Genomic DNA, 49,026 nt, shown 5'->3' with positions numbered 1-49,026 from the left:
ATTTCGAAAACTACTGGTCAGCTTCGAAAAGACCGAAGAGAGCTACGTGGCTCTGCTGTCACTGGCCGCAGCCATGATTTGCTGGAGGCAGACCACAGCTATTCACGGATAAGTTCTAAAATGGGTGTGCAGTTATCCACCATCTAAGAATTCAAATTCATAAATTCAAGTTTCCTCATCAAAAAAAAACGCGAAAATTCAAACCGTTCCGAGAGTGATCGTAACGTTTCGGGGGATTTGCATTACTTCTCGGGGGGCTATCAAAACCTGTCGGGGGCGTAACGTAACTTTCCGGGGGATGCTACTCAGGAATTCTGCGGAACACCGGTACGACCCATCTGCTCTCTATCTGGAAACATGCGTTAGGGCTGGTGCTGAGCGCCGCGTTCATCGTCGGCCGACGATCATAACTTCTTGGGGGATGGGAATCGTATCGTAACTTCTCGGGGGAGTGATACTGGGGATATGTGCGGATTGCACAGAATCGCCATAAAGAGCATATCGCGAGGGTTTGCTCTGCAATTGTTAGTGAGTGCCGTTCTCACGACAAGCTTGTGATCGTAACATTTTGGGGGAAGAGCTGCGCATCGTAACTTTTCGGGGGAAGTTATCGCTCTTTTGCAGGCCTATACGTTGACCATTGCTCCTGTAGCGGAATGACACACCGTTGCGATCCATGCAGTGTTCGTTACATCCATTTCTAACGTAACTTCTTGGGGGACCGGGTGCGTTATCGTAACTTTTCGGGGGCCATATAACGTAACCTCGTCGTTGACACAAGGTTACGATACAGGTATCCCATACCCTTGTGAGATACAGAAACATTGATCAAAAGCCAAACGGCGATGAGTTTGCTAAAGCTCGTGAGCTCATAGAAATTCGCGGCACTGGCGGACTGTCGTTACAGGATCGCCGCGTGATGAATGTTCTTTACGCGAATGCCGGCGCGAAGCTCTGCGACGACATCACTCACGTCATCGGCATCTCCGATCTACGTGGCGCGCATAAGGGTGGTGAGCGAGTGAAGGATTCCATCCTTCGCCTGATGAAGACGGTCGTTGAGGTGCCGACAAAAGATAGCAAGGGCGCACCGGCCACCAAAATGGTACAGATCCTTTCAGACACGACCGTCAGCGATGATGACAATAATCCGGCTGGGCAGGTCGTTTATAGCTTTTCACGGGGAATGCGCGAGATCATCAAGGACTCAACTTTGTGGGGCCGCGTGCGGAGCGCTATAGTATTTGCTTTCACTTCCAAGTACGCGCTGGCTCTTTACGAATTGATTACGGCTCGCGTTAATCTGACCCATGTTTGGCAGGAAGAATTCACTGTCGAGGATTTCCGCGCACTCCTTGGAGTGCCCGATGGAAAGTTGGAACGTATACCGAATTTGCTGCAAAGAGTTATTCACCCTGCCGCTCTGGAAGTAAACGGGCTAGCTGATTTCGGTGTATCAATTGAAGCAGTCCGCAAAGGTGGACAATTACGTGGACTCGTGACCGGGTTCCGAGTGGCATGGTGGCGTAAGGATGTACCCGACTTGCAAGCGGCGTATAACGAACTGAAACAAGTCAAGATCGGCCGTATGGCCCGCTTACGCGGAAAGGCTGAAACTCCAGTGGGCACTGAATCGAAAAGTCTCCCCTCCCCTTCACTGCAGGACCGGATAGACGGCACAGTAAAAGCCATGCGCGCTTCCGGTGCTCCAGAAGCCGACATTCAGGAATTCATCAAGGGACAAGTAGCTTAGCCTACTCACTACGTGGCTTCTGCTTGCGGAATTTCATTCTTGCGAGAAACGGCTGAGCCTATTTCTTGCGCGCGAGTTCGCGTTTGAGCGCTTCAATAGCGTTCTCCAAAGTCTCTCCTAAGACCCAGTCTTGCTGCGCCGTGACGTCATAGATACTGTCTATCGTCTTTTGCGAGGCCTTCGCACCAAACTGTACGTTCCGGCCGGTGCGATAGACGCGTGGGAGACGTTTGTGTTGTTTTTCAGGCTTAGGGGCGACCGGTTGGCGGCTTGAGAATTGGGCTGCTTTCGATACCTCCTTTACCTTCTCAACCGGTGGCGCCTCGGTATCTATCGAAGTCTTGGGGGAGAAAGCACCAACGTCGAGCGCTGAGTCCGCATCTTCTCCGAATACGCTGGCGCGAATGTTCGGCATCATGCAACCTCTTCTTGCTTCTTAGCAGTCGCGCTCTTCTTGAGAGTCTCGATAACCTCACCTGCGAATGCGCGGGCATTCTGCCTGGCTGCGGGTAAGTTGGCGACCTGCGATGAATCAAGGCTGGCGAGCGTCCCGCCAAAGGCAAATACAGCACGATACGCCTCGCGTTCGTGAATTTGGGTGCCAAACATAGGAACGCCATTTTGAGCGAATTCCGTTTCGATGCTTTGCAGCGTCCTCGGGCGAATTGCAGCGCTGGTGCGCGTGAATAGGATGGCAAATGGGATTTTCTTCTGAAAGGCCTTCTCTTGGCCCCGAACGAGTTTGATAGCCTTCACCGCTTCAGTCGCATCCAGATGAGACCCTTGCGCTGGGATAATGACAAGATCTGCTCGGCTCATCGCATAACCAGACATCATCGACGCCGTTCCTTCCAGATCGACAATGACGAATTGAGTTTGAATGGCTGATTTCTCGATGGTATCGATGATCGATTCCTCGGTGGTGGTGTCGATCACAATCAACTTGTCTGGTTTTGCCCGGACGCGCGGCCCACTGAGTGAGTGGACGGTTTGGATCGGCGTCAATCATGGTTACGGAACCACCGTGGCTTGCCAGTTCTGTCGCCAACAGCACAGCTGCTGTAGATTTGCCGACGCCGCCTTTAGGATTTGCGAACACAATAGTTGGCATACAGAGTCCTCACCGCTATTACATATGGCGGGCACTCTAGCCGAAGGCTATTCCATACTCAAGTGAAATCAGATGGCATACGGATATCTATCGGATATCCAATGGACACCAGTGGGCTATCCGATATTTGATGGCAAACATATTTCTATCTGTATTCCTATTGGCATCGGATTGCCTTCCGTTGTCTATTAGAAATCCAATGGCAAACGTACTGCCCCCCGTTTCCTGATTGGAATTGGATTGCCTTCGGATATTTTCAAACGCGCGGAAGAAACGAACGAAGGTGTAATCCACTACGGTTTGGTTTTCTGCTTCGCCTTCTGCGTGGCCCAGCGGCGCTTTACAGCTTCCGCGATGCGGGCGCGGCCCTCTGGAGAGAGATTTCGTTTTTTGCCAGACTTGGTAGGGGAGGGGGCAGCGGCACTCTTTTTGGGCCTGCCTCGACGGGCTGCTGGCGCAGCGGTTAGGAGGCCAGAGGCAGCGAGAAGAGCGCGCGCTTTCTGTCGGTTGGCAATTTCTTCATCAATTTGAGCCAGAATGTCCTGCAATGCCATAGAGGCCAGTATAAGTCTCGATGTCCGGGCCCATCGCCCGTCAAAAAACCTTAACTTGAATTGGCTCCGCCTTCCCCTATGGTCTTCGTCTCTCGGCCGCCGTAGATCCCGTGCCGACACAACGGAGAAACCCATGACGAAACACGTACGCAAGGCTACAGAAATCGACTCACGGGAAATGACAGTCCATTTTTCAGTAGAGGTCAGAGAGTCATTCAGAAATCTGGCGGACGCGGTAAAGTCCAGTCCGCATTTTGACTCTGGAACCCGCAAAACCTTGCAGGAATGGGCTGCCGGTAAGACTCCAAGCGTGGGGGCACTCGCAGTAGCTCTCCCTGGTATTGCTGAGGAAGCAGTGGCACACGTCAACGCCACCGGCGATCAATGCGCTGACGAAGTTTGGGACAAGTTGAAGGAACAACTGCAGGGAAGGGATGTAAAGCCCTTTACCTTGACACGCAGGATAGTCAGAGGAGCGACGGACGAAGGGCAGGGGGCTGAAGGGAGCCGAAGCCTTTGAGTCGATAGTGACAGGTTCACGACGGAGCTGCACATGGCTGCAACCTACACTGTTTTGTCACTATAGCCGGGTCAAGCTGAGTGAAATGGAATGATGAGGAATGAAATTGGCGGGCTCGCAATCCGCTTGGCGGGAAGAGGATTTGCTTTAGATTGTGCGAGTTGCAAGCCCTAGATTTTACTGGCGGAGAGAGGGGGATTCGAACCCCCGATAGAGCTTTTAGGCCCTATAACGGTTTAGCAAACCGCCGCCTTCAGCCACTCGGCCATCTCTCCGGCTGTTCAGCTGATTATAACCGATACTGGAGTCAACTGTCGGAATCGACCAATTCCGACATATTTTCCGATCATGCAACACAGGCCAGGCGGAGGCGAATTTTACTCATGGTTTCACTATCGCGGTGCTAAAGTGAGTTCCTACCCGGCAAGCAACGAACAAAAACAATACAGTCAGAAATGGATATGAGGACTTGCCATGTTCTCCCGGCATGAGTGCCATCGATGCAGCGCCACGGGGCGGTCCCCTTGCCTCCGTTGCATTTCAAACGGACAGATCAAGTGCGTACGGTGTAACGGAAACGGAGAAGCCTCTGGGAGCCTATGCGTGCATTGCAATGGCGCTGGCCGGATTCAATGCCTTGACTGCCGGGGGCGCGGAGATCATTTCTGCCAACTGTGCCGAGGCCGGGGATATCGGGAAGTGTTTTAGAACGCAGGAAATCTTTCTCGCAGGCCACTTTCCTGCTTTGTATGCGTAGAAGTTCTTGTTAGATTCACATTCATGCGTTTCACCTCTTCGCCGACTCGCCGGAAAATGCATCTGCTTCCGCTTGTCGCGGCCACCTTCTTCATGGTGTCGGGAGGGCCATACGCCATTGAGGACATTCTGGGCGGTGCAGGCTTTGCGCGTGCCATTCTGATTCTGCTGCTGCTGCCCATTATCTGGAGCCTGCCTACAGCGCTGATGATCGGAGAACTCGCAAGCGCGATTCCCGCAGACGGCGGCTTTTACATCTGGGTGCGGCGTGCGCTGGGGCCGTTCTGGGGCTACCAGGAAGGATGGCTTTCGCTTTCTGCCAGCGTCTTCGACATGGCTATCTATCCAGCCTTTGCCGTGGAATACCTGGGGAAGTTTGATCCAGCACTGACAGCGGGCCGGCGCGGCTGGATGTGGTCATTAGCCATCGTGGCGTTGTGCTGCATCTGGAATTTGTGGGGCGCGCCGGCTGTTGGCGATGGCTCAGTATGGATGTCCGTGCTACTGCTCTCGCCTTTTGTGGTGTTTGTTACGCTCGGTTTCTGGCACGGCTTTACGCTGCACCCGGCGGTGCAGTGGAGCGGACCGGCGTCAAGCACGGCACTTTCGACAGCGGTGCTGGTAGCCATGTGGAATTACATGGGATGGGACAATGCTTCCACCGTGGCGCAGGAGGTTCACAATCCACAGCAGGTGTATCCGCGAGCGATGATTGTCTCGACGGCGCTGGTGACGGTGACGTACATTCTGCCGCTTGCTGCGATGGCGCTGGCCGGGCTGGGCGTAACAAACTTCGAGACCGGCGACTGGATTTCGGCGGCAACGCAGATTGGCGGGGCTGGAATCGGACATTGGCTGGGCTGGGCCGTGGCTGCGGGCGGTGTGATCACGGGCGTGGGCATGTTCAATGCGCTGGTCATGAGCTATTCGCGGCTGCCGATGGCGATGGCGGAGGACAGAATGCTGCCGCGCTTTGTGGCCAGACGCAACAGCCGTGGCGTGCCGTGGGTGAGCGTGATTTTGTGCGGCCTGGCGTGGGCGCTGGCGTTGAAGCTGCCATTTGAAAAGCTCATCACCATCGACATTGTTCTGTATGGAACAAGTTTGATGCTGGAGTTTGTGGCGCTGGTAGTGCTGCGTCTTCGCGAGCCTGCCCTGGCGCGACCGTTCAAGACCGGCAACCTGGCCTGTGCATGCCTGCTAGGCCTGGGGCCTGCGGCGCTGATGATCTATGCGCTCTATGCCTCACGCACAGACGAGGTAAAGCTAGGCGGCGAATCGATCTCCGCGCTACTTTTCTCGCTGATAGTGGCGCTCCTGGGACCGCTGCTCTACCGCTTTGCTACTCCACGCGCTGGACGGAACAGAGAGATTCCTGCGCCAGCGACGGAATAACCTTTGTACAAAACGGAACGCCGTCCTGCGGAACGATACTTAGCCCGCGGGACGGCGTGTAATGTTTGGATCAGAACCTTACTTGTCGGCCTTGAGCAGCTTGTCGGCTGAAACTTCGGCGGCCACCCCTTTGCGTGCGGCATTCTCTTCAAAGCGACGCGCGCATTCGATGACCTTGTCCCGCGCATGAGCAGCATCATGCCATGCTTTGATCTCGACGCGTTTGAGCTCCAGATCCTTGTAGATCGAAAAGAAGTGCGTGATCTCCTTGAGCATGTGCGGATAGATATCTGTGTAATTCCACACATTCGAGTAGCGCGGATTGTTTTTGCCCACCGCCAGCACTTTTTCATCGGGAACGCCCTGGTCCAGCATTTCCAGCACGCCGATGGGGCGAACCTCCTGGACACAACCGGGGAAACTGGGGCCGGGCACCAGCACGAGCACATCCAGCGGATCGCCATCCTCGCTCAGCGTGGAGGGGATGAAGCCGTAATCGCCGGGGTAATGGACGGGCGAATGCAGATTGCGGTCGAGCTTGAAGACGTGGAGTTCTTTGTCGTACTCGAACTTCTGCGTCCCTTCCTTGGGAATCTCAATAACCGCGCGAAACACCTCCGGGAAGCGGTCACCGATCGGCAACTCGAGGTAATTCACCATGATCTTCTTTCTCCTATTCTCTCTTTGGGCCCAGTCCGCAAGGGCAGACATATTGAAATGTTGAAAATGGCAGTTCTGTATCTTTTTAGATTAGATGCATATCCATGACCAATAGAAAAATTCCGTGATAAACAGCTGGCTGCTTTTTGCGGACCGCCTGTAAGTGCAGCTTAACTACTATAATCAGGGATGATGAAGGCGCATGTCTACGTTACATTGAAAACTTCGGTCCTGGACCCACAGGGCCAGACCATCCAGAATGCCCTCCGCAAGATCGGCTACGACAAGGTAGAGGCGGTTCGCCAGGGCAAATACTTTGTGGTGGATCTGGATGGCGCCCTTACCGACGACCAAGCCCGCGAGCAGGTGGAAAAGATTGCCCGCGACGTGCTGACGAACCCCGTTATTGAAGAGTTTACATACCGCATAGAGGAGTAGCAGGGCGCTCCCGCCGTCGCCTCGACGCGTTCATTTCGCACTAAAAGCCGTCCCATACAATCAAGCCATGTGCGGAATTGTCGGCTATGTCGGCTCTCGAAAAGTTGTTCCTGTCATTGTGGAAGGCTTGCGCCGCCTGGAATATCGCGGCTATGATTCAGCGGGCATTGCCGTGGGCAGCCCTGAGAGAGCACTGCTGGAGGTCTGCCGGGCTGCGGGCAAACTGCAGAACCTTGAGGCTGTTCTCAAAGACCACCCTCTTGATGGGACCTATGGCATTGGCCACACGCGCTGGGCTACGCATGGACGGCCTACGGAAGAGAATGCGCATCCGCACCGGGACTGCACTGGGCGCATTGTCGTTGTGCATAACGGCATCGTTGAGAACTATCTGCAACTGAAGCGCGAGCTTATCGGGCTTGGGCATAAATTTGTTACCGAGACCGACACTGAAATCATTGCGCACCTGATTGAGCAGATCCTGAAGGATGCTGAAAATGCGGGCGCTCCGCTGAAGCTGGAAGATGCTGTGCAGCGAGCGGTGAAGCTACTCACTGGCGCCTTTGCGCTGGGCGTTCTTTCTGCCTCCGAACCGGACAAGATTGTTGCTGCGCGGTCGGGGCCTCCTGTGGTGATCGGGGTGGGTGAGGGCGAGTCATTTATCGCGTCCGACGTACCGGGGATTTTGCACTACACACGCAATATGGTCTTTCTGGCCGATGGCGACATGGCCGTTCTTACGCCGCAGGGTGTGAGCTTTACTGACTTTGACGGCAATCCTGTTCAGCGAGAGCTGACGCGCATTCACTGGGATCCAATTCAGGCGGAAAAGGGCGGCTTTAAACACTTCATGCTCAAGGAAATCTGGGAGCAGCCGCGCGCAATTCGCGATACAACGCTGGGGCGCATCTCGCTTGATTCCGGCAAGGTATTTCTTGGAGAGATGGATCTGCCGGATGAGGAGCTGGCACGCGCTGCGAGCATCAACATTGCAGCCTGCGGTACGAGCTGGCATGCGGCGCTGGCCGGTAAATACATGATTGAGAGGCTGGCGCGGCTGCCTGTGGATGTGGACTATGCGAGCGAGTACCGCTACCGCAATCCTATTCCCGACCCCGCTGCGCTGGGCCTGCTGATAACGCAATCCGGTGAGACCGCGGACACGCTTGCGGCGCAGCGCGAGATGAAGGCGCTTGGATCGAAGACGATTGCCATCTGCAACGTGGTGGGCGCGATGGTGGCGCGTGAGGCGCATGGAGTTGTTTACACGCATGCGGGGCCGGAGATTGGTGTGGCGTCTACAAAGGCGTTTAGTTCGCAGCTTACCGCGTTGTTTCTGCTGGCGCTGAAGCTTGGACAGCTGCGCAATCATCTTGACAAGGCGCAATCGGTTGCGCTGATGGAGGAGCTGATCAAAGTTCCTGCGAAGATCGAGGAGATTTTGCGCTCGGCGTCAGACCAATGCGAGAAGCTTGCGGTGAACTTTTCGAATGCGCGTGACTTTCTCTATCTTGGGCGAGGCGTTCACTTCCCTATCGCACTGGAAGGCGCGCTGAAGCTCAAGGAAATCTCTTACATTCACGCTGAAGGCTACCCGGCGGGCGAGATGAAGCATGGACCAAATGCATTGATCGACGAGACGCTGCCGGTTGTGGTGCTGGCCACGCGCGATGAGGCCGATCCGGCATCGAAGCTGCGCTATGAAAAGACGCTCTCAAACATTCAGGAGGTCACGGCGCGCTCGGGCCGCGTGATTGCAATTGCCACGGAGGGCGATTCGACGATTGGCTCACTTGTGGAGCAGGCGATTTTTATTCCGCCGGCTCCGGAGCTGCTTGCGCCGATTCTTGAAGTGGTTCCGCTACAGTTGCTGGCGTACTACATTGCTGTGCGACGAGGGGCGGATGTGGATCAGCCGCGGAATCTTGCGAAGTCGGTTACCGTTGAATAGGCGCTACAGTCTTTCGAGATTGGCGAATTTTTCCATTAGCTTCTTCATGCCGTGGCGCGCGAACATCACGGTTAGCTTGGCATCTTCGCCTTCGCCCTCGCGCATGAGCACCGTGCCCTCGCCGTATTTGGTGTGACGCACGCGTTGGCCTTTCTTCAGGCCGGCTGCGCCGGTGGGCTCGGGCAGATCCATTGCGGGTCGCGTGAAGCCACCTGGTTTCGATGCACCGCCCTTGCCGCCGAAGAACCGCGCGATGTTGTCGAGAGATCCTGTATCTGGCGGTGCTCCTGGGCTTTTGCTTTTAGGACTGGCATTGCTGTTGTTGCCGTAGCTGTAGGTAAGCTTCGGCCTTTCTTGATTTTCATTCTCGTAATCGAAGTGCTGATCGCCGAATTCATTTTCGTTACCGCGGCGTCCTGCGCCGAATGCGGATCGATAGCCTGGCGATGCCTGCCCGCGTGGGCTGAGGTTCTCCATCAGCATCGGTGGGATCTCTTCGAGGAACCGCGAAGGAATGCTCTGCTCCGGCGCGTCGTTGCCGTAGCGGCGGCGATAGTGGGCGCGTGTCAACACGAGTGTGTTCATGGCTCGCGTCATGCCCACGTAGCAGAGCCGGCGCTCTTCTTCGAGTTCTTCCGGATTGTTGAGCGTGCGCGAGTGCGGAAACAGGCCTTCCTCCATGCCGGCAAGAAAGACCAGCGGGAACTCCAGGCCCTTGGCTGCATGCAGCGTCATGAGTGTCACGCGCGCTTCTGGGTCGAACTGATCCGCGTCTGAGGCCAGCGCGGCGTGGTCGAGGAATTCCGCCAATGTTTCTCCGCGAACTTCGGCGTCATGCGCTGCGTTTGCGAGTTCCTTCAGGTTTTCAATCCGGCTGATGGCCTCTGGCGAGCCTTCTGCTTCAAGGGCTTTGATGTATCCGGAGCGATCGATTACGAAGCGGATCAGCTCGGGTAACGTTGCGGCATCGCCTGGGGTTCTAAATGGCTCCCGTTCTTTTGTGCCTTGGTTTGCTTCCGCGGCGGTCTCAGTCTGCTTTGGGATTTTTAGAAATGCCTTCTTCGGCTCGGTTTTCTTCTCTGACGATGCAAATGGAGAGAAGCTGGAAAAATCGAGCAGCGGCATTTGCGCAGAGTCGGCATCGTTGTTGTCGCCGAAGCTGAATTCCGTGCTTTCATCGCTCGATGCTTCTGCTCCAAACGAAAAATCCGTGTCACCTTCGTCGACTGCTGCTGCGCCTACGTCGTCGGCGAGCTTGCCTGCGAAATCCGGGTCCATCATGGCCTGCGCGTCTACCATCATTTGCTGAAAGCTCTCAAGGGCCATGAGTGCGCGTGTGGGAATCAGCTTGTTTTTGATTGCCGAGGACATTGCTTCCCATGTGGACGTGTTTGTTTCAAGTGCCAGCCGCTCCAACGTGGCCAGCGTGGTTGCGCCGATGCCGCGCGCAGGGACGTTGATCACCCGTTGCAACGCCATGGAGTCATGCGGATTCGCCACCAGGCGCAGGTAGCCCATCAGGTCCTTGATTTCCGCGCGATCGTAAAAGCTGAAGCCGCCGACCATGGTGTAGCGGACGCCGTAACGACGTAACGCTTCTTCGACCAGACGCGACTGCGAGTTGGTGCGGTAAAGCACGGCGCACTTGCCTTGTTCGCCCTCGGCGCTGGTTTCGCGCAAGAACTTCTGGATGCGGTCGGCTATGAAGAGTGCTTCATTTTCGCCGTCGGGGGCTTCGTAGTAGCCGATCTGCGATCCGCCCTGGCGGTCTGTCCAGAGCTTCTTGCCCTTGCGGCGCAGGTTGTTGGCGACGACTGCGCCTGCTGCTTCGAGGATCGTTTGGGTGGAGCGGTAGTTCTGTTCGAGGCGGACGATCTTGGCGTTGGGAAAATCTTTTTCGAACTCCAAAATGTTGCGGATGTCTGCGCCGCGCCAGGAGTAGATGCTTTGGTCTTCGTCGCCTACGGCGCAGACGTTCTTTGCTTCTCCGGCGAGGAGCTTCATCAGCTCATACTGCGGGCGGTTTGTGTCCTGGTACTCATCGACCAACAGATAGCGATAGCGGCGCTGGTAGCGCTCGCGTGTTGGTTCAGAGACTTTGAGCAGGCGGGCAGCTTCGAGCAGGAGGTCATCGAAGTCCAGCGCGTTGTTCTTTTTGAGCTCGTCTTTGTACTGGCGGTAGATGTGGGCGATGCGCTCGGAGTTTGCGTCCTTGGATTCGAGGTAAAACTCCTGCGGATCGACCATGTGGTTCTTGGCCCAGGAGATTTTGCCGAGTACGTTGCGCGGTGTGAGCTGCTTGGTATCGAGGCCCATGCGGCGCATGACTTGCTTGACGATGTTCTGCTGGTCGTTTTCGTCGTAGATGGCGAAGGTGCGTGTGAGGCCCTGGCCGTTTACCTGCAGGGCTTCGATGTCGCGGCGGAGAATGCGGACGCAGAGCGAGTGGAAGGTGGAGATGAGCGGTTTGGCCAGACTCGCGTGGCCCATCAACCGCTCCACGCGCTCTCCCATCTCGGAGGCGGCCTTGTTGGTGAAGGTCACGGCGAGGATTGAATCCGGAGCGACGCCTTTCTCTTCAATCAGCCAGGCGATGCGGCTGGTGATGACGCGGGTTTTACCCGAGCCTGCGCCGGCCAGAATGAGGAGCGGACCTTCGGCGGTTTCGACAGCTTCGCGCTGCTGGGGGTTCAGTTTGGCAACAAGAGAGGGCAAAGCTGCGGTCCGGTGGGAAGAGTCCTTAACCAGTTTACCTGTTGCGGGGAATTCGGATTTTCGGCGAGTTATCCTGTGCAAGGCTGTTTCTGAAGTGATGTTTTTTGTTTGGGTTGCGGAAGGTTCCACACTCCTTATAAAAATCTTTATGCGATCTTCATTGCAGGACTGTGCAGATCTGTGCGGCACAGTTCCTATGCCGCACAGGGGGACTGAAGGGACTATGGGGACTAAGGGACTGCAGGAGATTTGAGTCATTGCTCCTCCTTTCGGCTGGTGTGCCGTGAAAATAAAACGGCCCGAATCCGGGATGGATTCGGGCCGTCACTTTTCCCTGCTGATTATTAGTAAAGCACAAATGGGGTTAATTCTATGCAAACTATCTGAAGGGTAAGGACGGTACGAAAGGGCATTGGACCAAAGTAACCAGGCGGTGTGCGGATATTCTGAGGGGAAATGACAAATTACGCTCAGTCCCCTGTTACATCTCATGCGTTACGCCGCATTGCCGTTTACTGTGCCTCTGCGATGGGCAACAATCCCGCGTACCTGGCTGAGGCTGAGGCGCTTGGCAAGGCCATTGCCGCGGCGGGGCTGGGGCTGGTGTATGGCGGGGCGAATTGCGGGCTGATGGGTGCGGTGGCCGATGCTGCGCTGACCGGCGGGGCCGAGGTGATCGGCGTGCTGCCGGAGGTGCTTTCGGGCCGTGAGATTGCGCATGTGGGGCTGACGCGACTGGAGCCGGTTTCGTCCATGCACGAGCGCAAGGCGCGCATGGTGGAGCTGGCCGATGTTTTTCTGATTTTGCCCGGAGGGTACGGGACGCTCGATGAGCTGATGGAAGTGCTTACCTGGGCGCAGCTCGGGATTCATGCGAAGCCGTGCATCCTGATCAATACGCTGAACTATTGGGATGGGCTGTTGAGCTTTCTTGACCTGGCTGTGCGCGAAGGATTTCTGAAGGCGCAGAACCGGGGGCTGATGCGGGTGGCGGAGAATGCGGAAGAAGCGGTGGGCATGGTGGTTGAGGCAGGACAAGGTAATAAGGTCTATTAGACAAAGCCAAGGCTATAAAAAGGTCGTACGTCTCCCACCGTTCGTGCAAAGAGCAAGTCAGGCTAGCCGGAAGTTTACTTCGTATATATTCGTTTCTCGCGACTTATTCGCTTTCGACAATAACAGGAACTCTCACATTGTTCCTCTCGGTGAAGAATCAGATCTTTGTATTTATTGACTTTACAACTGCATCGGCTCCTATGGCACAGTGGCTTGCCGCACAGTACAACGGCACCAAAACTGTGAGCATCGTAATGAATGACGGAAACTCGCCGAGGTCGAAATTGTGATGAAGGGTATTACTCGTGTCGTTTGTCTCATTGCTGGATTGGTGGGAGTTTTCGGAGGGGGTTCGCAGGGGTGGGCAGATGACGCGGTTAAGTTCGACCTGCCGGGTCCCAAGGTGGATGTGCAGGTGGAACGGGGAGGCATGAAACTGCCTATTGCCCAGGTGCCGAACCTTTTGGCAGGAGACAAGCTTCGCATCAAGGCGGATCTGCCTTCGACGCAGTCCAATCACCTTTTGGTGATCGTAGCTTTTTTACGTGGGACGACGAATGAACCACCCGAGGACTGGTTCCACGAGATCGAGACATGGGACAAGAAGACCGCCGAAGGTACGGTGATCACCGTGCCACAGGGTGCAGAGCAGGCGCTGATGTTCATTGCACCGGAGACCGGTGGTGATTTCAAGACGTTGCGAGGAGCCGTACGCGGGCGACCGGGGCTATTTATCCGTGCGGATGCCGGGCTGAACGAGGCGTCGTTCGAGCAGCAGCGGATACAACACTATCTTGCGGCGATGAAGAAGGTTGATTCGAAAGATCCCAAGGTCATTGCCGACCGTTCGGCGAAGCTGGCGACAACGCTGGATTTGAAGCCAAATCCGGATTGTTTCAAGCAGCCGGTGGAGCAGCAGGTAACATGCCTAACGCAGGGCAGCGTCCCGGTGCTGTTGAATGACGGGCATGAGATGACGGTGTCGGAAGCGCTCTCGTCTGGGACCGCACAGGACCTAGCCAGCAACGCGTCGTATACGCCGCAGGCAGGCTACGGACTCTACTCCGCGTATGTGGGCGTCATTGTGGATGTGGTTCATATCGTCAACCTGATGAAGACGGCGCAGTTTCAGTACATTCCGGCTCTTTCGTTGCCGGAGGGTTCCACTCTGAATCTCAAGCTGAATACGCCGCCCTCCTTCCTGAATCCGAAGACGGTTATGGTAATTGCGCTGCCGGCTGTGCAGGCCGCCAAGCTGCCGCCGCTTAAGCCGAGCAATGCCGATGAAGTGTCGTGCCTGAAGAACCCGAAGATGGTCATGGCGATCGAAGGGGCTCCGCTGGTGTTCTCGACGTCGCTGGCGCATGACATGGTGCTGCACCTCAACCGGACTGGCGCTCCTGTGGACCTGCCGCTGACTGCGGATGCGGACCAGGGCGGACTGGTGGTGGCTACGGATAAAGAACGGAAACCGCTGGACGATTGGGCGGCCAAGGCGAACGATGCGGTGAAGCTGCAGGGCAAGATGGGTTCATCGACAGACTTGACGATCACGGGGACGGTGGAGGGTTTCTGGGGGTTTGACCACTTCGAGGGGCCGACGGTCAATCTGCAGCAGGTGGATGGCAAAGACTGGAAGATTGTTGGTGACACGAAGCTGATGGCGGGTCAGGACAGCAAGCTGACGCTTAGCGGAAATGGAACGGCTTGCGTGGAGCATATTGCACTCAGCCCGGCACAGGGCGCGAAAGACGCCAAGGATGTCAATGTAAAGTACGAGCCGGCGAAGGGTGATGGAGAGAAGTTGCAGAAAGACACCCTCGCGCTCAATGTGTCGCTGAAGAGCGTAGAGCCGGGCGGATATTCGCTAGGCATCAAGCAGTTCGGTAATGAAAATCAAGAGCACATTCCCCTCACGGCGTACAACGCGAATATCAAGCTGGATGCATTCACGATCCACGCAGGAGACCAGACCGCAGTGCTCACGGGCAAGGGACTGGCCAGCGTTGTTTCGTTGGACTTGGGTGGGCAGACCTTTACTCCCGCTGCCGGAAGCGATGACGCGACGGTACACCTGGAGGCGAAGGCTGCTGTCACTCCGAAAGATGGCGATGAGGCGAAGGTAAAGCTAAAGGATGGGCGCGTGTTGCCGGTTAAAGTTACGGCCGCAGCGGCCAGGCCAGGCTTGACGCTGGTGTCTATGAACGCGTCCGCGGCGCAAGAGAATGGAACGTTTCAGGTTGTACTGAGCGGCAAGGATGAGATCCCGCTGCACGGAAAGCTGACCTTCGTGGTTACGACGAAAGATGTGTTTCCGCCTACGCAAAAGATAGAGGTCGCTACGACCAACCAACGCGGCAGGACAGTGCTGTCACTTGCGGACAATAGCCTGGTGCTGCAGGATGATCACACGGCGGTGGTGACGCTGGATCCATTGAAGGCGTTTGGACAATCGGCGTTCGGCCCGCTCGCTATGCGGCCGATAGCGGAAGACGGAAGCATGGGTGATTGGACGCGGCTGGGTATCCTGGTCAGGACGCCCGAGATTAGCGAGGTCAAGTGCACGACCGCCGATGCGGCGACCTGCGCGGTGAGCGGAAAAAATCTCTTTCTAGTGCAGTCGTTCGGCTCGGGAAAAGATTTCGCCAAGTCAGTCGATGTTCCGAGCGGGTTCTCGCAGGACGAGTTTGCCGTGCCAACCCCAACAGATGGAGCGACGCTTTATCTGAAGCTGCGCGACGATCCGGGAGCAGCGGCTACCGTAAAGCTGCCCACGCCGATACATTCGGCATCTGCCTCGGCGCCAGTCTCAGCGCAGCCGTAATACTGATCTTGTAACCCTGATCTCGCACTTGAGCCCCAGCGGTGTGACTGCACAGGCGAAAGTAACGTCATTCTGAGCGAAGCTTTCATCCGATCAGTCGGGTAGCGGTCCTAGAACATCGATCTTGTACTTGGCGCAGAGCATTGTCAGCTTTTCAAAGTCCGGCGTGGTGGGTGTGGGAAGAATGCGCTGCTCGGCAGGCTGGGCCATCTCTGTCATCATTCCTACAAATCCGGTGCCTGGCATTGCCAAAATAAGCATGGTGGAGGGAGTGGCGCTGGTGCACCGGATTCCGTGCGGACGATTGCGTGGCAGGAATATGTATCCGGACGGACCGAGAACTGTCTTCTTTCCTTCACAAATGAAAGTAAACTCGCCGTCGAGCACAAAGAATGCCTCGTCCTCGACATGGTGGAGGTGGTAAGGCGTGGCATGGCCCGGAGGCGCTGTATGGTGAACCAGCGAAAATGCGCCGCCTGTGGATTCACTTGTTGCCAGGACGATGTTGAGACTATTGAGGAACCAGTAGGCTGGGGCATCGGCTGTGGATGTTGTTAGCGGCAGAAGTTCAGAAAGCATTGTCGGCTCCTTATGGCTTGGGGTTGCTAAGGCTCGAAGATCTGAATAACCCTGTATCAGCTCTTCGAGAAACCTTTCCCCATTCTCTTGAGCATCAGCTTCTCGATCAGCTTGATAAACCCCCATATAGCTACAAAATCTACAATGCCAATTGGCCAAAGAAGTGGAGCTGGAAGGCTCCTATTACTCCAAGGAACGAAGACGATCAGAGCGACATGGACAATTATTAGGATCGCAATACTCATCCAAAACCAGACATGCCTTCTCAGGTACCAGAACGCCGTAACTGAAAAAATCATGAACCCCAGTGCTATCCCAGCTGCTCGTCCTCTTCCCGGATCAATGTAGTGACTCAGAATTGCCATAGCCGGGAGTGTAAGCAAGAACGATATCACTGCCCATATCTTCACAGTATCCGCCGAAACATCCTCCAAAGGATCCTGCGAAACATCATTAGTGTTCTCGTCTTCCATCAGTTATGCTCCATGCATTCTTGATAATCAGCCATCATTTCGTCATTGTCATGTTTTGCAGCTGCACCATCCAAGAGCAGTCCAGCTCCGGGCAACAATTTAGTCAATCCTGATCCTGCACTACCCGCGGCTAGCTCTGTCGTTGCTCTAAGATAGGAAGAAGGTGGCTTGGGAAGCGAGGCCAATTTTAGCAGTTCGATTCTGCAAAGAATGCTTTGGCTGCGATTTTTTCCCCTGCGCGCTGCTATCGGTGGCGTGAAAGTAGGCTTTCCGTCACGGCGGGATGGTGCTAGAAACATTCCGACTCGGCAGAGACTGAATGATGTGGTGAATACGGGGAGCCCGGGGTTTATTCCGCGGGTTTCATGAGCTTGAAAAAAAGTAACACCAGGAGGCACTATGCGTGAAGAACAGATACGCGAGGCACTGAATGCGCATTGGGGTGCTTCGGCGGCGGGTGATGCGGATGCGGAACACGATATTTACGCGGACGATGCGGTTTGCGATTATCCGCAGTCAGGCGAGCGGATTTTTGGGCGGAAGAATTTGCAGGCGCTGCGGAGTCATCACCCGGGCAAGCCTTCAGGGTTTGAGGTGAAGCGGATTGTGGGCGCGGGTGATTTGTGGGTTACCGAATACACGATCCACTATCAGGAGCGGCGGGCGTTTACGGTGAGCATTATGGAGTTTCGCGAGGGCAAGGTTGTGCATGAGACGCAGTATTTTGCCGATCCGTTTGAAGCGCCGGAGTGGCGGAGGCAGTGGGTTCAGCAGATTGGGTGATGACGCATTGAATTGGGTTCTCCTGGTTTCGCAACGCTTATATAATTTTCGCGCTGGCATTAAGTAGGGTTGGAATGTCTCGTCTTGCTGCAGGAATCCCAATTCGCGCGCTGCTGATGGTAACGCTTTGCGGTTTCACAACGATGGCGCAGCCTCAGAGTGTGAGCCCTGCGACTGCGCCTCAGAGCTTCGAAACGGCATCTCTGAGACTGGTGGCTTCTGGCGAAGGAGGGCTCACTTCCGTGTCGCCGTGGGGATCGCATCAGTTCAGGGCCACGAACATCTCCCTGGGAAATCTGCTTTCTATGGCCTACGGGGTTGATCCTCGATACATCAAAGGGATTCCCGCACAGCTTGAAGATGCTGAATACACAATTGCAGCGACTGCATCCGGGGACCAGGGCTTGACCTACGAGCAAATTCACGCGCCACTGCAAAAGCTTTTGGCTGAGCGCCTTCATTTGGCAGCTCATACGACGATGACCCAAGCCTCCGGGTATCAGTTGACTGTCGCAAAGAAGGGACCAAGGCTGACCCCAGCGAAAGCAGAAGAGCAGCCGTATGTGTACCTTTTCGCGAACGAGATCAAAGCACAATCGGTCACTCTTGGATCATTCGCCGATATGTTGACCAGGATTGTGGAGCAGCCGGTGAAGGATGCAACAGGGATTGGCGGAAAGTATGACTTTGACCTTCACTTCGCACGTCTGGACCAGCAGGATTCTGATCAGCCATCCCCTTTTACTGCTCTTGAAGAGCAGTACGGTCTGAAGCTCGTCTCCTCTAAGGTTGATGTGCTCTCTCTTGTCGTTGACCACGTGGACCTGACACCTGCTGAGAACTAACAGCTTCTCGACTTACTTCACGGCCAACGTGAAGGCGGCGTCATTCTCTTCGCTGGATAAATTTCTCCACGGCTCAGCCTGCTACTGCTTCAAGCTGATTGTCTGCGGCTGGATGGATGATGGATGCGGGGACGGGTGGGCAGCCTCGGGCGTATTGGCGGGGGGAGCAGCCCATGGTGCGTTTGAAGGCGGTGCTGAAGGCGCTTTCGGATTCGTAGCCGAGGGTGAGCGCGATTTCCGAGATGGAGTTGCGCGTGTTTGCGAGCTTGTCCGCGGCGACGAGCATGCGCCAGTGGGCGAGGTATTCCATGGGGGATTTGCCGACGGTCTCTTTGAATCTCCGCGCGAAGCTGGAGCGCGACATGCCTGCTTCTTCGGCCAGCTCGTGGAGCGTCCAACGATGGGCGGGTTTGGAGTGCATGGCCTGAATGGCTGTGCCGATCTGGGGATCGGCGAGGGCGAAGAGCCAGCCTACTCTATTTTCCGGGCTGGATTGGGAGTCGTTTTGGAGACCGCCAGCCAGGTGGAGGCGCAGGGCCTGCACGAGCATCATGTGGGCAAGATGCTGGACGACGAGGAAGCTGCCGGGGCGCGGATCGCTTAGCTCCTGGCGCATGCGGTTGAGCGACCAGCGCATGGCGGATTTATCCGATTCCTTGCGGATGTGCGCGACGGTGGGCAAGAGATCGAGCAGGATGCGGGCGTGACTGCCGGTGAAGGCGAAGTGGCCGCCGACGATGCAGCATTCTCCGCCGCCGTTGATGATGACGAGACGGCCATCGGTGAGCCTGGGTTTGCATGCGAGGAGGGTGCGGAAGTCCGTGGGCGGCGTGGAAAGATCTGTGGCGAGCAGAAAAGGGCGGCCATGCGGGAGCAAAAAGCAGTCGCCGGCGGTGAGGCGCACGGGCTCGGAGATGCCTTCGACGGCGAGCCAGCCCTGGCCGGATTCGACGGCGTAGCACTTGATGCCGTCATGGCGGCCGAACTGGATGGAGATGCTTCCGCCGACGTCAAAGCCGCCGGCAACGTAGGTGTGGGGCTTGAGGAGCGAGAGGACGTCGGAGAGCGGGTCTGGCACATCCGTGAGCGGATTCATCTATAGGACTCCTGCGAGGAGGCGGTTCGGGGCGGACAGTTCTAGCAGATTGGACGATTGCGAAGGTATTACGGATTCCGAAGTATAGATCGTATGGCTTTTGAGGATTAGTTTGCTGATAGTGAGGCTGTGGCGGGGCTGGAAAAGCATACCTCAGGGGCTAAAGCCCCGTTGCTTTTGCGGCCGTTGTTGCCGGGGTTAAAACTCCGGCCTATCAGCCATGCCGGGGTTAAAAGCCCGACCTGCCAGCCAGCCCGCAAAAGGAGATGTGATCATGCGTGTTTTTGTGACGGGCGCGGCGGGATTTATTGGGTCGGAAGTGGTTCCGGAACTGATTGGCGCGGGGCATAGTGTGCTTGGCCTTGCACGCAATGACGCCAATGCGAAGAGGCTGGCCGAGTTGGGCGCGGAGATTCATCGCGGCGATTTGACGGATCTGACGAGCTTGCGTACGGGTGCGGAAAAGGCCGATGCGGTGATCCACCTGGCGTTTATTCATGACTTCTCAAAGTTTGAGGAAAATTGCGCGATTGACAAGGCAGCGATCGAGGCCATTGGCGCGGTTCTGGCGGGGACACAGAAGCCGCTGCTGACGACGGGAGGGCTGGCGCTGATGGCCGATGGACGCTCTGCCACGGAAGACGATCAGCCTTCGCCTCGACTGCCCCGAGCGTCAGAGGCGGCGACAGATGCGCTGGCGGAACGCGGTATTCGGGCCTCCACGGTGCGGCTGCCGCAGGTTCACGATCCGGTGAAGCAGGGGCTGATCACATACGTGGTTCAGATAGCCCGCGAGAAAGGTGTTTCACCGTATATCGGCGAGGGGAAGAATCGCTGGCCGGCGGCGCATGTTACGGATGTTGCCCGCCTCTACAAGCTTGCGCTGGAAAAAGGGGAAACGGGCAAGAAGTATCATGCCGTGGCGGAAGAGGGAGTGACCATGCGGGAGGTTGCCGAGGTGGTTGGCGCTGGGCTGAAGGTGCCGGTGGTGAGCATTTCACCAGAGGAGGCACAGGGGCATTTTGGCTGGCTGGCGATGTTTGCGGGGCTGGATATGCCGGCGACAAGCGCGTTGACGCGGAAGAGGCTGGGATGGAATCCTACTGGTCCGGGGATGATTGCGGATCTGAAGGCTATGAAGTACTGAGGCGGAGACGTTGAAGCCCCATGTCCGCGCACGCGGACATGGGGTGACCGCGGGTTACATCATGGGGTTTGTTCTACAGGCTGAAGATCGCCGCTGATGCGGGGATCGGGCTCGTTCCACAGGATGATGCTCTTGGGCATGATGAATGCGGCAATCCCCAGAGTTATGAAGGTCATGGAGACATCTATGGGACGAAGCGGAATCGCTTTGCACGCATACGACCCGGCGAGACAAAAACACAAGAGCGTGATCCATCTCAGGACATTTCTGGAAGCCTGATCGCGCACGACAATTTCCCGTTCATCCAGACGCTCCGGGGTCTTGCTTTTGTCGGCAGGAAAGAGATATGAGCCAACGCGGTATTTGAGCAGCACCTCGTGCTGCTGCTCTTCTGAAAGTTCGGCAAGCGGCGCGCCATACTGGTATTTTGCCCAGCCATTGAGATCGCGGATCAGGACGAACTGTTTTCCGCCCAGGCTGCGGAGGCGCCATACGGGAAGATCGAAGCGTTTGAGTACACTACCTTCTCGAAAGACACTGCCCAGCGTGAATAAATTCGCGAACAACAATGCGCAATAGAGGCCGATTGCCGAGTGGCTCCGGAAGAACGCTGGAGTGTCCAGAGCGAAGGTGAGCACACTCATTCCGACAAAGAAGAGAATCCACGTGACGAGCACGACAATGCGGCGGCGCGTGCGGGAATGCAGGTCAATGCCAAGGTAACGAACTTTGGCCGGGTCAGGATTCAACATGAAAGTTCCTCGATTTTTGTTTGTCACGCTTGCTTGCGCGGCATCTCATACAGTTGTTCGCTCAAAGGGCGAAACGGCTCCGGTGAGAACACTGCTTCGATAGGCAGGTTGAAAAATCGCGCGATTTTGAAGGCCAGCTCCAGCGATGGCACGTAGTCGCTACGCTCGATGAAACCGACGGTTTGCTGGTTGACACCGAGCTCGCGGGCAAGTATCTGTCGGCTCATCGATCTCTCGGCACGCAAAACAGCAATACGGTTATACATCATAGTATTTCTATACTAAATTGATTTATTGCTACTACGCAACAAACAAAATTAAGCGAGCAACTGCCTATAGTCTTTTGCAATGCAGTCTAGTTTGGGGCGCCGGTGAGCCTGGTGGCGGCTAGTTCGCATTCTCCGCAGCGGCAGTGGCGGCGGAGGTATTCCCATGAATAGATGCCGGCGGAGTGGCCGTCCTGCCAGTTGAGCTGGATGGCGTAGCGGCCGACTGCTTGCGCGCTGGCGGGCCTGGCGGGTGGCGTGTACATGGGTAGCAGGTCGCCCTTTGCGGCTTTGGGCTGGCCGGCGATGCGGCCTTCTTTGGAGCGCTCGTCGATGCAGGTGGCGCAGGGGCAGGCGTTGCGGAGCCATTTGAAGTCCCATGCGCTCTTGTGGCCGTCCTGCCAATCGATTTCCAGGCCCTTGCCTTCTGTAATGAGCACGCGCACCTTTGCGGGCGTCATGGCGGTGCGGGTGAGCGGCTTTTGTGCCGCTTCGATGCGCGATTGATCTTCCGCGCTGACGAAGCGGATTCCTTCGTGACTCATGTATCTATTTTAAGAGATCAGGGATCAGGGGTCAGGGGTCGGTTGGCGGCGCGGCGGTCATAACCATGTTTGAGGATGCACGCCGATCTGAATTTATCGGTTCTTATAGAAGAACCATGCGGCCATGCCAAAGCCGATGACGATGACGGATACGCGGAGTACCTTGCGCGGAACGAAGCGGGCGAGGCTGGCTGAGGAGTAGCCGCCGATGGCGGCGGCGACCATGGCGAGAAGGCAGTAGCGCCACTCGACCTGTTTGCCGACGACGAAGATGATGAAGGCGACGCCGTTGGCCATGGTGGTGGAGACGACTTTGAGGGCGTTGATCTCATTCATGTCTTCCATGCCGAAGACCGAGAGCAGCGTGATGATGAGGAAGCCTGCGCCTGCGCCGAAGTAGCCGATGTAAAAGCAGACGATGACTGTGAGTAAAAAGAGAGGAAGGCGCGGCGGATCGGGTTTGGCTGCGCGGACTCTTCCCTTTCTGCGTTCGAGCCAGCGTGTGACGGGGCCGCTGGCGGCGAAGATGCCGGCGGAGATGAGCAAGAGCCAGGGGACGAGATGCAGGAAGGTCTGCTGCGGCGTGTTGAGCAGGACGATGGCGCCGATGATGCCGCCGACGAAGCCTGCGAGGCCCATGAGAATGGCCAGGCGGAGATGCTTGCGAATGTCCTGCCGGTAAGCGGCGATGGAGGTGAGCTGGCCGGGCCAGAGCGCGACGGTGTTGGTGGCGTTGGCCTGTATGGGAGGCATGCCGGTGCCGAGTAACGCGGGAAAGAGCAGGAAAGAACCTCCGCCGGCGACTGCATTGAGCGCTCCGCCGAGAAATGCGGCGACTGCGAGCCAGATGAGGTTCCAACTGAAGAAGGTAGAAACCGGTGAGAAAGCAAAGACTGCGAGGTGGTTCATCCCACTTCAATTTTAGATGGCGGAGTGCGGCGGGCCGCTGCCGCTTATTGGCGCAGATTGTTTGCAATTCAGGTTTTCGCGCGCGCGGGTGGAGCGGTATGCTTGCTGTCATGCTTCGGTTACTGCGCTGTTTCTTTCCTGTTGCGGGATTGCTTTGCCTCGGCCTGGTTGTCCACGCTGCTCCTGCCGCGTCTCCCACGTCGAATGTGACGTCGAGTCCGGTGTTGAGCATTGAGAGCCTGGGCAAAGGCACTGCGCCGATTGATGGCAAGTGGCAGTTTCATATTGGCGACAACATGGCGTGGGCGCAGCCCGATGCGACGGATGCGACGGGCGTGGATGGATGGGAGCAACTGACTGCCGATGATTTCTGGGGCGCGCAGGGGCATCCGTCGTATGCGGGCGTGGCGTGGTACCGGAAACATTTGCACCTGGCGCCTGCGGATGGCACGGATGGCGATTTCGCGCTGATGATACCGGATGCGCAGGATGCTTACGAGGTGTACTGGAACGGGCAACTGGTGGGGCGGATGGGGAAGTTGCCGCCGAAACCGTCCTATCTTTATACCCCGCCGCCGCATACATTCGGCCTGGGAGCGGCTCGGGATGGCGTGCTGGCAGTGCGGGTGTGGAAGGCTCCGCTCACTTCATTCGATCCGGCTGAGGTGGGCGGACTCAGCGCGCCGCCGCTGGTGGGCGACGCGAAAGCGATTGCGGCAGCCAAGGCGCAAAGCGATTACCAGTGGCTGCGCAGCAGGCAATTCACTTTCGGCGTGACCTCTCTCTATGGATTGGTGGCACTGCTGGGGATACTGGCGTGGCTGCGCAACCGGCAGCAGTACGCGCTGCTGGGGGTGAGCGCTTACTCTTTCGCGCGGGTGGCAATCGTGGTGTTGGCGCAGCTTCGCCTGCCGATTTCAGCCATGACGGCCCTGGGCTGGCTGCAAATTGCTATCTGCATGCAGGACCTGGGGCTGTGGTACCTGCTGCTTTACCTCTTTGGTCTGAACCGGTCGCCGCGTATAGTGCGATGGACGCGCATTCTGGCAGTGGCGGACGCAGTGAGCTTTGGACTGGACGGAATTTTGTCCCTGTGCGACTGGAGCAGTCCGTTCTTTGCGCCCTGGGTACAGGCGGCAGACGGGATTCTTACGGTGATTCCGACGGTGGTGGAGATTTATCCGCTGGTGCTGATCGCGATTGCGTTGCGGCGGCGGCTGGATGCGACGCGGTGGTTTCTGGCGATTGCGGCAACTCTCGACGCGCTGGTTGCGGGGTTGAAAAATACCTTCGACCAGGGGAGCCGGTTTACGCACTGGACGTTTGGTGACAGGCTCTCCGAACCGTTGTTCTCGCTCAACGGCAACAGCTTTACGCTGCCGACACTGACGCATACGCTGCTGCTGGTGGCGATTATGTATGCGGTCTACCAGGTGGTTCGCGAGACGACAGAAAAACAGAGCGCTCTTGAACGCGAGTTCCAGAGCGCGCGCGAGCTGCAGCAAGTGTTGATTCCGGAGACGCTGCCGATGCTGCGCGGCTATGGCGTTACCAGTGCGTATCGTCCGGCGCAGGAGGTGGGCGGCGACTTCTTCCAGATGATTCCGCTGGAAGGCCACTTTGCGGGTTCCATGCTGGTGATGATTGGCGATGTGAGCGGCAAGGGATTGAAGGCCGCGATGACGGTATCGCTGATTGTGGGTGCGGCGCGCGCGCTGGCTAAGAACAGTTACAAACCGGGCGAGATTCTGACCGCGCTGAATGCGCAACTGCATGGGCGGATGAATGGCGGATTTGCGACTTGCGTGATCATGCGGCTTTCCGCGAGCGGGCGATGCACTGTGGCGAGCGCGGGACACATGGCTCCGATGCTTAATGGCAGTGAGATTGCGATGGATGGATCACTGCCGCTGGGGATTTTGCCAGAAGGGCTGTATGAGGAAGCAGCAGTTGATCTGCGTGAAGGCGATCATCTGGCGCTTTATACGGACGGGCTGCTGGAGGCGCGTACGCACAATGGAGAGTTGTTTGGCTTTGAGCGGCTGAGGGAGATGTTTGCCGTGAAGACGGATGCGGCGCAGGCGACGGAGATGGCCGTGGAGTTTGGCCAGGAAGATGACATTACGGTGCTGACGGTGCGGAGATTGGCTGCGACCGAGGAATCGACTACGAAGATTCATACGCGGGTGATGCCTGTGATGGGCGCGCGCTGAGAATTTTCAGGCTAAAGCCCAATTTCATTTTTTGGGCTGTTTCGGCACGACTGAAGTCGTGCCCTGTTACAAAGCCTATTCGCGGTGAGTTGGCGGGAGTGCTGCCCCATCCATGCGCAAAAAACGCGCATGGATGGGGCACATGCGCCCTGTTACAAAGCCATTCAAAGCGCATCCCTATGAAGCGCCTCGTTCATTACTCCCGCTGAGATATGATGGCTTGTATTTTTGGCTGTGAAATTTTTTCGCGGCTAAAACCAGGCTTGCGAGGAATCGGGATCATGAGCGATTTGGGGAGCGATTTGCGGAATACGCCGACACGGCGCAAGTTGCTGGGAACGATGGCAGCGGCAGGAGCGATGCTTGGCTTGAATGCTGCGCCGGGTACGGCTGAGGGTACGGCAGCAGGCTCGACCTCGGGCGAGATGCATGCGGCCGCGGAGGAAGTGCTTTCGCTTTCGAAGCTGCGGAGCTACAAGGCGCGGCGCTCGTCGAGCTGGGATCGTACAGGCGGCAACGGAGACGCGGTGCGCGTGGAGCCGGGGCAATCGGCCACGCTGCTGGATGTGACGGGCGCGGGCGTGGTGACGCATATATGGTTCACGATCGACTCCAAGGATCCGAATCATTTGAAGAACCTGGTGCTGCGCGCGTGGTGGGATGGCGAGAGCACGCCGTCTGTGGAAGTACCGATCGGTGATTTCTTTGGATTGGGGCTGGGCGAGTATTTCATCTATCAATCCGCGCTGCTGACCGTGGCTCCGATGAAGGCGCTGAATGCGTACTTCGAGATGCCGTTTGCGAATGCGGCGAAGATCACGGTGACGAACGAGGGCTCGATCCGCACGAACAGCCTCTACTTTGCGATGGATTATGTGACGCTTGGCTCGCTGCCGCACGATACAGGACGCTTCCACGCGCAGTACCGGCAGCAAGCGCCATGCAAAGGCTGGACGAACGACTGGCTGCATAACGGGGACCCACTGGTGAACGACAAGAAGAACCTGAATGGCGAGGGGAACTATGTGTTTCTCGAGGCCACGGGACGCGGACACTTTGTGGGCGTGACGCATGCCGTCATCCAGAACCAGGATGGATGGTTTGGCGAGGGCGACGACATGATTTTTATCGATGGCGATGCGCTGCCAACGATTAACGGCACGGGCACGGAGGATTATTACAACGGCGCATGGGATTTCTGGGGAAAAGAATTTGCGTATCCTCACAACGGCGCGCCGTACATGAAGGACGCGGAGAAGATTGGCGGACGCTACTGTCTATATCGCTGGCACACGGAAAGTCCAATCACGTTTGAGAAGTCGATTCGCGTGACGATAGAGCATGGGCATGCCAACCATCGCTCGGACAACTTTTACACCGTAGCGTATTGGTACCAGACGGAGCCGCATGCGCCGTTTCCCGCGCTGCCCAAGCCTGAGGATCGTGTTCCGCGGCTGATTGCGGTGGATGGGCCCGCCGCGAATCCGCCCAAGAAGTAGGCTCGGCGGAGCATCGCTGATTCCGGTGTAACGGCCAACTCATTGAGAAGGAGAATCATTAGAACTCGCAGGGCGGTGTCGTCATTCCGTCAGGCTCTGGAGACGCCACGAAAGGAGTGACTGTGATTCCAACGGAGCCGATGCCTGCAAAGAATGACGCGTTCAGCAGCCTCAAGGGCGGTGTCGTCAAGTATTTGAAAGGGCTTGGGCCAGGGCTGATCACTGGGGCGGCAGATGATGATCCATCGGGAATTTCCACTTACTCTGTTGCGGGTGCGCAGTTGGGGATGGTGGTGCTGCTCACAAGCGACCGAAAAGCGATGGGAGGCAGGGTGAATTCCAGGGCCATGAAGGTGCTGGGATGGGCCTGTGCGCTGATTATGACGGTGGCGGCGGTGGGACTGCTGGTTTCTTTGTAAAAGTTCAACAGGTGGCAGGCCTTGTCAGCGATGGATTGCCCGCTTGTCATCGACGGCTTCCTGCGATGCAGTGGTATTAGGCTCGGCAATTCTACAGAGGCGAATGTCCAATGAGCTCATTTCATGAAGTGATTCGAAAGAACGAAAGCAGCATCCTTGCCGGCTGGATCGCTGAGATGGCTTCCACTACGCGGCGCAGCGATTTGATGGGCGATGTGGAACTGAAGCAGCAGGCAACCGAGTTTTTGCGGCTCTTTACCGATGCCGCTGAATCCAGCACGGACCCGCATTCCGAGGCGTTTTTCAGCACGCGCGAGTACATGAAGGAAATCGCCAAATCCAGGATGGAGCAGGGATTTACTCCCGGCGAAACGGCGCTCTTCGTTCTTTCCCTCAAGCAGCCTGTCTTTAATTCTTTACGGGATGCGCTCAAGTCGGAACCCGCGAAGCTTGTTACAGAAATCTGGGATGTGGGAAACATCCTAGACCGGCTGGCGGTGCAGACCGTGGACGGCGCGACGGAGTTCCGCGACCAGGTCATTGTTCGTCAGCAGGAGGAGATGCTTGAGCTGTCCACCCCGGTGGTCAAGCTGTGGGATGGCGTGCTCGCGCTTCCGCTGATTGGAACGCTGGACAGCGCCAGGACGCAGGTGGTGATGGAGTCATTGCTTTCGGCGATTGTTGAAACCAACAGCCAGATTGCCATTATCGATATTACCGGCGTGCCGACCGTGGATACGCTGGTGGCGCAGCATCTGATCAAGACGATTACGGCGGCCCGCCTGATGGGCGCGGACTGCTACTTGAGCGGCATCCGGCCGGCCATTGCACAGACCATTGTCCACCTGGGCATCGATCTGGTGGATATTCAGACCAAGGCCAAGCTGGCAGACGCATTTGCATTGGCCCAGACCCGGCTGGGCAAGACGGTTGTGAACGTCAAGTCGGCTGCTAAATCCACAAGCAAGCATGAGGACGCATAGCGATGGACAGGATACCCATCCTCAAGATGGGAGATTGTCTGCTGGTGACCATTCAGGTCGACATGCATGACCAGTTGGCAGTCTCTCTGCAGGAAGATTTGACGGCTCAGATCGCCAAACATGCTGCGCGAGGAGTGCTCATCGATATTTCCTCGCTGGAAATTGTGGATTCTTTCATAGGGCGCATGTTGGCCAATATCGCAGCCATGTCGCGCGTGCTGGACGCGCAGACTGTGCTTACCGGCATGCAGCCCGCAGTGGCCATTACCCTTGTCGAGCTGGGTATGTCGCTTCCCGGCATTCGAACGGCGCTCAACGTAGAGCGGGGCATGGAGCTTTTGCGGGGATATATCCAGAAGGATGACGGACTTCAGGAGAGCGATGGTTCTGAAGAGTGACGTACATCCAATCGTCAGCTCCAACGATGTCGTGCGGGTTCGCCAGGTGGCGCGGCAGTGGGCAATGGATCTGAAATTCAGCCTGGTGGATCAGACCAAGCTGGTGACGGCTACCAGCGAGCTGGCGCGCAATACCCTTGAGCACGGCAAGGGCGGCAGGATGAAGGTGGAGCTGGTAGAAAATGGCGTTCGCAGAGGAATCCGGCTTACTTTTGAAGACGAGGGCCCCGGAATAGCGAATATAGAACTGGCACTTCGCGATGGATACTCTACCGGCAGCGGCCTGGGGCTGGGGTTAAGCGGCAGCAAACGACTGATGAACGAGTTCGAAATCAAGAGCGAGGCTGGGCGGGGTACCACCGTAACGGTCACTCGCTGGAAGTAGCGGTATTTTTGCGCCATACGCATAGATCTATTGCGATGACCGATCGTAGCTCTATTGGGGAGGCCCGGCGTGCGGCACTGGCTGCTGCGCAGTCACTGGGTTTTTCTGAATCACGGCGGAATGACATCGGCATTGCCGTTACTGAATCCGCTAACAATGTTGTGCTGCATGCGCATACCGGCGAGTTCCTGATCTGCGCTGCGCAAGGCGAAAACGGCTCGTATCTGGATTTGCTGGCGCTTGACAACGGCCCCGGCATCTACAATATCTCGCGGGCATTTGAGGACAGCTATTCCACCATCGGAACCGCGGGGCAGGGATTGGGCGCGGTCCAGCGGCTCTCGGATGTGTCGTCTCTGTATTCTTTGCCGGATCGCGGCACAATTTTCTGGAGCCGCTTTCAGATGGGTACGACTGCCGCGCCCCAGTTATACGGGGCAGTCAACATTCCAATGAAAGGCGAAGCTGTTTGCGGCGATGGATTTCTTGCTCTTCCCGGCAAATCGAGGTCGGTTTACATGATGGTGGATGGATTAGGACACGGAGTACATGCCGCTGAAGCGGCCCAGGAAGCCATCCAGACCGTTCGCGCGCATGCAGGCGAGAGCGCATCGGAGATCATTACCAGAACCCATTATGCCTTGAAAAAGACGCGTGTCGCGGCCATGAGCGTGATTGTGGCCGATCACGAACGCCAGACTCTGGTCTGTTCCGGCGTAGGCAATATCAGCACAGTCATCGTCAGCGGCGCGGCGGTGCGAAACGCGATCTCGCAAAACGGCACACTGGGCGCTGTCTTGCCGCGCGTTCAGGAGTTCAGCTACCCATTCGATTCCCGTTCCATGCTGGTGATGCATTCAGACGGAGTGGGCACAAAATGGGCACTCAGTTCCTATCCAGGGTTGCAGGTTCGCCATCCGCAACTGATCGCGGGGCTGCTGTACCGGGATTTCAGCCGACATCGGGATGATGCAACGGTGATGCTTGCATCGCTGGGCGGAGATGCCGCATGAGCCACAAGCTCCATTCCATAGAATTGGCAAGCGAGCAGGACGTGGTGAGCGCCCGTCAGAGAGCCCGGTCGATTGCTGAAGCGCTGGGATTCGATCATCACGACCAGATTCGGATTACTACTGCCACCTCTGAAATTGCGCGCAATGCCTTTCGCTATGCACGCGGGGGCAATGTTTCTTATGAGGCCGATCCGGAAAAGGGCATCTTTCGAATCATTGTCACCGATAAAGGCGGAGGCATTCCTCACCTTGACCGGGTCATGAGCGGCTCTTACCGTTCCCCGACCGGCATGGGCATGGGCATTCTCGGCACCAAGCGCCTGATGGATGAGTTCTCCATCGATTCCAGCTCGTCCGGCACTCGCGTGGGTTTCGGCAAACAGCTCCCGGCGCAAAGCCGCTCAATCGATTCAGAAGTCCTGCAAAGTATCTCCACGATGCTGGCGCGCCGCTACCCGGCCACGCCGCTGGATGAATTACAGATCCAGAATCGAGAGCTGATGAAGACGCTCGATGAGCTGCGGGAGCGGAAAGAGGAGCTGGCGCGCATCAACGCGGAGCTGCAGGATACCAATCGCGGCGTTGTGGCGCTGTATGCAGAGCTCGATGAGCGCGCAGATTATCTGCGGCGCGCCTCCGAGCTGAAAAGCAGCTTTCTTTCCAACATGTCGCATGAGTTTCGCACGCCGCTCAACTCCATGCTGGCGCTCACCCGGATGTTGCTTGACCGCATGGATGGCGACCTGACGCCCGAACAGGACCAGCAGCTTCGATTCATTCAGCAATCGGCCAAAGAACTTGCAGAAATGGTCAACGACCTGCTTGATCTGGCCAAGGTGGAAGCCGGCCGTTTGGAGGTGAAGCCCTCGACCTTTGAAGTGGCGGGACTTTTCGGAGCCTTGCGTGGAATGCTCAAGCCGCTTCTGGCCGATAATTCTCTCAATCTGGTCTTTGAGCATGCCGATCATTTGCCGCCACTGTTTACCGACGAGCAGAAGATCTCTCAGATTCTCCGCAACTTTATCTCCAACGCCATCAAGTTCACGCCTCGGGGCGAGGTCCGCGTCCGCGCTCGCCTGCATGACGATGGAATCGAGTTCTCTGTGACGGACACGGGCATCGGCATCTCCGAGAGCGATCAACACATTATCTTTGAGGAGTTTGCTCAGGTCGATAGCAATTTACAAAAGCGAGTGAAGGGCACAGGCCTGGGCTTGCCGCTCTCGCGCAATCTTGCGCACCTGCTCGGCGGCTCGGTTGAAGTCGAAAGCACTGTTGGTATCGGGTCTTCCTTCCGGCTGATTGTGCCTATTGTCTTTCCCGGAGCGGCTCGAACCGAAGAGCTCACGCTGCCCGAGATTAGACCGGAACAAAAGCTGGTACTGATTGTTGAAGACAACCCGGAGACGGCATTTGTTTATTCCCGCTATTTGAATAATGCCGGCTTTCAAACGTACGCAGTCGCTGCCCTGGAAGATGCAAAGGCAGTGCTGGCCAGGATCACTCCAGCCGCAATCATTCTCGACGTTTTGCTTCGTTCCGATACTTCATGGAATTTTCTGCGCGAGTTGAAGGCTAATTCACGATCGGTTCCCGTGCTGGTGATGAGCGTGGTGAATGATGAGCACCGCGTTTACGGACTCGGAGCCGACGCTTTCCTGACCAAGCCCTTTGTGCCGGAACAGATGATTGGCGAAATTGTACGTCTTACCTCCGCTTCCGCCAGATTGCGCATCCTAATGGTTGACGATAATGAGGTCTCGCGCTATTTGCTGCGCGAGAACATTGCGGAGGGCCAGTACCAAATGTTCGAAGCTCGGGATGGGCGAGAGGGGCTGCGCCTGGCAAATGAGATTAAGCCGTCGCTTATATTTTTGGATTACTATATGCCGGATCTCAACGGAGCACAGGTCCTTCGCGATCTGCGAAACACTCCAGAGCTGGCACGGATTCCGGTTGTCGTACACTCCACCAAAACATTTGATGAGGCGGAGCTGCGCTTCTTCCGTGAGCAGTTCGTATCTATCTTTCCGAAACAGGCTCTTACCCTTCCCGACTCAGCTATTCGCCTTAGGGAGCTAATGCATGCCCTTACCGCACATGCCGAGGCCGAGAAGAGCAGAGATGCCTGAGTTGCCGCATAGCGGACGCATCCTGGTCATTGACGACCAGGAAACAACGCGCTACGTCTTCCGCCGCATTCTTTCCGGCGCGGGCTATAGGGTTACAGAAGCTAAGACCGGCGCAGAAGGCCTGGCGAAAGCCCTGGAAGACCCCGATGTCATCATTGCAGACGTGAATCTGCCGGACATGCTGGGATACGATCTCAGCCGCCGCCTCAAATCCAACCCCGCGACATCGATGATTCCGGTCCTTCAGATTTCCGCATCTTTCGTCAGCGACGAGAGCAAAGCACAAGCACTCGAAGGCGGCGCCGATTCATACCTTGTGCAGCCTGTGTCTCCCGCCATTCTGATTGCCCAGGTCCATGCGTTGATCCGCTTGCGAAAAGCTGAAATGTCGTCCCGGCTTTCAGCGCGGCACTGGCAAACCACGTTTGACGCGCTAAGCGATGGGCTGGCGCTCGTCTACTCCGACGGTGTGGTAATTCGCGTGAACCAGTCGCTCTTGCGGCTTCTGGATCTCACCCATTCCGAAGCGGTGGGCAAAACAGTCGCCGAAGTTTTTGGGCTTCGGTTCGACATTCCTTTTGCAGAATTTACTGCCAATCAAACGCCGGGCCAGCCTGTGGAGCTTGCTTACGGCAGCCGCTGGTTTCGTGTGCGCTACGACCAGATAAGCGAAGATCCACGACAGGAAGATGGTTCTATTCTGCTGTTAACCGAAGTTACTCACCAAAGAAAGCTGCAGGAAACGCTGAAGATGACCGAGCGCCTTGCGGCGACGGGGCGCCTTGCGCATGTCATCGCACACGAAATCAATAATCCGCTGGAAGCCCTTGCAAACCTGCTGTATCTGATTCACCATAGCCCGTCTCTGGATGAGATGAATCGCGAATTTGCGGCAAAGTCATTGACCGAGCTTGAGCGAATCAGTCAGATCACAAAACAGATTCTCGTCTATCACCGTGAATCAAAGCAGCCCATGCTTACCGATGGGACAGATCTTCTGCAGGGCGTGCTCTCCATGTTTCGCCCACAGATGATTGTCAACCACATCGAGCTCCGCGCGCACTTCAAATCTTCCCGCCCCGTTTGGGTTCACCCTGGCGAAATGCGGCAGGCATTCAGCAATCTGGTTTCGAATGCATTGGACGCAATTGGAGACAGCGGTGGAACTTTGCGCGTCCGTTGCATTGACACGACAGACTCCGAGACATTGCGTAAAGGCGTGCGCTTTATCTTCAGCGACTCCGGTTGCGGCGTTCCGCATGACACGCTGCCGCACATTTTCGACGCCTTTTACACCACCAAGGGCCTGAAGGGTTCAGGAATCGGGCTGTGGCTGACCACGGAGGTCATCGCCAAACATCGCGGGCGAATTCGCGCACGATCTCGAACAGAGGGCTCTTACAGAGGCACATTATTCGACGTGTTTCTACCCCAGCGCGGACCGGACGATATAGTCTAACTGGCTAACTCAGCCTCTCTGACACGAATAGTCCTGTCTCCAAGAAGCTCTAACTGAATGATTCAGAATAAGAATCGATTGCCGCCGCGTGATCCGGGGGTAGCGTGCTCACGCAACTTATTCCAGTTAGCTCGCATCAGAGGCGCAACAGATCAACTTTCAACCATTGGACAGCAGTTATACGCAATCCGGCTGAAAGCCAACTAAAAGAGGCGCATCGTCATCCGAATTAAACGATAGGGCGATCCAATACGATCAGGCTCGATCACAAGAACACGTAACTTGCAAGGAGCCAACCATGACGATACTTCTGATTATTCTGATCCTCTTGCTCATCGGCGTTATTCCCGCGTGGCCGTATAGCCGCAGCTGGGGACCATACCCAAGCGGAGGTCTCGGCTTGATCGTGCTGATCCTCGTGATTCTTATGTTGCTCCGGGTCTTCTAAGCGGTCGTCAAGCCGCATGCCTTACAGTGTCTTGCTTCGCAAAGACGCAGGCGCACGATGAGGAGTGCGGCCAGGTTTTCCGGGAGGTAGCCATGAACATAAAACTGCTCGTTGAAAAGATTCCCGATCTTTCCGCACTTTACATCCGACAATTGCGCCTGCTGCTTTCCGGCGAAGAGATGATCGCAATCAAGCTTCCTTTCTTTCGTGAAAGCGCGACAGATCCTGAGTTGATTGAATTTTTTCAGGCATCGATTCATGCAAGTGAGTCGCACTCGGGCGCGCTCAGAGAAATGCTAAGTCACTCGGTGGAAGGATCCAGCCCACTGAAAAGCAAAGTTGTCTACGCGCTGTGCGATGAAGCGGAAGACTTGGTCGAAGCGGCTGGGCATCCTTCCGTTCGCGATGCGGTTCTGGTTGTGGCTGCGCAGCGAATCAAGCATTTTCAGATCGCTACGCATGGCGCTGTGCGCCAGTACGCGCAGGATCTGGGACACGATCAGGAAGTTCCGATATTCGATGAGATTTTGCGAGTAGAAGGCCGTCTTACGCGGCAGTTGTCCGCGATTGCCGCCAGAGTGAATCCAAAGGCCGTGAAGACGGATACGCAGCCTCAGATTCATAATTTTCCCGGAGGACCGGTAAATACATCTGAAGTGCATGTAAAGAAACTTCTCCATTGACGGCCTAATTCAGGCGCGGGCCGCAAACATCGTTGGCTGCATAGCATCCAATGAAACTATGATGGGGACGATTGCGTCTTGTTACCGGTTGCAGCTTCATGCAGGCTTTACATTTGCCGACGCCGCGCAGGTGGCTGGCTATCTTAAAGAACTAGGACTTTCACACGTTTACTGCTCTCCATACCTCCAGTCCGCCAAAGGCAGTCAACATGGCTATGACGTTGTCGATCAGCAGACAATAAACGTCGAGATTGGAGGAGAGGAGGGACACGCGCACTTTTGTGCCTCGCTAAAAGAACTTGACCTGGGCCAGATTCTCGACATTGTTCCCAATCACATGGCCACTGGTCCGGGAAATAAATACTGGCGGGATGTACTGGAAAATGGCGCATCGAGCCGATTTGCGAGCTGGTTCGATATCGATTGGAATTCGGCTGAGGTCAAGCTGCAAAACAAGGTGCTGATTCCTGTATTGAGCGATCAGTACGGGCGTGAGTTGAGCGCGGGCAAGATTGCCATCGACTATGATGGCGAATGCTTTCAAGTGCGTTACATGGATCATGCTTTCCCGTTGTCCCCGATCTCTCTTGCAATTCCTTTGTCCATGGCGGCGGAAACAATCAATGCGCCTGTACTCGGATTCATAGCCGACACTCTCGCGCGGCTTCCGTTACCTGGGACGGATGAGAATGAACTGCGCGCCGCGCGCCACCGCGACAAGACAGTCCTCTATGAGCTGTTGCATCGCTTCTGCAAGGAGAATCCTGGCGGATCGGAAGCGATTACAAATGCTGTAGGCGTTCTCAACAGAGATTCTGATGCGCTCGATGCCATCTTGAACCTTCAACACTACCGATTGGCCTATTGGCGAACTGCCGATCAGGAGCTTGGATACCGGCGTTTTTTCGACATCAACACTCTCATTGGTTTACGAGTCGAGCGCCAGCATGTCTTCAACGCAACCCATCTACGAATTAACGAGTGGCTTCGCAGCGGCGTTCTCGATGGTGTTCGCGTGGATCATCCCGATGGCTTACGCGATCCGGAAGAATACTTTGCGCGATTGCGCGCGAGCGCTCCAGTATCTTGGATACTGGCCGAAAAAATTTTGCAGCCTGGAGAATTTCTACGCCGCAGCTGGCCAATTGACGGCACCACCGGATATGACTTTCTGAATATTTGCAATGGAGTCCTGATCTATAGTGAAGGGCTCAAAGAGATCACCGACGTATATCAGAAATTTACAGGCGAATCAGAGGACTTTGAGGCGCTTGCCCATGCAAAAAAGCTCACGATACAGCAGGAAACTTTAGGCAGCGATGTGAACCGCCTTGCTCAAGAGTTCGTGGAGATTTGCGAGAACAATCGCGACCGGCGGGACTACACTCGCGCGGAAATCAGGCGAGCCATCCGTGAAGTTGCGGCTTGCTTCGCGGTGTACAGAACCTATGTGATCCCGCAGAGAAATCAAATCACCGATGAGGATAGAAGCGAAATCGGCAATGCTGTATCGATGGCAAAGACTCGCAGAACAGACGTTGATCCGGGGTTATTCGATTTCATCGGCGATGTTCTCTCACTGCAATCGCGTGGAGACAAAGAGGCAGAATTTTTGCTCCGCTTTCAGCAATTCACTTCGCCTGTCATGGCGAAGGGCGTGGAAGATACCGTCTTTTACTGCTTTAACCGGATGATTGGTTTGAACGAAGTTGGTGCGGCGCCGGGCCGCAACGGCGTGAGCCTGGATGAGTTTCATGCATATTGCGCCAAGATGCATGCGGATCATCCGCAAACAATGAATACCCTTTCAACGCACGACACAAAGCGGTCAGACGATGTGCGCGCACGGCTGGCGGTACTAACGGAGATGCCAGGCCAATGGCGCGGATCGCTGCGCCGCTGGTCGCGAATGAACCGTCAGTTTAAAACAGGCGGCTTTCCCGACCCCAACACAGAATATTTTCTCTACCAAACGCTCATTGGCTCATGGCCCATTTCAAAAGAGCGCATAACGGCATACATGGAGAAGGCAGTACGCGAAGCAAAGCAAAATACCAGTTGGACGCAGCAGAACAAGGAGTTTGAAGACGCACTGCATCACTTCATTGAACAGATATTGGATGCTTCACAATTTGTTGCAGAGCTTGAGAACTTTGTTACACAGGTTCTTCTGCCCGGCAGAATCAACAGTCTGGCGCAAACTTTGATCAAGTTCACTGCTCCCGGTGTTCCAGATACATATCAAGGGAGCGAATTATGGGACCTTCGATTGGTCGATCCCGACAATCGCGGCCCCGTTGACTACGATGTCAGACGATCGATGCTGGTTGAGCTTCAGGCAGGAATGCCCGTTGAAGAGATTCTCAAGAGAATCGATAGCGGATTGCCGAAGCTGTGGGTGATCCACAAAGCATTACACCTGCGGAAAGAGAGACCGGAATGGTTCGATAGAAATTCATCCTACCGTCCTCTTGCTGTGGAAGGATCAAAAAAGGAACATGTGATTGCATACCTTCGCGGAGAGTCGGTGGCTGTAATCGTGAGCCGATGGAACGCCAGACTCGGTGGAAATTTTGCGTCGACTGTTGTACAGATCCCGGAAGGAAGCTGGAACAATCTCCTGACCGGTGAGAGTTTCGATGGCGGCTCACTGCGGGCGCAAAACCTGTTGCGGAGATTTCCAGTGGCGCTTCTGGTGAGGGGTGAAGAGTAAATATGCATATATTTTCGGTCTGGGCTCCTTTTGCGAAGCGTGTGTCGATCAGCATGAATGGTGTTATGCAGATTATGGAAGGACCCGATCCGCACAAGTGGCGGCGATGGCACTCTGACGCTGGACCAGGAGTCGATTATGGTTTTCTGATCGATGACGATCCAAAGATTTATCCCGACCCGCGCTCAGCATGGCAGCCGAACGGAGTGCATGGCCTTTCGCGTCTTTATGACCACGATGCATTTTCATGGACTGACGAAAAGTTTCAAGCGCCCCCTCTTGCCAGCAGCATTCTCTATGAGCTGCACATCGGAACGTTTACTCCGGAGGGCACATTCGATGCGGCCATTCAACACCTGGACCACTTGGTTCGCCTGGGCATCACCCATGTTGAGCTGATGCCGGTGGCATCTTTTGAAGGAGATCACGGATGGGGATATGACGGCGTGGCGCTCTACGCCGTGCATGAGCCGTATGGCGGCCCCGATGGATTAAAGCGCTTTGTGAACGCGGCGCATGTAAAGGGCCTGGCCGTTCTGCTAGATGTTGTTTACAACCACTTTGGGCCTGCGGGAAATTACACGGGAATATTTGGCCCATACGTGACAGAAGCGCACCATACACCGTGGGGTGGAGCGGTAAATCTTGAAGACGCTGAGTCGAATGAGGTGCGGCGTTTTTTTTGCGATAACGCTCTGATGTGGCTGCGCGATTATCACATTGACGGCCTTCGACTGGATGCTGTGCATGCATTTGTCGATCGCTCGGCAATTCATTTTCTGGAACAGCTCGCCACTGATGTCGAAGTGTTGGAGGCGGCTCTTGGGCGGCGTCTTGTCCTCATTGCCGAGAGCGACCTCAACGATCCGCGTGTGGTGACGCCGCGTGAAGCAGGGGGACTGGGACTTGATGCGCAGTGGAGTGACGACTTCCATCACGCATTGTTTGCTGTTCTTCATCCGAATGAGAGAGTCGGCTATTATGAAGATTTTGGAACGCTGGCACAGTTGGCTAAAGCACTGACACATACCTTTGTGTACGACGGACTTTATTCACACCACCGCAAGCGTATACATGGCCGGTTGACAGGCGCACTCTCGCAACATCGCTTCCTTGGCTATATCCAGACGCACGATCAGGTGGGCAATCGCGCGGTGGGCGATCGCATAAATCATACTGCCGGTATAAATCGCGCGAAGATTGCCGCTGCAATGTTCCTTCTGGCCCCCTTTGTGCCCATGTTATTTCAGGGCGAAGAATGGGCTGCGTCGTCTCCGTTCCAATATTTCGCAGACCACGATGATCCGGAACTGGCTCGCCTGGTTTCTGACGGGAGAAAGAAAGAGTTTTCCGTATTTGGATGGAATCCTCAATCGATCCCCGATCCGGAGAGCGCTACTACATTCGAAACCTCAAAGCTCAAGTGGGGAGAGATAAACGATGGCGAGCACGCTGAGATGCTGGAGTGGTATCGTGCGCTGATCCATCTAAGGCGGAGTACGCCGTGCCTCAATGATGGCTCTGCCGGCAATACGAGAGCGACATACGACGAGGCAGCAAAATGGATATGCATACAGCGTGGAACCATAACGGTGATTTGCAATCTGGGCCAGAAGGAACAATTGCTCACTGTTTCGCAGCCAGCCAGCATGGTGCTTGCCTCAAGAGGCGAAATCAAAATCGCTGGACATGCCGTCAACCTGCTGCCTGACACGATCGTTGTGTTGAAAGAACACTCTGTTAGAAATGCCTGATCGTCCTGCTCGCGGTCGTGGCATCGTCGGGGATATTGGTGCGCTCGCCGGCATGTTCCACGCGACTCTCAAGTGAGCGGCTGACCAGATCACGCGATCCCAGGCCCACGGCAAGGGCGAGCGTAAGAACGATTCCTCCGAAGAGAATGCCAAAGGCCAGTTCGACGATGTTTCCGCCCACCTGAAGATGGTCCAGCACCATTGCCGCAGTCAGAACGAGCACCAGCCACTTTACGCCGAGCGAAAGAATTCGCGCGTATTGCAACTGCGCATTGATAGCGCTGATCAGAACCGAGCGCGCAAGGAATCGCGCAATCAGAATGCCGGCAATCAACAACAGTACAGCGCCCACAGCATGAGTCAGATATGGCAGCAATGAAATTGGCAGAGCTGCACCAGTCGCGTAGGACGTATCGAAGGCAGAAACACCAATGATGAGCCCGAGCAGCACGCATCCCCAGAACAAAGCACGGGCAATAATCTCAGATGGAGAACTGGATGGCGCCCAATCGCTTTTGATCGTATGCGTGACTCGCGAGTCAAACTTCACCCAGCCAAGTAACTGGCGCGACAGCCAGGAAAGCAATAAGCCGGCTAAAGAGAAAATGGCCAGCGAAACAAAAAACGCAAGAAGTCCCGGGAGCACCGCGATGAGCTGCGTAAGCACGCGATCCAGTGACTGATGCAACGCTTCAGACATGTGGTGCCAAATGGAAGCGTTGTCGAAGCTCCCTGGAGAGGCTGGCATATTTATGTCTGCCTGCTGAAGTGCATTATCGATTATATGTAGCATCGATTTCGCTCCTTTCACCGTTGCGCTAAAATCCACTACCAGCTTTTAGCGCAATGGCGATCACGAATCATGAATTAAATCGGTCGGGCCAGCGCCAGCGCGCGACCAGGTAGGGTTTGTCCGCTTCAAATGCAGCAGCGACAGCTTCAATATGGCGTTCTGCGGGGATTCCGGATGTCGTTACGTTGATATGGCCCGCGACCCAGGCAAGATACAACGGAATCAACGCGCCTAATAAGTGGCCGCGGTTGATGGTGCGAAGCCGGTAGGCAATCACAAAGTCATAAACAACGCGCGCCCAAAGATTGTCAGGCATGCGAAAAGATGCAGCGTCCAGCACGGAACACCGCTTGAGCAAGAGCAGCGAATTTGGCGGAAGAACGAGCGACCATATCTCCTGCAGATTTGCGTAAGCCAGTTGAAACGCCGAGACCATGCGCGCAACGTCAGAGGCGCCTTCCGGTTCCACAGCTTCATTTGTCATGTGGCGAGTTGGAGACGGCCGCCGCGGCCTCTGCCAGAGCGCGGCCTTTGCCTCGATATCTCCGAACAATGAACCCGTGATCAGCGAAAGAATTGAGTTGATATCGGGATCAGATGGCTGCGGCATTGCGCGTGGCCCAACATCGACTTCGTCAATGGTGAATCCGGCTGCGACCGCTTCATTGATCGGCCACAGCAGCGCTTCGGTCTGGTTTGCCGGGGAAATGCTTTGCGCAACATTAGCAAGTTGTTCTGCCATCCGAGGCGACAAACCAAGATCAATTGCGAGCGGAAATCGCGCACGCGACGCAAAGACCGCCCGCGTGAGCGGATAAAGAATGGCTGAGTTGATCAGGCCAGCATGCGGCGGTAGCGAGTAATACGGCATTGCGAGGTCGATGGATGTCTTCAGAACAGCATCCGCAAGACCGCGCAATGCCATCGGGCTGAGAGAATCCGCGCCTGGGCCAAGCAGCAGAATCGCACGCGCTTCATGTTCGCGCCCATGTTGGGCGGCGTTTACAAAATCGGTTGGCGTCAATGCCCATCCCGAGCTGGATTGCTGCGTTGAGATCATTCGCAGCCTGCGGGGTTCACCAGGCAGGTCATTCGACGTCGCGATAATTACACTTTCGGGAGCAAAAGCTACTTCCAGATTCGCGAGAGCCCTGGCGAACTGCTCAGACGGCATGGCGCCGACCAGAACCAGCAGATCGGCCGTCGATCGTTCGGCAATCGAAGTCTCTTCAGGTACTGGGCTCGTCGTCGCCATTGTTCTCCGGAAAGATTTAACGCATGAGGATCAAAGCAAACAAGCAGCTTACTGTAAATAGATCCTATAAAGTTAGGATGCTATTTATTGGAATGTGGACCCAGGCGGGCCTATTATTGAGTTCATAAAGCACTTCATAGAGCGCTTTTTCAAGCAGATACCCATCGAGCAGTATCTGAGCGTCAGCAGGCGAGGGCAACAGAGCCGGATTCGCTGCCATGCGCTCGCGATAGGACGAAAGCAATTCGGTGGTCGCTGTGTGCTGCCATAACCTCGCCCAGTCTGCCAGAGCGTTGGGATTCGTTGCAAGCCCCTCACTGCCGCCCGCAGCAACAGCGCGGGCGATTGATGCAAAGGCAGCGTAAGAAAATGAGCGCATCATACCGACTACATCCTTCAGAGGCGATTGCTTTTTGCGCCGCTCCTCAATGGGACGGGCAGGCTCACCTTCAAAATCGATCAGCATGAAATCGCCCTGGCCCGTTGACAAGGCGTCTTTGCCAGCATTGAGAGAAGCTACACGCAAGGTCTGGCCTAAATGATAGTCGCCGTGGATGCGAATACGCTGTCCGGAGGTTTTTGCTGTTGCCATTTGACGCACGCGGTGAATGAGCTCAGGCCTGCGAGAGAGCAGCAGCGCGGCACGATCGCAGATGGAATCTTCCAGCTTTGGAAGCCTGGATTTAAGAGCATCGAAGACGGACTTGATCTGTGCTTCAATGCGTTCCACATCGCGTGCCAGATCTTCTTGCCGCAGCGGCTCTGGGGCGAAAGACGGAATATCTGTGCCTTTGGCGAGCGCGAGATGCAGCTCGGCGGTGCGTTTGCCAAGTAGCGCCGCTGCTTCAAGTGTGGCGCTTACAGATTCGAGTGATTTCGGAATAGGTTTGCGTTCGCTGAGCCAGGTTGAAGCGGGCAAGACCTCTGAAGCAGACTTTTCCGAGACGCTTGAAATCCCGTTGGAGATCTCTTTCAGAAACCACTCCCAACCATCGCCTTCGTTCTGGACCATTCCTTGCAGTATGGCGAGAGTTGTTTTCACGCCATCGTTTGAGTCGATTGAAATTTCACCGAGAAAGGGCGGTATTGCTGGAAAGTGCGCGACCTCGGTTAGAAAACGTCCAATCTCTACGTCAGGATTCTCTTCCGGCTGCAGTCGCCGGTAAATCTTCAGGAATAGCTGCTTGCCGTACAAGATGGACGTGTTCGACTGTTCCGCAGAGCCGACGCGCGAAGAGAGCTGCTGCGCACTCAGGGCGGGAAACGCGCTCGATGCATGTGCGGCCAAGCGGCTTCCTTCAGGAGGCGCATCACCTATGGAGGGAGATTCATGTGGTTGCAGTGGCTGGGCATTTGACGATTGGTTTGGCGGCGTGTCCGAGCGCGGAGGTGCGGCGGCTTCTCCAGGCTGGGCGCTGAGCGGCGCAGGCGATACAGCAGAAATGATCTCAGCGGGTGTCTCCGATTCGCCAACTGCCGGTGTTTTCGGCGTCGCGGCAGCTTCCTGCGCCGCTGTTCCGATTTCCAGAACAGGAAGTGTTGCCTTGTTCGCGATCATCTTCAGCAGTTCATCGCGGCAATCTGCGCGGACCAGCGCATCGTGAAGAATGGCCAGCCCCGTGGCAGTCGTCAGTTTTGCAACGATGCTCTCCGGGTGATTCACAGTAATCTCATCCAGGTCCGCACCGGTACTTATCGCCAGCGGCATCTGATAGACATCCGGCTTGCCTTCAAAGTACGAGACGTCAAAGAAGACCAGCGCGGGAGGAATCGCCGACGATTTGTTTGTGCCATCTTCAGAAGAGTCACCTGATTTCGGCTTCATCGATAGCTCGGTCCAGTTGCGAACACGCACCGACTCAATTGTGCGTGTCTTTGCACCGAACCAGCGTTTCTTGGGTAGCCAATCGCGAAGAGCAGGCTCAAGCATCGCTGCGCCGGCACTCGCAAAAAATTCTGCCCAGCCTCCAGCGAAGCCCGCGGGAGCAGAGAAGCCTTCGGCCGCAAGCGATGCCGATGTTTCGATGTTTAGATCTACCGACAGATCCTCTATGGCCGGGCTGACAGCCTGCAATTCCAGCCATAGAAACGAATACGGTGCGAGCGTGATGGAATACGGTTCGCGGGTGATTGTGGGAAACGGCACGTAGCCAAGCATCTCCACCGGCCCATAGCCGGCGTACTCCGATAGATCAAGCGATACCGGTTGAGCGAAGCGGCTAAGGTTGGCAACACAGAGCACAGTTTCACGAAACCCATCGTCCAGATCGAGGTCGCGAAGATAAGCGAGGACTTTGCGATTCGTGGGATTGAGAAATGTAAGCGTTCCGCGGCCAAATACCTTGAAGAGCTTGCGCAGAGCGATCATGTTGCGAGTCCAATGCAGCAGGCTCGACTGGTCACTGAGTTGCGCTTCCACGTTCACAACCTGGTAGCCGTAAATCGGATCCATCACCACTGGAAAATAAAGCCGCGCCGGATCGCATTTGGAGAACCCTGCGTTGCGATCCGATGTCCACTGCATCGGCGTACGCACGCCATTGCGGTCGCCAAGATAGATGTTGTCGCCCATGCCGATCTCGTCGCCGTAGTAAAGAATCGGCGTTCCCGGAAAACTGAGCAGCAGCGAGTTCAGCAATTCAATGCGGCGGCGATTGTTGTCCACCAGCGGAGCCAGACGCCGCCGAATACCCACGTTGACGCGCATGCGCGGGTCCGCCGAATAAGCGAAATACATGTAGTCGCGCTCGTCATCTGTCACCATCTCGAGCGTTAATTCATCATGATTGCGCAGGAACAATCCCCACTGGCAGTTGTCGGGAATCGGCGGGGTCTGCGCCATGATGTCGCTGATTGGCAGCCGGTCTTCTTGCCGAAGCGCCATATAAATGCGCGGCATCAGAGGAAAATGAAATGCCATGTGGCACTCATCGCCATCGCCAAAGTATGGGCGCACATCGGCAGGCCATTGGTTTGCCTCAGCCAGGATGAGCCGGTTGGCATATTCGGTGTCGATCACGGCGCGCAACTTCTTGATAACCACGTGTGTTTCAGGCAGGTTCTCGCATGTTGTTCCATCGCGCTCACAAAGATACGGAATCGCATCCATGCGCAGCGCATCTACGCCCATATCGAGCCAGAAGCGCATCGCTGTCAGAACTTCTTCCATCACCTGCGGGTTGTCGTAATTCAGATCAGGTTGATGCGAAAAGAAGCGATGCCAATAATAAGCCTTCGCAGTTTCATCCCAGGTCCAGTTGGATTTTTCCGTGTCTGTAAAGATGATGCGCGCGTCTTTGTATTTCTGGTCGGTGTCTGACCAGACATACATCTCACGCTCCGGCGATCCCGGAGGAGCCTGCTTGGCAGCTTTGAACCACGGGTGCTGATCGCTCGTATGGTTGATGACGAGTTCAATCATTACCTGCATGCCACGCTGGTGAGCGGCATCCAGAAACGCCTTGAAGTCATTCAACGTTCCATACGATGGATTCACATCCGTGTAGTTTGCAATGTCATAGCCGTCATCGCGCAGCGGCGATGGAAAGAACGGCAAAATCCAGATGCAGGTAACGCCCAGTTCCTTGAGATAGTCAAGACGCGTCAACAGGCCCTGAAAGTCGCCGATCCCATCATTGTTTGAATCGGCAAATGCACGAATGTGCAGCTCATAAATAACCGCATCTTTGTACCAGAGTGGATCCGTTGTACTGGCAATCTTTTTCACGCCTTTATCTCCGGACAGTTCGTGCAATAGAGCATCATGCTATACGCTTCACGAGAAATATATGTGCCGGCCTGATGCCGGGCTGAAGCGCAATGTAGTTGTGACTTCCCCACGGGTATTGGACGTCATTCAACAGATCATCCACCAGAAAACTTTCGTTCGGCGAACAACCGATTTTATCGAGATCAAGGCTTGCCCAGCCGGTTTGTTCCTTGACCGAATCAAGATTCACCACCACCAGAATCGTATTTTCGAAGTCAGGCGTCGTCTTCGAGTAGCAAATGATCTGCGGATTATCGATGGAATGAAAATGCAATGACGTATTGGACTGCAGTGCGCGATTTTCATGGCGAATCCGGTTAAGTTTTGTAATCAGCGGGACCAGTGAATCCGGTGCATTGCGATAGCGCTGGCGGATCTCATATTTCTCGCTATCAAGATACTCTTCCGATTCGGTTTTACCTGCCGCCGGCTTGGCAGGGGCATTTTCCGCCAGCTCGTATGCCGGGCCGTAAATGCCGTAATTCGCTGTCAGGGTCGCGGCCAGAATTACACGATGCATAAACGCCGCGCGTCCGCCCTCCTGCAAAGTTTTATGCAGAATGTCCGGGGTGTTCGGCCAGAAATTCGGGCCGAAGAAATCACTGATCGGAGGCTGCGTAATCTCTTCGAGGTAACTCTCAAGCTCTGCCTTGGTGTTGCGCCACGTGAAATATGTATAGGACTGATTAAAGCCCCGCTTCGCAAGGCTGTACATGACATGCGGCCGCGTGAATGCCTCTGCGAGAAAGATCGTCTCCGGATATTTATTGCGCAGCTTATCAAGGCACCATTCCCAGAAGAGCAGCGACTTGGTATGCGGATTATCCACGCGGAATACATGCACGCCGTGCTGAATCCAGAATTCGAAGACGGAGTACAGCTCATCCCATAACGCGCGCCAATCAGGCGACTCAAAGTTCAGCGGATAAATGTCCTGATATTTCTTCGGCGGATTCTCGGCATATTGAATCGACCCATCGGGCCGGATGATGAACCAATCCGGATGCTCCGTCACCCAGGGATGATCGGGCGAGCACTGGAACGCGATGTCGAGCGCAATTTCCATTTCATGCTGTCTGGCGGAATGGACGAGGCTCTCGAAGCCCGCGAACGTTCCAAGCTGCGGATGAATCGACTTGTGTCCGCCTTGATCTTCTGCGACCTTTTTGACGGCCTTCTTGCTCACGCTCGCGGGTGCGCTTGCTTGAGCTTCCCTGTCGCCAATGGCCCATGGGCTTCCCGGTGCATCGGGCAGTGCTTCCGTTGCGTTGTTCGGGCCTTTGCGAAATGCGCGTCCGATGGGATGAATTGGCGGCATGTACAGAATGTCGAATCCCATTGCGGCAATTTCGGGTAGCTGTTTCTCCACATCGCGAAAGGTTCCATGCTGTCCGGGAACGGGCGATGCCGATCGCGGAAAGAGCTCGTACCATGCTGAAAACCGCGCCCGCTCACGGTCAACCCAGATCGGCAGCTCCGTGTCTAACTCGGCGGCATTGGCCAGGTCCGGATAGCGCGCCGTCAGTTCCATGAGCGCCTCATCGCACGGATCGTCATACATCGCGCGCTTTTCTTCCGCCAGCTTTTCGAAACTCTCTGCAATCTCTCGCAGGCGCTTGGCGTCATTTCGTCGCGCGCGCTCCGCCGCCTCATGCAGAAGCAGTGCTCCCGTTTGAAGCGCAAGCGCAACGTCTTGCGCCGCAGGATTCGCACCAATCTCGATTCCCACCTCTGGATTTTCCGACGCGGTTGAGGCCGCATCTTCGGGCGTAGGCGGGCTCTGCGCGGCAATGCGCTTTTTGAGATCCTTGGCCCAGGTTGCAAAGTGGTCCACCCATCCCTGGATGGTGAAGCGCCAGGCACCGAGCTTGTCCACTTGAAATGTGCTGCTCCAGAGGTCATTCTCTGTTGGCAGCATCGGAGCTAGCCGCCAGCGAGAGTCGCTCGAATGGCGGTAAAGTACGCGAGCTGCCAACTCATCTTTGCCGTCTGCAAAAATGGCTGCCGTCACGTTGACTTCATCGCCCAGAATCCGCCGCACAGGGTACTCACCGGCGTCGATTTGGGGATTCACGTCTCCAATCACGACGCGCCTGCGACCATGGACTGCTTTCATTCCCACCAACCCTTAACGGCTAAATTCGCATTTGCGGCTTCGGCCATTCGAAGTGCGAACATCGCACATGAATGTATGAAACGCATAAAAATCCGCAGTAGTTAAAGATGCAAGGCGGCAACTCCGGGTTTGTTGTACCGGCGTGATGAGACTTGAAATTTATGAGAAAGATTTGGAGGCGCGGGTCGGGATCGAACCGACGCATAAAGGTTTTGCAGACCTCTCCCTTACCACTTGGGTACCGCGCCCTGGCAAGGCTGCCAATCTGATAAGGTGCTGCTTCCAATCCACCGTAGCCATTCCGACCTGGCGGCCGGAGGGCGGATTGGAGCGGGAGACGAGATTTGAACTCGCGACCCTCGCCTTGGCAAGGCGATGCTCTACCACTGAGCTACTCCCGCTTGTTGCAAGATCAAGTATACAAATCGGGCCTGCCTGGGTCAAACTTGCCGAGTGCAAAGATCCGGCATCCCCTCAGGGGCTAAAGCCCCGCTGTTTTTGATGCTCTTTTCGGCACGACTCAAGTTGTGCCCTGTTACAAAACTCTTCCACCATTAAGGGTTCAGCAGACCCCGCCTAAAGTTCGTACGTTTCAAGACAGCGGCGGCGATCAGGCTCCGGCGGGGGCAATTCCGGCGGTGCTTTTGCCAGCGCTGCTGCCGTTCTCTATCTTGGTAATTTCGCCGTCGCGCATGTGCAGGATGCGGTCTGCTACCTGCGCAGCCTCGGGGTTGTGCGTGATCATCAGGACGGTCTGGCCGAGCTCGCGGTTGGAGCGCTCAAGCATTTTGAGCACGGCCTCGGAATTTTTGGTGTCCAGGTTGCCGGTGGGCTCGTCTGCCAGCACGATGGCTGGACGCGTGATGAGCGCGCGGGCGATGGCGACGCGCTGCTGCTCGCCGCCGCTCAGCTCGGACGGACGGTGCTGGAGGCGGCCCTTGATGGAAAGCTTACCGAGTAAGCGATTTCAATATTGCCCATGGCTGAGAGCGTGGGCAGCAGATTGAATTTTTGAAAGATGAAGGAGATGCGGTGCTTGCGGAGGCGGGTGCGTTCGGCGTCATCCAGTGTGGCAAAATCCACGCCGTCGATGACGATCTTTCCGGTGGTGGCCTGGGTAAGGCCGCCGAGCAGATAGAAGAGAGTGGATTTGCCGGAGCCGGAGGGGCCGACGATGGCTACAAACTCGCCGCGCTTGATGGAAAATGAGACGCCACGAACGGCGGGAACTTCAAGCCGGCCTGACCGGTAGGTCTTGGTCAGCTTTTCGGCAACAATCATGGGCGAATCAGTCTGGTCCGGCACATCCACGATTGTATATGGGCAGGTGACAGGTTACGGATTGCATGTGATAGCAGGCATGAAATCGTGGATATCATCTCTGACGCATTTGAATCGGCTGTTTACTACTTAAAGGTAAATATTCCCTCACGTAAGGTATACCCATATTGCCGTGACAGCGCAGAAACTCTTCGGAGCCGCCTGTACTATTGCCTCTTGCCGATAATGATATGGATTCTTTTCCCCCATGACCCCGGCGGAACCAGATGTAGCGTGACGTTCTTTAGGGCTAATTCCTCATGGAGCGCCTCCCCTAGTGCCGTGAGTGCTGGTTTCAGAGAATCGACTTGGTCTTGGTCAACCTCCAGCACAATTCCAGAGGACAGAATTATTGAGGCCTTGCCGTCAATCAGAATAGCCATCAATGTGTTGTCTGGCTTTGGCGGTAGCCGAACCCATCCAACAGATTGGGAGGTTAGCAAAGCATCCAACTCTTCCATGAATGGCGCTTCGACTGGGTTTACGGCAAGGTCAAACGGAGTGCCTGGAAACATCTTAACTTGCTTAGCAAAATGTTTTTTAGCC

41 protein-coding genes, 3 tRNA genes and 1 pseudogene are annotated in these 49,026 nt (G+C 55.8%); 23 read left to right on the top strand and 22 right to left on the bottom strand.

Features of this window, described 5'->3' with window-relative positions:
• Positions 1-808 precede the first annotated feature (808 nt).
• Positions 809-1,753, top strand: coding sequence for a replication initiation protein (locus tag ABSG47_RS10215; RefSeq protein ID WP_424169474.1), 945 nt, complete (start codon positions 809-811; stop codon positions 1,751-1,753).
• Between the two features lie 58 nt (positions 1,754-1,811).
• On the opposite strand, the gene ABSG47_RS10210 is transcribed toward ABSG47_RS10215, so the two are convergent.
• The 3 genes and pseudogenes from ABSG47_RS10210 to ABSG47_RS10200 all read right to left on the bottom strand — a co-directional run.
• Positions 1,812-2,171 carry a hypothetical protein gene (locus ABSG47_RS10210; protein WP_424169472.1) on the bottom strand — a complete coding sequence of 120 codons (360 nt, stop codon included), beginning with the start codon at positions 2,169-2,171 and terminating at the stop codon, positions 1,812-1,814.
• Positions 2,168-2,689, bottom strand: a complete 522-nt coding sequence (locus ABSG47_RS10205) for a P-loop NTPase family protein (protein WP_424169470.1) — start codon at positions 2,687-2,689, stop codon at positions 2,168-2,170. The genes ABSG47_RS10210 and ABSG47_RS10205 overlap by 4 nt, the downstream gene beginning before the upstream one ends.
• Before the next feature lie 40 nt (positions 2,690-2,729).
• A pseudogene (locus ABSG47_RS10200) lies at positions 2,730-2,864 on the bottom strand (ParA family protein); the annotation flags it as partial.
• Positions 2,865-3,551: 687 nt separating this feature from the next.
• On the opposite strand from ABSG47_RS10200, the gene ABSG47_RS10195 reads away from it, so the two are divergent.
• Positions 3,552-3,938, top strand: a complete 387-nt coding sequence (locus ABSG47_RS10195; protein WP_424169469.1) for a hypothetical protein — start codon at positions 3,552-3,554, stop codon at positions 3,936-3,938.
• A gap of 181 nt (positions 3,939-4,119) precedes the next feature.
• Here the strand turns inward: ABSG47_RS10195 and ABSG47_RS10190 are convergent.
• Positions 4,120-4,213, bottom strand: a tRNA-Ser gene (locus tag ABSG47_RS10190).
• 538 nt (positions 4,214-4,751) lie between these two features.
• Between ABSG47_RS10190 and ABSG47_RS10185 the strand changes: the two genes are divergently transcribed.
• A complete protein-coding gene (locus ABSG47_RS10185) occupies positions 4,752-6,089 on the top strand; it encodes an APC family permease (protein WP_424169467.1) in 1,338 nt (445 codons plus the stop codon).
• Positions 6,090-6,167: 78 nt separating this feature from the next.
• Here the strand turns inward: ABSG47_RS10185 and ABSG47_RS10180 are convergent, their stop codons facing one another.
• Positions 6,168-6,749 carry an inorganic diphosphatase gene (locus ABSG47_RS10180; protein WP_424169465.1) on the bottom strand — a complete coding sequence of 194 codons (582 nt, stop codon included), beginning with the start codon at positions 6,747-6,749 and terminating at the stop codon, positions 6,168-6,170.
• Positions 6,750-6,938: 189 nt separating this feature from the next.
• Here ABSG47_RS10180 and purS point away from each other — a divergent pair, with 189 nt between their 5' ends.
• Both purS and glmS read left to right on the top strand, forming a co-directional pair.
• Positions 6,939-7,187 carry a phosphoribosylformylglycinamidine synthase subunit PurS gene (gene purS / locus ABSG47_RS10175; RefSeq protein ID WP_424169463.1) on the top strand — a complete coding sequence of 83 codons (249 nt, stop codon included), beginning with the start codon at positions 6,939-6,941 and terminating at the stop codon, positions 7,185-7,187.
• 67 nt (positions 7,188-7,254) lie between these two features.
• The gene (gene glmS, locus ABSG47_RS10170; RefSeq protein WP_424169461.1) at positions 7,255-9,138 is read left to right on the top strand and encodes a glutamine--fructose-6-phosphate transaminase (isomerizing); all 1,884 of its coding nucleotides are present in this window, start codon (positions 7,255-7,257) and stop codon (positions 9,136-9,138) included.
• 3 nt (positions 9,139-9,141) lie between these two features.
• Here glmS and ABSG47_RS10165 read toward each other — a convergent pair whose 3' ends face one another.
• Entirely contained in the window at positions 9,142-11,853 is a 2,712-nt protein-coding gene (locus ABSG47_RS10165; protein ID WP_424169459.1) for an ATP-dependent helicase, read from the bottom strand.
• A 456-nt stretch (positions 11,854-12,309) separates the two neighbouring features.
• On the opposite strand from ABSG47_RS10165, the gene ABSG47_RS10160 reads away from it, so the two are divergent.
• Together ABSG47_RS10160 and ABSG47_RS10155 are read left to right on the top strand one after the other, a co-directional pair.
• Positions 12,310-12,909, top strand: coding sequence for an LOG family protein (locus ABSG47_RS10160; protein WP_424169457.1), 600 nt, complete (start codon positions 12,310-12,312; stop codon positions 12,907-12,909).
• 289 nt (positions 12,910-13,198) lie between these two features.
• Complete coding sequence (locus ABSG47_RS10155) at positions 13,199-15,733, top strand: hypothetical protein (RefSeq protein ID WP_424169455.1); 2,535 nt, start codon at positions 13,199-13,201, stop codon at positions 15,731-15,733.
• A gap of 93 nt (positions 15,734-15,826) precedes the next feature.
• Here the strand turns inward: ABSG47_RS10155 and ABSG47_RS10150 are convergent, their stop codons facing one another.
• Together ABSG47_RS10150 and ABSG47_RS10145 are read right to left on the bottom strand one after the other, a co-directional pair.
• Positions 15,827-16,312: a cupin domain-containing protein gene (locus ABSG47_RS10150; protein WP_424169453.1), complete on the bottom strand. Its 486-nt coding sequence runs from the start codon at positions 16,310-16,312 to the stop codon at positions 15,827-15,829.
• Positions 16,313-16,368: 56 nt separating this feature from the next.
• Positions 16,369-16,785: a hypothetical protein gene (locus ABSG47_RS10145; protein ID WP_424169451.1), complete on the bottom strand. Its 417-nt coding sequence runs from the start codon at positions 16,783-16,785 to the stop codon at positions 16,369-16,371.
• A gap of 399 nt (positions 16,786-17,184) precedes the next feature.
• Here ABSG47_RS10145 and ABSG47_RS10140 point away from each other — a divergent pair, with 399 nt between their 5' ends.
• Together ABSG47_RS10140 and ABSG47_RS10135 are read left to right on the top strand one after the other, a co-directional pair.
• Positions 17,185-17,568 (top strand): nuclear transport factor 2 family protein, encoded by a 384-nt coding sequence (locus ABSG47_RS10140; RefSeq protein WP_424169449.1) that lies wholly within the window; start codon positions 17,185-17,187, stop codon positions 17,566-17,568.
• 74 nt (positions 17,569-17,642) lie between these two features.
• Positions 17,643-18,413 (top strand): TIGR03435 family protein, encoded by a 771-nt coding sequence (locus ABSG47_RS10135; RefSeq protein ID WP_424169447.1) that lies wholly within the window; start codon positions 17,643-17,645, stop codon positions 18,411-18,413.
• A 73-nt stretch (positions 18,414-18,486) separates the two neighbouring features.
• Here ABSG47_RS10135 and ABSG47_RS10130 read toward each other — a convergent pair whose 3' ends face one another.
• On the bottom strand, positions 18,487-19,509 hold the full coding sequence (locus ABSG47_RS10130) for an AraC family transcriptional regulator (protein WP_424169445.1): 1,023 nt from the start codon (positions 19,507-19,509) through the stop codon (positions 18,487-18,489).
• A gap of 274 nt (positions 19,510-19,783) precedes the next feature.
• Between ABSG47_RS10130 and ABSG47_RS10125 the strand changes: the two genes are divergently transcribed.
• Positions 19,784-20,656: an SDR family oxidoreductase gene (locus ABSG47_RS10125; RefSeq protein ID WP_424169443.1), complete on the top strand. Its 873-nt coding sequence runs from the start codon at positions 19,784-19,786 to the stop codon at positions 20,654-20,656.
• A gap of 59 nt (positions 20,657-20,715) precedes the next feature.
• Here ABSG47_RS10125 and ABSG47_RS10120 read toward each other — a convergent pair whose 3' ends face one another.
• From ABSG47_RS10120 to ABSG47_RS10105, 4 genes are all read right to left on the bottom strand, one after another.
• Positions 20,716-21,408: a hypothetical protein gene (locus tag ABSG47_RS10120; protein WP_424169441.1), complete on the bottom strand. Its 693-nt coding sequence runs from the start codon at positions 21,406-21,408 to the stop codon at positions 20,716-20,718.
• 23 nt (positions 21,409-21,431) lie between these two features.
• Positions 21,432-21,674: a helix-turn-helix transcriptional regulator gene (locus ABSG47_RS10115; protein ID WP_424169476.1), complete on the bottom strand. Its 243-nt coding sequence runs from the start codon at positions 21,672-21,674 to the stop codon at positions 21,432-21,434.
• Positions 21,675-21,763: 89 nt separating this feature from the next.
• Entirely contained in the window at positions 21,764-22,219 is a 456-nt protein-coding gene (locus tag ABSG47_RS10110) for a gamma-butyrobetaine hydroxylase-like domain-containing protein (protein ID WP_424169439.1), read from the bottom strand.
• 93 nt (positions 22,220-22,312) lie between these two features.
• Positions 22,313-23,128, bottom strand: coding sequence for a sulfite exporter TauE/SafE family protein (locus tag ABSG47_RS10105; protein ID WP_424169437.1), 816 nt, complete (start codon positions 23,126-23,128; stop codon positions 22,313-22,315).
• Between the two features lie 98 nt (positions 23,129-23,226).
• On the opposite strand from ABSG47_RS10105, the gene ABSG47_RS10100 reads away from it, so the two are divergent.
• The 13 genes from ABSG47_RS10100 (at position 23,227) to treZ (ending at position 39,227) form a co-directional block, all read left to right on the top strand.
• Positions 23,227-25,341 (top strand): PP2C family protein-serine/threonine phosphatase, encoded by a 2,115-nt coding sequence (locus tag ABSG47_RS10100; RefSeq protein ID WP_424169435.1) that lies wholly within the window; start codon positions 23,227-23,229, stop codon positions 25,339-25,341.
• A gap of 281 nt (positions 25,342-25,622) precedes the next feature.
• Positions 25,623-26,840 carry a glycoside hydrolase family 172 protein gene (locus ABSG47_RS10095; protein WP_424169433.1) on the top strand — a complete coding sequence of 406 codons (1,218 nt, stop codon included), beginning with the start codon at positions 25,623-25,625 and terminating at the stop codon, positions 26,838-26,840.
• A gap of 122 nt (positions 26,841-26,962) precedes the next feature.
• A complete protein-coding gene (locus tag ABSG47_RS10090; protein ID WP_424169431.1) occupies positions 26,963-27,259 on the top strand; it encodes a hypothetical protein in 297 nt (98 codons plus the stop codon).
• A gap of 110 nt (positions 27,260-27,369) precedes the next feature.
• Complete coding sequence (locus tag ABSG47_RS10085; protein ID WP_424169429.1) at positions 27,370-28,242, top strand: STAS domain-containing protein; 873 nt, start codon at positions 27,370-27,372, stop codon at positions 28,240-28,242.
• A gap of 2 nt (positions 28,243-28,244) precedes the next feature.
• Complete coding sequence (locus tag ABSG47_RS10080) at positions 28,245-28,640, top strand: STAS domain-containing protein (RefSeq protein WP_424169427.1); 396 nt, start codon at positions 28,245-28,247, stop codon at positions 28,638-28,640.
• Positions 28,624-29,025: an anti-sigma regulatory factor gene (locus ABSG47_RS10075; RefSeq protein ID WP_424169425.1), complete on the top strand. Its 402-nt coding sequence runs from the start codon at positions 28,624-28,626 to the stop codon at positions 29,023-29,025. The genes ABSG47_RS10080 and ABSG47_RS10075 overlap by 17 nt, the downstream gene beginning before the upstream one ends.
• A 35-nt stretch (positions 29,026-29,060) precedes the next feature.
• Entirely contained in the window at positions 29,061-30,038 is a 978-nt protein-coding gene (locus ABSG47_RS10070; RefSeq protein WP_424169423.1) for a SpoIIE family protein phosphatase, read from the top strand.
• A complete protein-coding gene (locus ABSG47_RS10065; protein ID WP_424169421.1) occupies positions 30,035-32,170 on the top strand; it encodes an ATP-binding protein in 2,136 nt (711 codons plus the stop codon). Before ABSG47_RS10070 ends, ABSG47_RS10065 begins: the two co-directional genes overlap by 4 nt.
• Positions 32,163-33,629, top strand: coding sequence for an ATP-binding response regulator (locus ABSG47_RS10060; protein WP_424169419.1), 1,467 nt, complete (start codon positions 32,163-32,165; stop codon positions 33,627-33,629). The genes ABSG47_RS10065 and ABSG47_RS10060 overlap by 8 nt, the downstream gene beginning before the upstream one ends.
• A gap of 298 nt (positions 33,630-33,927) precedes the next feature.
• Positions 33,928-34,077: a DUF3309 family protein gene (locus ABSG47_RS10055; protein WP_424169417.1), complete on the top strand. Its 150-nt coding sequence runs from the start codon at positions 33,928-33,930 to the stop codon at positions 34,075-34,077.
• Between the two features lie 92 nt (positions 34,078-34,169).
• Complete coding sequence (locus tag ABSG47_RS10050; RefSeq protein ID WP_424169415.1) at positions 34,170-34,760, top strand: DUF892 family protein; 591 nt, start codon at positions 34,170-34,172, stop codon at positions 34,758-34,760.
• 58 nt (positions 34,761-34,818) lie between these two features.
• Entirely contained in the window at positions 34,819-37,473 is a 2,655-nt protein-coding gene (treY, locus tag ABSG47_RS10045; RefSeq protein WP_424169413.1) for a malto-oligosyltrehalose synthase, read from the top strand.
• Positions 37,474-37,475: 2 nt separating this feature from the next.
• Positions 37,476-39,227: a malto-oligosyltrehalose trehalohydrolase gene (treZ, locus tag ABSG47_RS10040; RefSeq protein WP_424169411.1), complete on the top strand. Its 1,752-nt coding sequence runs from the start codon at positions 37,476-37,478 to the stop codon at positions 39,225-39,227.
• Here treZ and ABSG47_RS10035 read toward each other — a convergent pair.
• The 9 genes from ABSG47_RS10035 to ABSG47_RS10000 all read right to left on the bottom strand — a co-directional run.
• Positions 39,214-39,927 carry a hypothetical protein gene (locus ABSG47_RS10035; RefSeq protein ID WP_424169409.1) on the bottom strand — a complete coding sequence of 238 codons (714 nt, stop codon included), beginning with the start codon at positions 39,925-39,927 and terminating at the stop codon, positions 39,214-39,216. The genes treZ and ABSG47_RS10035 overlap by 14 nt on opposite strands.
• A 160-nt stretch (positions 39,928-40,087) precedes the next feature.
• Positions 40,088-41,275, bottom strand: a complete 1,188-nt coding sequence (locus ABSG47_RS10030; protein WP_424169407.1) for a hypothetical protein — start codon at positions 41,273-41,275, stop codon at positions 40,088-40,090.
• A gap of 64 nt (positions 41,276-41,339) precedes the next feature.
• Positions 41,340-45,002: a maltose alpha-D-glucosyltransferase gene (gene treS / locus ABSG47_RS10025; RefSeq protein WP_424169405.1), complete on the bottom strand. Its 3,663-nt coding sequence runs from the start codon at positions 45,000-45,002 to the stop codon at positions 41,340-41,342.
• A 34-nt stretch (positions 45,003-45,036) separates the two neighbouring features.
• Positions 45,037-47,160: an alpha-1,4-glucan--maltose-1-phosphate maltosyltransferase gene (locus tag ABSG47_RS10020; RefSeq protein WP_424169403.1), complete on the bottom strand. Its 2,124-nt coding sequence runs from the start codon at positions 47,158-47,160 to the stop codon at positions 45,037-45,039.
• Between the two features lie 173 nt (positions 47,161-47,333).
• A tRNA-Cys gene (locus tag ABSG47_RS10015) sits at positions 47,334-47,408 on the bottom strand.
• 78 nt (positions 47,409-47,486) lie between these two features.
• Positions 47,487-47,561, bottom strand: a tRNA-Gly gene (locus ABSG47_RS10010).
• Positions 47,562-47,770: 209 nt separating this feature from the next.
• Positions 47,771-48,007 carry a hypothetical protein gene (locus tag ABSG47_RS20950; RefSeq protein ID WP_481133031.1) on the bottom strand — a complete coding sequence of 79 codons (237 nt, stop codon included), beginning with the start codon at positions 48,005-48,007 and terminating at the stop codon, positions 47,771-47,773.
• A 59-nt stretch (positions 48,008-48,066) separates the two neighbouring features.
• On the bottom strand, positions 48,067-48,441 hold the full coding sequence (locus ABSG47_RS20945; RefSeq protein WP_481133030.1) for an ABC transporter ATP-binding protein: 375 nt from the start codon (positions 48,439-48,441) through the stop codon (positions 48,067-48,069).
• Between the two features lie 206 nt (positions 48,442-48,647).
• The coding region (locus ABSG47_RS10000) for a hypothetical protein (protein WP_424169401.1) at positions 48,648-49,026 on the bottom strand (379 nt) is incomplete at its 5' end.

The organism is Occallatibacter sp. (genome assembly GCF_049510455.1).
Lineage (GTDB): Bacteria > Acidobacteriota > Terriglobia > Terriglobales > Acidobacteriaceae > Telmatobacter.
Note: the sequence above shows the minus strand (reverse complement) of the source record. Positions and strands in the feature narration are given on the sequence as shown.

Bases quoted from the DNA above. Each gene is read 5' to 3' on its own strand.
- ABSG47_RS10055 (WP_424169417.1), top strand. From the start codon at position 33,928: ATGACGATACTTCTGATTATTCTGATCCTCTTGCTCATCGGCGTTATT.
- ABSG47_RS10185 (WP_424169467.1), top strand. From the start codon at position 4,752: ATGCATCTGCTTCCGCTTGTCGCGGCCACCTTCTTCATGGTGTCGGGA.
- ABSG47_RS10120 (WP_424169441.1), bottom strand. From the start codon at position 21,408: ATGTTGAATCCTGACCCGGCCAAAGTTCGTTACCTTGGCATTGACCTG.
- ABSG47_RS10070 (WP_424169423.1), top strand. From the start codon at position 29,061: ATGACCGATCGTAGCTCTATTGGGGAGGCCCGGCGTGCGGCACTGGCT.
- ABSG47_RS20945 (WP_481133030.1), bottom strand. From the start codon at position 48,441: ATGATTGTTGCCGAAAAGCTGACCAAGACCTACCGGTCAGGCCGGCTT.
- ABSG47_RS10140 (WP_424169449.1), top strand. From the start codon at position 17,185: ATGCGTGAAGAACAGATACGCGAGGCACTGAATGCGCATTGGGGTGCT.
- ABSG47_RS10130 (WP_424169445.1), bottom strand. From the start codon at position 19,509: ATGAATCCGCTCACGGATGTGCCAGACCCGCTCTCCGACGTCCTCTCG.
- ABSG47_RS10030 (WP_424169407.1), bottom strand. From the start codon at position 41,275: ATGGCGACGACGAGCCCAGTACCTGAAGAGACTTCGATTGCCGAACGA.
- ABSG47_RS10050 (WP_424169415.1), top strand. From the start codon at position 34,170: ATGAACATAAAACTGCTCGTTGAAAAGATTCCCGATCTTTCCGCACTT.
- ABSG47_RS10135 (WP_424169447.1), top strand. From the start codon at position 17,643: ATGTCTCGTCTTGCTGCAGGAATCCCAATTCGCGCGCTGCTGATGGTA.
- ABSG47_RS10075 (WP_424169425.1), top strand. From the start codon at position 28,624: ATGGTTCTGAAGAGTGACGTACATCCAATCGTCAGCTCCAACGATGTC.
- ABSG47_RS10065 (WP_424169421.1), top strand. From the start codon at position 30,035: ATGAGCCACAAGCTCCATTCCATAGAATTGGCAAGCGAGCAGGACGTG.
- ABSG47_RS10095 (WP_424169433.1), top strand. From the start codon at position 25,623: ATGAGCGATTTGGGGAGCGATTTGCGGAATACGCCGACACGGCGCAAG.
- ABSG47_RS10160 (WP_424169457.1), top strand. From the start codon at position 12,310: ATGACAAATTACGCTCAGTCCCCTGTTACATCTCATGCGTTACGCCGC.
- ABSG47_RS10080 (WP_424169427.1), top strand. From the start codon at position 28,245: ATGGACAGGATACCCATCCTCAAGATGGGAGATTGTCTGCTGGTGACC.
- purS (WP_424169463.1), top strand. From the start codon at position 6,939: ATGATGAAGGCGCATGTCTACGTTACATTGAAAACTTCGGTCCTGGAC.
- ABSG47_RS10100 (WP_424169435.1), top strand. From the start codon at position 23,227: ATGCTTGCTGTCATGCTTCGGTTACTGCGCTGTTTCTTTCCTGTTGCG.
- treY (WP_424169413.1), top strand. From the start codon at position 34,819: ATGATGGGGACGATTGCGTCTTGTTACCGGTTGCAGCTTCATGCAGGC.
- ABSG47_RS10035 (WP_424169409.1), bottom strand. From the start codon at position 39,927: ATGTCTGAAGCGTTGCATCAGTCACTGGATCGCGTGCTTACGCAGCTC.
- ABSG47_RS10125 (WP_424169443.1), top strand. From the start codon at position 19,784: ATGCGTGTTTTTGTGACGGGCGCGGCGGGATTTATTGGGTCGGAAGTG.
- treZ (WP_424169411.1), top strand. From the start codon at position 37,476: ATGCATATATTTTCGGTCTGGGCTCCTTTTGCGAAGCGTGTGTCGATC.
- glmS (WP_424169461.1), top strand. From the start codon at position 7,255: ATGTGCGGAATTGTCGGCTATGTCGGCTCTCGAAAAGTTGTTCCTGTC.
- ABSG47_RS10110 (WP_424169439.1), bottom strand. From the start codon at position 22,219: ATGAGTCACGAAGGAATCCGCTTCGTCAGCGCGGAAGATCAATCGCGC.
- ABSG47_RS10155 (WP_424169455.1), top strand. From the start codon at position 13,199: ATGAAGGGTATTACTCGTGTCGTTTGTCTCATTGCTGGATTGGTGGGA.
- ABSG47_RS10145 (WP_424169451.1), bottom strand. From the start codon at position 16,785: ATGGAAGACGAGAACACTAATGATGTTTCGCAGGATCCTTTGGAGGAT.
- ABSG47_RS10210 (WP_424169472.1), bottom strand. From the start codon at position 2,171: ATGATGCCGAACATTCGCGCCAGCGTATTCGGAGAAGATGCGGACTCA.
- ABSG47_RS10085 (WP_424169429.1), top strand. From the start codon at position 27,370: ATGAGCTCATTTCATGAAGTGATTCGAAAGAACGAAAGCAGCATCCTT.
- ABSG47_RS10195 (WP_424169469.1), top strand. From the start codon at position 3,552: ATGACGAAACACGTACGCAAGGCTACAGAAATCGACTCACGGGAAATG.
- ABSG47_RS10180 (WP_424169465.1), bottom strand. From the start codon at position 6,749: ATGGTGAATTACCTCGAGTTGCCGATCGGTGACCGCTTCCCGGAGGTG.
- ABSG47_RS10150 (WP_424169453.1), bottom strand. From the start codon at position 16,312: ATGCTTTCTGAACTTCTGCCGCTAACAACATCCACAGCCGATGCCCCA.
- ABSG47_RS10115 (WP_424169476.1), bottom strand. From the start codon at position 21,674: ATGTATAACCGTATTGCTGTTTTGCGTGCCGAGAGATCGATGAGCCGA.
- ABSG47_RS10060 (WP_424169419.1), top strand. From the start codon at position 32,163: ATGCCTGAGTTGCCGCATAGCGGACGCATCCTGGTCATTGACGACCAG.
- ABSG47_RS10020 (WP_424169403.1), bottom strand. From the start codon at position 47,160: ATGAAAGCAGTCCATGGTCGCAGGCGCGTCGTGATTGGAGACGTGAAT.
- ABSG47_RS10105 (WP_424169437.1), bottom strand. From the start codon at position 23,128: ATGAACCACCTCGCAGTCTTTGCTTTCTCACCGGTTTCTACCTTCTTC.